General features: G+C 31.6%; 67 protein-coding genes, 1 other RNA gene and 1 riboswitch (2 of these 69 cut by a window edge). Of the genes, 20 read left to right on the top strand and 48 right to left on the bottom strand.

Annotated elements, in window-relative coordinates:
- Positions 1-392: the 5' end (the start) of an N-acetylmuramoyl-L-alanine amidase gene (locus LQ615_RS01485; RefSeq protein ID WP_016999759.1), read on the bottom strand. It extends 862 nt beyond the left edge of the window; 392 of the gene's 1254 nt are visible here — the first part of the coding sequence; the start codon lies at positions 390-392; its stop codon lies off the left edge, out of view.
- Positions 393-411: 19 nt separating this feature from the next.
- Positions 412-732 carry a phage holin gene (locus LQ615_RS01480; RefSeq protein WP_016999758.1) on the bottom strand — a complete coding sequence of 107 codons (321 nt, stop codon included), beginning with the start codon at positions 730-732 and terminating at the stop codon, positions 412-414.
- 142 nt (positions 733-874) lie between these two features.
- Between LQ615_RS01480 and LQ615_RS01475 the strand changes: the two genes are divergently transcribed.
- Positions 875-1204 carry a helix-turn-helix transcriptional regulator gene (locus LQ615_RS01475; protein WP_026023660.1) on the top strand — a complete coding sequence of 110 codons (330 nt, stop codon included), beginning with the start codon at positions 875-877 and terminating at the stop codon, positions 1202-1204.
- A gap of 37 nt (positions 1205-1241) precedes the next feature.
- The gene (locus LQ615_RS01470) at positions 1242-1706 is read left to right on the top strand and encodes an ImmA/IrrE family metallo-endopeptidase (protein WP_016999757.1); all 465 of its coding nucleotides are present in this window, start codon (positions 1242-1244) and stop codon (positions 1704-1706) included.
- A 78-nt stretch (positions 1707-1784) separates the two neighbouring features.
- On the opposite strand, the gene dgoD is transcribed toward LQ615_RS01470, so the two are convergent.
- Genes dgoD through LQ615_RS01445 form a run of 5 tightly spaced genes read right to left on the bottom strand, consistent with a single transcriptional unit; the run spans position 1785 to position 6591 of the window.
- Positions 1785-2933 carry a galactonate dehydratase gene (gene dgoD / locus LQ615_RS01465; protein WP_070044942.1) on the bottom strand — a complete coding sequence of 383 codons (1149 nt, stop codon included), beginning with the start codon at positions 2931-2933 and terminating at the stop codon, positions 1785-1787.
- A 1-nt stretch (position 2934) separates the two neighbouring features.
- On the bottom strand, positions 2935-3579 hold the full coding sequence (locus LQ615_RS01460; RefSeq protein ID WP_016999755.1) for a bifunctional 4-hydroxy-2-oxoglutarate aldolase/2-dehydro-3-deoxy-phosphogluconate aldolase: 645 nt from the start codon (positions 3577-3579) through the stop codon (positions 2935-2937).
- 12 nt (positions 3580-3591) lie between these two features.
- The gene (locus LQ615_RS01455; RefSeq protein WP_016999754.1) at positions 3592-4545 is read right to left on the bottom strand and encodes a sugar kinase; all 954 of its coding nucleotides are present in this window, start codon (positions 4543-4545) and stop codon (positions 3592-3594) included.
- Positions 4546-4566: 21 nt separating this feature from the next.
- Complete coding sequence (locus tag LQ615_RS01450) at positions 4567-5352, bottom strand: SDR family NAD(P)-dependent oxidoreductase (protein WP_016999753.1); 786 nt, start codon at positions 5350-5352, stop codon at positions 4567-4569.
- An 18-nt stretch (positions 5353-5370) separates the two neighbouring features.
- On the bottom strand, positions 5371-6591 hold the full coding sequence (locus LQ615_RS01445; protein WP_070044941.1) for an ROK family transcriptional regulator: 1221 nt from the start codon (positions 6589-6591) through the stop codon (positions 5371-5373).
- A gap of 199 nt (positions 6592-6790) precedes the next feature.
- Between LQ615_RS01445 and glcP the strand changes: the two genes are divergently transcribed.
- Positions 6791-8158 carry a glucose transporter GlcP gene (gene glcP / locus LQ615_RS01440; RefSeq protein ID WP_016999751.1) on the top strand — a complete coding sequence of 456 codons (1368 nt, stop codon included), beginning with the start codon at positions 6791-6793 and terminating at the stop codon, positions 8156-8158.
- A gap of 547 nt (positions 8159-8705) precedes the next feature.
- Here the strand turns inward: glcP and sufB are convergent.
- The 13 genes from sufB to LQ615_RS01375 form a co-directional block, all read right to left on the bottom strand.
- The gene (gene sufB, locus LQ615_RS01435; RefSeq protein WP_017000941.1) at positions 8706-10103 is read right to left on the bottom strand and encodes a Fe-S cluster assembly protein SufB; all 1398 of its coding nucleotides are present in this window, start codon (positions 10101-10103) and stop codon (positions 8706-8708) included.
- Positions 10104-10149: 46 nt separating this feature from the next.
- Positions 10150-10590, bottom strand: coding sequence for a Fe-S cluster assembly sulfur transfer protein SufU (sufU, locus tag LQ615_RS01430; protein WP_064211459.1), 441 nt, complete (start codon positions 10588-10590; stop codon positions 10150-10152).
- Complete coding sequence (locus LQ615_RS01425; RefSeq protein ID WP_174700894.1) at positions 10580-11845, bottom strand: cysteine desulfurase; 1266 nt, start codon at positions 11843-11845, stop codon at positions 10580-10582. Before LQ615_RS01425 ends, sufU begins: the two co-directional genes overlap by 11 nt.
- Positions 11846-11847: 2 nt before the next feature.
- A complete protein-coding gene (gene sufD / locus LQ615_RS01420) occupies positions 11848-13164 on the bottom strand; it encodes a Fe-S cluster assembly protein SufD (protein WP_017000938.1) in 1317 nt (438 codons plus the stop codon).
- Between the two features lie 35 nt (positions 13165-13199).
- Positions 13200-13979 (bottom strand): Fe-S cluster assembly ATPase SufC, encoded by a 780-nt coding sequence (sufC, locus tag LQ615_RS01415; protein WP_017000937.1) that lies wholly within the window; start codon positions 13977-13979, stop codon positions 13200-13202.
- 645 nt (positions 13980-14624) lie between these two features.
- Positions 14625-15230 (bottom strand): short chain dehydrogenase, encoded by a 606-nt coding sequence (locus LQ615_RS01410; RefSeq protein WP_070044939.1) that lies wholly within the window; start codon positions 15228-15230, stop codon positions 14625-14627.
- A 159-nt stretch (positions 15231-15389) separates the two neighbouring features.
- Positions 15390-16208: a MetQ/NlpA family ABC transporter substrate-binding protein gene (locus LQ615_RS01405; RefSeq protein WP_064204452.1), complete on the bottom strand. Its 819-nt coding sequence runs from the start codon at positions 16206-16208 to the stop codon at positions 15390-15392.
- Between the two features lie 14 nt (positions 16209-16222).
- Complete coding sequence (locus LQ615_RS01400; RefSeq protein WP_017001083.1) at positions 16223-16918, bottom strand: methionine ABC transporter permease; 696 nt, start codon at positions 16916-16918, stop codon at positions 16223-16225.
- The gene (locus LQ615_RS01395) at positions 16911-17936 is read right to left on the bottom strand and encodes a methionine ABC transporter ATP-binding protein (protein WP_064211461.1); all 1026 of its coding nucleotides are present in this window, start codon (positions 17934-17936) and stop codon (positions 16911-16913) included. The genes LQ615_RS01400 and LQ615_RS01395 overlap by 8 nt, the downstream gene beginning before the upstream one ends.
- 75 nt (positions 17937-18011) lie before the next feature.
- Positions 18012-18118, bottom strand: a riboswitch (SAM riboswitch).
- Between the two features lie 29 nt (positions 18119-18147).
- On the bottom strand, positions 18148-18471 hold the full coding sequence (locus tag LQ615_RS01390) for a thioredoxin family protein (RefSeq protein ID WP_017001081.1): 324 nt from the start codon (positions 18469-18471) through the stop codon (positions 18148-18150).
- Positions 18428-18832, bottom strand: coding sequence for a toprim domain-containing protein (locus LQ615_RS01385; RefSeq protein WP_017001080.1), 405 nt, complete (start codon positions 18830-18832; stop codon positions 18428-18430). The genes LQ615_RS01390 and LQ615_RS01385 overlap by 44 nt, the downstream gene beginning before the upstream one ends.
- A gap of 103 nt (positions 18833-18935) precedes the next feature.
- On the bottom strand, positions 18936-19316 hold the full coding sequence (gcvH, locus tag LQ615_RS01380) for a glycine cleavage system protein GcvH (protein WP_064204453.1): 381 nt from the start codon (positions 19314-19316) through the stop codon (positions 18936-18938).
- A gap of 66 nt (positions 19317-19382) precedes the next feature.
- Positions 19383-19736 carry an arsenate reductase family protein gene (locus tag LQ615_RS01375; protein WP_017001079.1) on the bottom strand — a complete coding sequence of 118 codons (354 nt, stop codon included), beginning with the start codon at positions 19734-19736 and terminating at the stop codon, positions 19383-19385.
- Between the two features lie 142 nt (positions 19737-19878).
- Between LQ615_RS01375 and LQ615_RS01370 the strand changes: the two genes are divergently transcribed.
- Positions 19879-20199 carry a thioredoxin family protein gene (locus tag LQ615_RS01370; RefSeq protein ID WP_017001078.1) on the top strand — a complete coding sequence of 107 codons (321 nt, stop codon included), beginning with the start codon at positions 19879-19881 and terminating at the stop codon, positions 20197-20199.
- Between the two features lie 601 nt (positions 20200-20800).
- On the opposite strand, the gene LQ615_RS01365 is transcribed toward LQ615_RS01370, so the two are convergent.
- From LQ615_RS01365 to LQ615_RS01355, 3 genes are all read right to left on the bottom strand, one after another.
- Entirely contained in the window at positions 20801-21340 is a 540-nt protein-coding gene (locus LQ615_RS01365; RefSeq protein ID WP_070044938.1) for a nitroreductase family protein, read from the bottom strand.
- Between the two features lie 95 nt (positions 21341-21435).
- Positions 21436-22173, bottom strand: coding sequence for a type I 3-dehydroquinate dehydratase (gene aroD / locus LQ615_RS01360; RefSeq protein WP_239703764.1), 738 nt, complete (start codon positions 22171-22173; stop codon positions 21436-21438).
- A gap of 141 nt (positions 22174-22314) precedes the next feature.
- Positions 22315-22728: a universal stress protein gene (locus tag LQ615_RS01355; RefSeq protein WP_017001068.1), complete on the bottom strand. Its 414-nt coding sequence runs from the start codon at positions 22726-22728 to the stop codon at positions 22315-22317.
- A 270-nt stretch (positions 22729-22998) separates the two neighbouring features.
- Between LQ615_RS01355 and LQ615_RS01350 the strand changes: the two genes are divergently transcribed.
- Positions 22999-23838, top strand: a complete 840-nt coding sequence (locus LQ615_RS01350; protein ID WP_070044937.1) for a DUF4352 domain-containing protein — start codon at positions 22999-23001, stop codon at positions 23836-23838.
- Positions 23839-23886: 48 nt separating this feature from the next.
- Here the strand turns inward: LQ615_RS01350 and LQ615_RS01345 are convergent, their stop codons facing one another.
- Together LQ615_RS01345 and LQ615_RS01340 are read right to left on the bottom strand one after the other, a co-directional pair.
- On the bottom strand, positions 23887-24069 hold the full coding sequence (locus tag LQ615_RS01345; protein ID WP_017001066.1) for a CsbD family protein: 183 nt from the start codon (positions 24067-24069) through the stop codon (positions 23887-23889).
- A 72-nt stretch (positions 24070-24141) separates the two neighbouring features.
- Positions 24142-25107 (bottom strand): DMT family transporter, encoded by a 966-nt coding sequence (locus tag LQ615_RS01340; protein ID WP_070044936.1) that lies wholly within the window; start codon positions 25105-25107, stop codon positions 24142-24144.
- 170 nt (positions 25108-25277) lie between these two features.
- On the opposite strand from LQ615_RS01340, the gene LQ615_RS01335 reads away from it, so the two are divergent.
- Positions 25278-25694 carry an organic hydroperoxide resistance protein gene (locus LQ615_RS01335; protein ID WP_017001064.1) on the top strand — a complete coding sequence of 139 codons (417 nt, stop codon included), beginning with the start codon at positions 25278-25280 and terminating at the stop codon, positions 25692-25694.
- Positions 25695-25800: 106 nt separating this feature from the next.
- Here LQ615_RS01335 and LQ615_RS01330 read toward each other — a convergent pair whose 3' ends face one another.
- Positions 25801-27201 (bottom strand): MFS transporter, encoded by a 1401-nt coding sequence (locus LQ615_RS01330; RefSeq protein ID WP_017001063.1) that lies wholly within the window; start codon positions 27199-27201, stop codon positions 25801-25803.
- Between the two features lie 194 nt (positions 27202-27395).
- On the opposite strand from LQ615_RS01330, the gene LQ615_RS01325 reads away from it, so the two are divergent.
- Positions 27396-27728, top strand: coding sequence for a hypothetical protein (locus LQ615_RS01325; protein WP_070044935.1), 333 nt, complete (start codon positions 27396-27398; stop codon positions 27726-27728).
- A gap of 152 nt (positions 27729-27880) precedes the next feature.
- Here the strand turns inward: LQ615_RS01325 and LQ615_RS01320 are convergent, their stop codons facing one another.
- Positions 27881-28813, bottom strand: coding sequence for a nucleoside hydrolase (locus LQ615_RS01320; protein ID WP_103268589.1), 933 nt, complete (start codon positions 28811-28813; stop codon positions 27881-27883).
- A 149-nt stretch (positions 28814-28962) separates the two neighbouring features.
- On the opposite strand from LQ615_RS01320, the gene LQ615_RS01315 reads away from it, so the two are divergent.
- A complete protein-coding gene (locus tag LQ615_RS01315) occupies positions 28963-30267 on the top strand; it encodes a TrkH family potassium uptake protein (protein ID WP_239703765.1) in 1305 nt (434 codons plus the stop codon).
- Positions 30268-30312: 45 nt separating this feature from the next.
- Here the strand turns inward: LQ615_RS01315 and LQ615_RS01310 are convergent, their stop codons facing one another.
- Both LQ615_RS01310 and LQ615_RS01305 read right to left on the bottom strand, forming a co-directional pair.
- The gene (locus LQ615_RS01310; RefSeq protein WP_147641204.1) at positions 30313-31488 is read right to left on the bottom strand and encodes a DUF4352 domain-containing protein; all 1176 of its coding nucleotides are present in this window, start codon (positions 31486-31488) and stop codon (positions 30313-30315) included.
- A 138-nt stretch (positions 31489-31626) separates the two neighbouring features.
- A complete protein-coding gene (locus LQ615_RS01305; protein WP_064211751.1) occupies positions 31627-32322 on the bottom strand; it encodes an MBL fold metallo-hydrolase in 696 nt (231 codons plus the stop codon).
- Positions 32323-32489: 167 nt separating this feature from the next.
- On the opposite strand from LQ615_RS01305, the gene LQ615_RS01300 reads away from it, so the two are divergent.
- Complete coding sequence (locus tag LQ615_RS01300) at positions 32490-32891, top strand: NUDIX hydrolase (RefSeq protein WP_070044932.1); 402 nt, start codon at positions 32490-32492, stop codon at positions 32889-32891.
- On the opposite strand, the gene LQ615_RS01295 is transcribed toward LQ615_RS01300, so the two are convergent.
- Positions 32888-33388, bottom strand: coding sequence for a GNAT family N-acetyltransferase (locus LQ615_RS01295; RefSeq protein ID WP_070044931.1), 501 nt, complete (start codon positions 33386-33388; stop codon positions 32888-32890). The genes LQ615_RS01300 and LQ615_RS01295 overlap by 4 nt on opposite strands.
- A 182-nt stretch (positions 33389-33570) precedes the next feature.
- On the opposite strand from LQ615_RS01295, the gene LQ615_RS01290 reads away from it, so the two are divergent.
- Positions 33571-33990, top strand: a complete 420-nt coding sequence (locus tag LQ615_RS01290) for a YolD-like family protein (protein WP_147641205.1) — start codon at positions 33571-33573, stop codon at positions 33988-33990.
- Between the two features lie 87 nt (positions 33991-34077).
- On the opposite strand, the gene LQ615_RS01285 is transcribed toward LQ615_RS01290, so the two are convergent.
- From LQ615_RS01285 to rpsN, 4 genes are all read right to left on the bottom strand, one after another.
- Positions 34078-34578, bottom strand: coding sequence for a GNAT family N-acetyltransferase (locus tag LQ615_RS01285; RefSeq protein ID WP_070044930.1), 501 nt, complete (start codon positions 34576-34578; stop codon positions 34078-34080).
- A 13-nt stretch (positions 34579-34591) separates the two neighbouring features.
- Positions 34592-35104, bottom strand: a complete 513-nt coding sequence (locus tag LQ615_RS01280; protein ID WP_017000729.1) for a GrpB family protein — start codon at positions 35102-35104, stop codon at positions 34592-34594.
- Positions 35105-35397: 293 nt separating this feature from the next.
- Positions 35398-36591, bottom strand: a complete 1194-nt coding sequence (locus LQ615_RS01275; RefSeq protein WP_017000731.1) for a GTP-binding protein — start codon at positions 36589-36591, stop codon at positions 35398-35400.
- Positions 36592-36640: 49 nt separating this feature from the next.
- Positions 36641-36910: a 30S ribosomal protein S14 gene (gene rpsN, locus LQ615_RS01270; RefSeq protein ID WP_017000733.1), complete on the bottom strand. Its 270-nt coding sequence runs from the start codon at positions 36908-36910 to the stop codon at positions 36641-36643.
- A gap of 294 nt (positions 36911-37204) precedes the next feature.
- Between rpsN and LQ615_RS01265 the strand changes: the two genes are divergently transcribed.
- From LQ615_RS01265 to LQ615_RS01250, 4 genes are read left to right on the top strand one after another with little or no spacing between them, the layout of a single operon-like run.
- Positions 37205-38326, top strand: a complete 1122-nt coding sequence (locus LQ615_RS01265; protein WP_070044929.1) for an NAD(P)/FAD-dependent oxidoreductase — start codon at positions 37205-37207, stop codon at positions 38324-38326.
- Positions 38320-39651 carry a nucleoside recognition domain-containing protein gene (locus tag LQ615_RS01260; protein ID WP_239703766.1) on the top strand — a complete coding sequence of 444 codons (1332 nt, stop codon included), beginning with the start codon at positions 38320-38322 and terminating at the stop codon, positions 39649-39651. Before LQ615_RS01265 ends, LQ615_RS01260 begins: the two co-directional genes overlap by 7 nt.
- 12 nt (positions 39652-39663) lie before the next feature.
- Positions 39664-40200, top strand: a complete 537-nt coding sequence (gene dcd, locus LQ615_RS01255; protein WP_103268594.1) for a dCTP deaminase — start codon at positions 39664-39666, stop codon at positions 40198-40200.
- Between the two features lie 13 nt (positions 40201-40213).
- The gene (locus LQ615_RS01250) at positions 40214-41128 is read left to right on the top strand and encodes a CobW family GTP-binding protein (RefSeq protein WP_239703767.1); all 915 of its coding nucleotides are present in this window, start codon (positions 40214-40216) and stop codon (positions 41126-41128) included.
- A gap of 158 nt (positions 41129-41286) precedes the next feature.
- Here LQ615_RS01250 and LQ615_RS01245 read toward each other — a convergent pair whose 3' ends face one another.
- On the bottom strand, positions 41287-41712 hold the full coding sequence (locus tag LQ615_RS01245) for an NADH-quinone oxidoreductase subunit J (RefSeq protein ID WP_239703768.1): 426 nt from the start codon (positions 41710-41712) through the stop codon (positions 41287-41289).
- A 124-nt stretch (positions 41713-41836) separates the two neighbouring features.
- Complete coding sequence (locus LQ615_RS01240; RefSeq protein WP_017000745.1) at positions 41837-42586, bottom strand: hypothetical protein; 750 nt, start codon at positions 42584-42586, stop codon at positions 41837-41839.
- 123 nt (positions 42587-42709) lie between these two features.
- Between LQ615_RS01240 and LQ615_RS01235 the strand changes: the two genes are divergently transcribed.
- Both LQ615_RS01235 and LQ615_RS01230 read left to right on the top strand, forming a co-directional pair.
- On the top strand, positions 42710-43672 hold the full coding sequence (locus LQ615_RS01235) for an arsenic resistance protein (RefSeq protein WP_239703769.1): 963 nt from the start codon (positions 42710-42712) through the stop codon (positions 43670-43672).
- 91 nt (positions 43673-43763) lie between these two features.
- Entirely contained in the window at positions 43764-44261 is a 498-nt protein-coding gene (locus LQ615_RS01230) for a GNAT family N-acetyltransferase (protein WP_017000748.1), read from the top strand.
- Between the two features lie 65 nt (positions 44262-44326).
- Here the strand turns inward: LQ615_RS01230 and LQ615_RS01225 are convergent, their stop codons facing one another.
- The gene (locus LQ615_RS01225; protein WP_017000749.1) at positions 44327-45331 is read right to left on the bottom strand and encodes a LysM peptidoglycan-binding domain-containing protein; all 1005 of its coding nucleotides are present in this window, start codon (positions 45329-45331) and stop codon (positions 44327-44329) included.
- A 193-nt stretch (positions 45332-45524) separates the two neighbouring features.
- On the opposite strand from LQ615_RS01225, the gene LQ615_RS01220 reads away from it, so the two are divergent.
- Complete coding sequence (locus LQ615_RS01220; RefSeq protein WP_239703770.1) at positions 45525-46061, top strand: GNAT family N-acetyltransferase; 537 nt, start codon at positions 45525-45527, stop codon at positions 46059-46061.
- Positions 46062-46311: 250 nt separating this feature from the next.
- Here LQ615_RS01220 and LQ615_RS13435 read toward each other — a convergent pair whose 3' ends face one another.
- The 6 genes from LQ615_RS13435 to LQ615_RS01195 all read right to left on the bottom strand — a co-directional run bounded on the left by LQ615_RS13435 (position 46312) and on the right by LQ615_RS01195 (position 49698).
- A complete protein-coding gene (locus LQ615_RS13435; RefSeq protein ID WP_256933706.1) occupies positions 46312-46443 on the bottom strand; it encodes a hypothetical protein in 132 nt (43 codons plus the stop codon).
- A gap of 78 nt (positions 46444-46521) precedes the next feature.
- Positions 46522-46995: a GNAT family N-acetyltransferase gene (locus tag LQ615_RS01215; protein WP_070044924.1), complete on the bottom strand. Its 474-nt coding sequence runs from the start codon at positions 46993-46995 to the stop codon at positions 46522-46524.
- Positions 46996-47140: 145 nt separating this feature from the next.
- On the bottom strand, positions 47141-48097 hold the full coding sequence (locus LQ615_RS01210; protein ID WP_103268599.1) for a thermonuclease family protein: 957 nt from the start codon (positions 48095-48097) through the stop codon (positions 47141-47143).
- Positions 48098-48307: 210 nt separating this feature from the next.
- Positions 48308-48706 carry a VOC family protein gene (locus tag LQ615_RS01205; protein ID WP_064211741.1) on the bottom strand — a complete coding sequence of 133 codons (399 nt, stop codon included), beginning with the start codon at positions 48704-48706 and terminating at the stop codon, positions 48308-48310.
- A gap of 29 nt (positions 48707-48735) precedes the next feature.
- On the bottom strand, positions 48736-49230 hold the full coding sequence (locus LQ615_RS01200) for a MepB family protein (RefSeq protein ID WP_064204475.1): 495 nt from the start codon (positions 49228-49230) through the stop codon (positions 48736-48738).
- Positions 49231-49545: 315 nt separating this feature from the next.
- Positions 49546-49698, bottom strand: coding sequence for a hypothetical protein (locus LQ615_RS01195; protein ID WP_017000758.1), 153 nt, complete (start codon positions 49696-49698; stop codon positions 49546-49548).
- Positions 49699-49881: 183 nt separating this feature from the next.
- On the opposite strand from LQ615_RS01195, the gene LQ615_RS01190 reads away from it, so the two are divergent.
- Complete coding sequence (locus tag LQ615_RS01190) at positions 49882-50502, top strand: LysE family translocator (RefSeq protein WP_017000759.1); 621 nt, start codon at positions 49882-49884, stop codon at positions 50500-50502.
- A 155-nt stretch (positions 50503-50657) separates the two neighbouring features.
- Positions 50658-51998, top strand: a complete 1341-nt coding sequence (locus LQ615_RS01185; RefSeq protein ID WP_070044920.1) for an APC family permease — start codon at positions 50658-50660, stop codon at positions 51996-51998.
- Positions 51999-52054: 56 nt separating this feature from the next.
- Here LQ615_RS01185 and LQ615_RS01180 read toward each other — a convergent pair whose 3' ends face one another.
- Together LQ615_RS01180 and LQ615_RS01175 are read right to left on the bottom strand one after the other, a co-directional pair.
- Positions 52055-52255, bottom strand: coding sequence for a hypothetical protein (locus LQ615_RS01180; RefSeq protein WP_017000761.1), 201 nt, complete (start codon positions 52253-52255; stop codon positions 52055-52057).
- A 114-nt stretch (positions 52256-52369) separates the two neighbouring features.
- Positions 52370-53113 carry a hypothetical protein gene (locus tag LQ615_RS01175; protein WP_239703771.1) on the bottom strand — a complete coding sequence of 248 codons (744 nt, stop codon included), beginning with the start codon at positions 53111-53113 and terminating at the stop codon, positions 52370-52372.
- Between the two features lie 219 nt (positions 53114-53332).
- Between LQ615_RS01175 and LQ615_RS01170 the strand changes: the two genes are divergently transcribed.
- Positions 53333-53926 carry an NUDIX hydrolase gene (locus LQ615_RS01170; RefSeq protein ID WP_017000763.1) on the top strand — a complete coding sequence of 198 codons (594 nt, stop codon included), beginning with the start codon at positions 53333-53335 and terminating at the stop codon, positions 53924-53926.
- An 800-nt stretch (positions 53927-54726) separates the two neighbouring features.
- Here LQ615_RS01170 and ssrA read toward each other — a convergent pair.
- The 3 genes from ssrA to rnr form a co-directional block, all read right to left on the bottom strand.
- Positions 54727-55083, bottom strand: a transfer-messenger RNA (tmRNA) gene (gene ssrA / locus LQ615_RS01165).
- A 78-nt stretch (positions 55084-55161) separates the two neighbouring features.
- Positions 55162-55629: an SsrA-binding protein SmpB gene (gene smpB, locus LQ615_RS01160; RefSeq protein WP_037539407.1), complete on the bottom strand. Its 468-nt coding sequence runs from the start codon at positions 55627-55629 to the stop codon at positions 55162-55164.
- 10 nt (positions 55630-55639) lie between these two features.
- Positions 55640-57671, bottom strand: partial view of a ribonuclease R gene (gene rnr / locus LQ615_RS01155; protein ID WP_239703772.1) — the 3' portion only. Its footprint extends 296 nt past the window's final position; 2032 of the gene's 2328 nt are visible here — the last part of the coding sequence; its start codon lies off the right edge, out of view; the stop codon is at positions 55640-55642.

Raw genomic sequence — 57671 nt, 5'->3', positions numbered from 1 at the left:
CTCATAGGGTTATCGTCATAGTTTGTATCGCCTTGTAAGCCTATGATATTTCCTTGTATCACTTTATCTCCTTTGGAAAATTTCAAAGAATCTCTTTGCATATGACCGTAAATCCAGTCGTTTCCATTGCTATCTCGTATTTCCATCGTCCCACCAAAATTACCGAATGGTTCGCTTAAAATAACTGTTCCACTTGCAACTGCAGGTATTTCGTCAGTTTTATTATTAAAAACATCAAATGCTCTGTGATACCCACTGCAAAATGCATCATAGTTTATACCATCTTCTACATAATTTCTATAACCATAATTCTTTGGATAATCTTCAAATGTTCTTGGATCTGATGATATTTCCCATCCTTTCTTAGTTAAATATGATATCGCTGTTAACATATAATCATCCTTTACATTTTTATTTTTTTCCTGATTCTTTCAAAAACTTTTCTTGCGCTCTAGATTGATTAGTTATAATGAATGTATTTTTCCAAATACCGTATAAAACAAACAATATTGGAACACCTGTATTAAATACATTCATCCATGCATTTAACTTATCTGGGCTTAACCATTCTATATAAATGCCTGAAGCGTTTAAGGCTAAATATAGTGCGCCTAAAAATCCACCAATCATTGCAATGAATTGTTTAACTTTATCTAAATCAACTCCTAACCCCCTTTCATCTTCTGAATAATTCAAATCTACTTTGTTTGTTTTGAAGTTCATTTTAACCATGTCTATCACCTCCTTGGTTACACTATAGTATAACTTTCGGTTGACGTCAATAACTTTTGGTTATATTTTTTTATTTTTTATTTGAATTAATATAACTATTGGTTATAATAAAGTTATAAAACATTTAAGGAGCGGGAAGCTTATGGTGTCTGAAAATAAACTCTCGGAACAAATTAGTTTATTAAGAACAAAGAATGGATGGACGCAACAGAAGTTAGCAGACGAACTCAATGTTTCAAAACAATCCATTTCTTATTGGGAAACAGGAAGAAAAGCACCAAAGATGAAGAAAATAGAAGAAATGGCTAAATTGTTTAATGTAAGTGTCAGTTATATATTAGACGGGGAAACAAAACAATCTTATAACTCCACTGCAGAAACAATAGCTGCACATTTAGATGGAGAATTATCAGAAGAAGAGTTAAAAAAAGTATTAGAATATGTAGACTTTTTGAAGCATCAAAACAAATAATCTATATTTAATAATCGATTACTATGGTGGGGATATTTTGAATAGATATGAAAAAACACTGATCAATAATGAACACATCGTCATAAAAGAAACCAATCATCTTCCAAAGGATATGAAAGGTTTATATGTAGATGGATTAATTTTGTTGAAAGACAATTTATCAGACAAAGAAAAATTAGAAGTTCTAGGTGAAGAGTTAGCCCATCACGATATTACATATGGAGATATATTAGATACTAACGAATTATGGAAATGGAAGTTTGAACATAAAGCAAGACGACTTGGCTTTGAAAAGATTATTCCTTTACAGAATATTGTTCAAGCCTACCAATCTGGCGTGCATAATAAATATGAATTAAGTAATTATTTAGACGTATCAGAAGGATATATTGACGAAGTATTAGAACATTACCAACAAAAATATGGGTTAAGCACGTGGTATGAAAACTACTTAATTAAATTTAATCCCTTACAAGTATTTGAATATAAAGAAATCAATTAAAAATAATAGCCCTAACTCGTTGAATTTAATAAACGAATTAGGGCTTTTTAATATATTCATTTTTTGAAAGTTAAAAACTTACCACTCAGCAATACTTCCGTCTTTATGTCTCCAAACTGGATTATGCCAATCATGACCTTTTTCAGCCATTTTTCTAACAAGGTCTTCATCGATTTCTACACCTAAACCTGGACCTTTTGGAATTTTGACATAGCCATTATCAAATTCAAACACTTCTTTATTTTTGATGTAATCTAAAATATCGCTACCTTTATTATAATGAATACCTAAACTTTGTTCTTGAATAAATGAATTATGACAAGTAGCGTCCACTTGTAGACATGAAGCTAGTGCTATAGGACCTAGTGGACAATGCGGTGCTGCTCCAACATCATAAGCTTCAGCCATAGATATAATTTTTTTACATTCTGTTATACCTCCAGCGTGAGATAAGTCAGGTTGAATGACATCAACATAGCCACTTTCTAAAATTGGTTTAAAGTCCCATCTTGAGTATAGTCTCTCGCCTAAAGCTATAGGAATACTTGTTGTCTGACTCATTTCTCTTATCGCTTCTATATTCTCACTCAATACAGGTTCTTCTATAAACATCGGATTAAATTGTTCTAATTCTTTTGCTAACACTTTTGCCATTGGTCTATGTACTCTACCATGAAAATCAATACCAATGCCTAGATTATTGCCAACCGCTTCTCTAATCCCAGCTACTCTTTCAACAACACTTTCAATTTTATCGAAACTATCTATATATTGTAATTCTTCTGTCGCATTCATTTTAATAGCTGAAAATCCATTCTCATACGCTTTTTTAGCAGCGTTAGAAGTATCTATCGGTCTATCTCCACCTATCCAAGAATAAACTTTCATGGAGTATCTACAAGCGCCTCCCATTAATTCATGAACTGGTGCATTATAGTATTTACCTTTTATATCCCATAAAGCTTGATCAATACCAGAGATGGCACTCATTAATATCGGGCCGCCTCTATAAAAGCTACTTCTATACATCATATTCCAATGATCTTCGATATTTAAAGGGTTCTCTCCCATTAATTGTTGCATAAACTCATGTACAGCTGCTTTTACTGTTGCTGCTTTACCTTCTATTACTGGTTCGCCCCAACCAACGATTCCTTCATCCGTTGTAATTTTTAAAAATAACCAACGTGGTGGCACTTGAAATAATTCATAATCAATAATTTTCATTTTATGCACGTCCTTTTTTCAAATGTACAATATCACTAAATTGTTTTGCTGTTTCTTCTAAATTTTTATAATATTCTTCATTTGCTTCTAATTTAGTATTCACTAAAGAACTACCTAATCCAACGCCAACAGCGCCAGCTTTCATAAATTGCTCAATATTATTTAAATCAATACCACCCGTCGGTAACAATGGAATTTGTGGTAAAGGCCCTTGTAAATCTTTAATATATTCTGGCCCCATAGATGTTGTAGGAAATACTTTAATAATATCTCCACCATACTCATATGCATCTAAAATCTCAGTAGGAGATAATGCACCTGGTATGCTCACTGCCCCATATTTTTTAGTCATTTGTATTGTTTCTTTATTCAGTGTTGGCGATAAAATAAACGTAGCTCCACTCAATATCGCTAGTCTTGCTGATTCTGCATCTAATACTGTGCCTGCACCAACAACGACTTTATCCTTCATCTCAGTAGCAACTAGTTCGATAGATTCTAAAGCTTTAGGAGAATTCATTGTGATTTCAATTGCTCGAATACCTGATTTATATAAACTTTTAACAATTGGTAAAATATCATCAGGCTTTGCGTTTCTTATGATTGCTATAATTTTAGTTTCTTTTATTGTATTTAAAGTGTCCATTTTGACAGCTCCTTATCTAATAACATCATCTGTTTTATCTTGATTTTTGAATTGCTCAAGTTCATTCTTACTTGGCAATCCTTCTACATCACCTTTGACCGTAGTAACGAGAGCACCTGCATTACATGCTTGCTCCACAGCATCATGTAATGATAATCCGTTAATAAATCCTGCTATATATCCAGCTGCAAAACCATCTCCAGCACCTACAGGGTCAACTACTTCTATTTCTTTAGATGCTTTCGCATAACCAGATTCATTTCGGGTTTGATAGTATGCACCTTTTTCTCCTAACTTTACAATAACTGTTGAAGGTCCTAAATCAACAATATGTTGAGCGATTTTATCTTCAGATTTCTCATTAAATAAAAATTCTCCTTCACTTATACCAGGTAAAACAATATCACTTAAAGAAATAATATTAAGTAAAGTTTCTCTTGCTTCTTCTTCGCTCCATAACTTTAATCTTAAATTTGGATCAAAAATAACTTTTAAACCTAGTTCTTTAGCGACATTAATTAAATAAAGAACAGCTTCTTTACAGTTTTCACTTAATGCTGGTGTAATACCTGTTATATATAAATATTTAAATTGTGATATATAACTTTTATCAATATTATCTTTTGACATTATGCTAGCAGCTGAATCATTTCTATAATAATGTACATGTGTTTGGTCATATCGTGCCTTTTCTTTAAGGAAAATGCCTGTGCGTGCTTCATCAGTCAATTTTACTGAATCTACATTAATACCCTCACCTCTCACGAATGAAAGTATTCTATGTCCTAATTCATCGTTACCAAGTTGACTAATCCATCCAGTTCTTACACCAAGTTTTTCTAATCCAATAAGCGTATTCGTTTCCGCTCCAGCTATATGAGTAGAAAAGTCACGAGCATAGCGCATTGGTCCAACTTCATTTGGAGAAAAAGCAATCATCGTTTCACCTATCGATAATACATCCATTATTCTAATCCTCCTTAAATATTAATAACCATCTGCGTTATATAAGCGAGCTGATAAACCACCATCGATAACTAAGTGCTCACCTGTCATCATTTCAGAATCATCTGAAGCCAAGTATTGAGCTAATTTGCCAATATCTTCTGGTTCGTTAATTCTTGAAGTAGCATGTAAATCTAAGACACCTTGTCTAACTTCCTCTTCATTATCCATTGAATCAAACCAATTTTTTAAGTGGGCAGTATTTGTAAATCCAGGGCAAATAGCATTTACTCGAATATTATATTTACCTAAGCTCAACGCCATTCCTCTTGTCATACCATTTACACCACCTTTAGCAGCGGCATACATGTCTGTATCAGGTAATGTAGCGATTGAATGGTTAGAAGAAATATTAATAATAGAACCACCGTTTTGTTTTTTCATTTCTGGAATTACGTGTTTTGAGCATAAGAATGTACCTCTTAAGTCGATATTAATAATTGAATCCCAATCTTCTACAGTTGCTTCTTCAATAGATTTAAATACCGTAATACCTGCATTGTTAACAAGCGTATTAATTTTTCCATAATGCTTCACTGTTTCTTCTACCATATTTATTATACTTTCTTCTTTAGAGACATCAGTTTCTACAAAATATGCATCTCCACCATCTTGAATAATTTCTTCAACCGTTTCTTTCCCAAAATCTGCATCAATAGTAGCTACTACTATTTTTGCTCCTTTATGACCCAATTGCTTAGCAATACCTTTTCCTATACCTTTTCCTGATCCTGTTACTATTACGACTTGTTCGTTTAAATTAGCCATTATAAATCCTCCCTATTTTTATTTATTTGGTTTTGGCAAAGTAAATATGTCTTCAACAATTAAAGAAGCTGCACCTATCGTATACAAATTCTCACCTAGTGCTGATGTAATGATAGGTGTTTTTTTAGCTTCTTCACCCATTACCTTAAATTGAATAACTTCTTTAATAATCGGTAGCAAAATGTCACTGATTTTAGTTAAGCTACCTCCTAACACAATAAACTTAGGTCCGAACAAATTGATTAAAATTGTAAAACCTAATCCTAAATTTCTTCCAACTTCTTTTGCTATATCGATGCAAAGTTCATCACCTTTGTTTACTGCGTTATAAAAGTCATCTATATTCAAGTCATCAATGTTTATATTCTGCATTGAAAATACATTACTTTCACCTAATTTCAATTTACGTTTTAACATTTTCAAAATAGCTGTTTCAGATGTAAACGTCTCTAAGCAACCATAATTCCCACATGAACATAATGGACCATCTGGATCGATTGTTACGTGCCCAATTTGACCCGTTACATGATGTGTACCTTTAAATATGGAGCCATTGTTGATAATACTTGCGCCCACTCCATAATCTACCAGGACTGAGATGAAATTCGTTTCATCTTTTCCTTGGCCAAACCACATCTCCGCCAGTGCAGCGCTATTACAGTCATTATCAATTATTACTTTGAGTTGTGTTATGCTTTCTAGAATCTTTTTAATCTCAATATTTTCCCAACCTAAATTAGGTGCAAAAATATTCTTACCTTCTTTAGTATCTACAAGACCATGCATTCCAACACCTATACCTAATACTTCAATTTGTTTTGCTTTATACTTATTTGCAATTAATTTAATTTGCTCACCTAAATATTCAATGGTTGAATTTGGATCCTTTTGCTTGTTCATTTCTATTTGAATTTGATCTAATATTTCAGCCTTCAAATTACTTACGATAATTTTTGTTGAGTAAGCACCAATTTCTAAACCGACTATAACTTTCTTCTCTTTATTAATATCTAACGGTATAGGCTGTCTACCTCTTACTTTTATTTCAGAAGGTTTTTCTTGAATCCATTGTTCTTCAATCAAAATAGAAACTATTTCAGATACAGACGGTCTAGATAAGTCAATCTGTTTAGCTATTTCCACTCTAGAAATAGGTCCATATTTTTGAATTGTTCTTAAAACGAGTTGTTTATTATAATCTTTCATCAAATTCACATTAATTCTTGATGAATCTTTCATAGCCGTCCTCCATTACCTTCAGTAATCTACAATAACTATTAATATGTTAAATAAAATATTTTTCACTTGATTTTCTATCTGCAAAGGCTTACATTTAATATTAAATCAGATTTAATAATTAAAAACAAGTATTTAGTTATTTAAGATAATTAAATCTGACATTTGTCTTTAAATATTTAAAATTTTGGAGGTTATTAGAATGGGAACAAGCAATTTTCGAACAAAGTTAATATTCTTCCTAGGAGCTTTAGGTGGATTGCTTTACGGTTACGATACAGGCGTAATTTCAGGCGCTTTACTATTCATAAAAAATGACATACCACTTTCAAGTACTGCTGAAGGATTTGTCGTTAGTTCAATGCTTATCGGGGCTATATTTGGTGCCGGTTCAAGTGGACCATTATCAGACAAGCTTGGACGACGTAGACTTGTGTTTATAATAGCAATCGTATTTATTGCTGGTGCGCTATTACTTGCAGGTGCACAAAACTTAAGCATGCTTGTTATAGGTAGATTTATAATCGGGTTAGCTGTAGGTGGTTCTTCAGCAATCGTTCCGGTATATCTATCAGAAATGGCTCCTACAGATAAAAGAGGGTCGCTCAGTTCTTTAAACCAATTGATGATAACAATTGGTATACTTGCTTCATATCTTATAAACTATGCTTTCGCAGATATGGAAGCTTGGAGATGGATGGTTGGACTAGCTGTTGTACCATCAGTTATCTTAATGATTGGTGTATACTTCATGCCAGAAAGTCCAAGATGGCTACTCGAACATAAAAGTGAAAAATCAGCTCGTAAAGTTATGGGTATGACGCGTAAACAAAAAGAAATTGATAAAGAAATTGACGAAATGAAAGAAATTATAGACATTTCAGAAAGTACTTGGACTGTATTGAAATCAGTATGGTTAAGACCAGTACTCATAATTGGTTGTTTATTCGCTCTACTACAACAAATAATCGGTATTAACGCAATCATTTATTATGCACCTACTATCTTTACAAAAGCAGGTTTAGGAGATTCTACTGCAATATTAGGAACAGTAGGAATAGGTTCAGTAAACGTGATTGTTACAATCTTTGCTATTCAAATCATAGATAAAATAGATAGAAAGAAACTATTAATTACTGGTAACATAGGTATGGTTGGATCATTACTTATAATGGCAGGATTAGTATGGACAATCGGTCTTGGTTCAACAGTTGGTGCTTGGATTATTGTAGCTTGTCTAACACTATTTATTGTATTCTTCGCATTTACTTGGGGACCAATATTATGGGTAATGCTACCAGAATTATTCCCAATGAGAGCTAGAGGTGCTGCTACAGGTATAGCAACATTATCACTATCAATCGGGAGCTTATTAGTAGCTCAATTATTCCCAATACTTACGTCAGTATTAAGTATTGAGCTAGTGTTCTTAATCTTCGCAGTAATCGGTATTTTAGCTATGATATTTGTTATTAAGTATCTACCAGAAACAAGAGGACGTAGCTTAGAAGAAATAGAAGTAGACTTAAGAAATAGAACATCATCTACTAAATTATCAGAAGTAGATTAATATTAAAGTTTTGAAAAATGAAGAATAAGCTTTAGAGTTTCGGATAAAAATCCCAACTCAAAATAAATAAGCATATCACTTAACTGATTATTTCAGTTTGAAAGTGATATGCTTATTTTTTATATAATATACGATTTTGTACACGCATGCTTGCCTAGAGTATGGTTCGAGACTGTAGTCTCTCACTCACACTATTTCCTCAGGCGTCAGCACTTTACAAAATCGTAGAAAATATCGCTCTAACGGGCTTGTTTACTAGCACTTGCTCGTTAGAAAATGTAACGGGCTTGTCTCAAATTTCTTGCACATTAAAGTGATGTATCATATATATTTAATGTGAAATTACATTATAATTATGCAAGATATTGTGCTAACGGGCTTGTTTATTAGCACTTGCCCGTTAGAAAATGTAACGGGCTTGTCTCAAATTTCTTGCACGTTAGAGGCTTTACCTTCTTCTTATCCATCATAAACAATAAGCTACTCGCACTTATAAAACAAAACCCCCTCACCAATTAAATTGGTAAGGGGGTTTGTCGTTATATAATTAACCGATTGAACCTTCCATTTCGAATTTGATTAGACGGTTCATTTCTACTGCGTATTCCATTGGTAGTTCTTTTGTGAATGGCTCAATGAAGCCCATTACGATCATTTCAGTTGCTTCTTCTTCTGAAATACCGCGGCTCATTAAGTAGAATAATTGTTCTTCAGATACTTTAGAAACTTTCGCTTCGTGTTCTAATGAAATGTTATCATTCATAATTTCATTATAAGGAATTGTATCTGATGTTGATTCATTATCCATAATTAAAGTATCACATTCAATGTTAGAACGAGCACCTGTAGCTTTACGGCCAAAGTGTACTTGTCCACGGTAAACTACTTTACCGCCATTTTTAGAGATTGATTTAGATACAATAGTTGAAGATGTGTTTGGTGCTTTATGAATCATTTTAGCTCCAGCATCTTGAACTTGTCCTTTACCTGCAAGTGCTATAGATAATGTCATACCTCTAGCTCCTTCTTCAAGTAAGAAACATGATGGATATTTCATAGTTAACTTAGAACCTAAGTTACCATCGATCCATTCCATCGTACCATTTTCATAAACAAACGTACGTTTTGTAACTAAGTTATAAACGTTGTTTGCCCAGTTTTGGATTGTTGTATAACGGCAATATGCGTCTTTTTTAACAATGATTTCAACTACTGCTGAGTGTAGTGAGTTTGTTGTATAAACTGGAGCAGTACAACCTTCTACGTAGTGTACTGAAGAACCTTCGTCTGCAATGATTAAAGTTCTTTCGAATTGACCCATATTTTCAGAGTTAATTCTGAAGTAAGCTTGTAATGGTGTTTCAAGTTTTACACCTTTAGGTACGTAAATGAATGATCCACCTGACCATACTGCTGAGTTTAATGCTGAGAATTTGTTATCTGCTGCTGGAATTACAGAAGCAAAGTATTCTTTGAATAAGTCTTCGTTTTCACGTAAAGCTGAATCTGTATCTTTAAAGATGATACCTTGTTCTTCTAAGTCTTTCTCCATGTTGTGGTATACAACTTCTGATTCATATTGTGCAGATACACCTGCAAGATATTTTTGTTCAGCTTCTGGAATACCTAATTTATCGAAAGTGTTTTTAATTTCTTCTGGTACTTCATCCCATGAACGTTCAGAACGTTCTGATGGTTTTACATAATATGTGATTTCATCAAAGTTTAATTCTGATAAATCGCCACCCCACATTGGCATTGGCATTTTATAGAATTGTTTTAATGATTTCAAACGGAAATCTAGCATCCATTGTGGTTCATCTTTCATTTCAGATATTTTTCTAACAATTTCTTCTGTCAAACCTCTACCTGAACGGAAAATAGAAACGTCTTCATCATGGAAACCATATTTATAATCTCCAACTTCTGGTGATTTTTTAGCCATTTTCTTCACTCCTCTTTTATTATAGCTTACGCCCAATCTTCAAAAGTTACTGGTCATCTTCTTCTTTTGTGCCCTTTTCAAATGCTTTCCACGCTAAAGTCGCGCATTTAATACGTGCTGGGAACTTAGACACACCTGATAAAGATTCGATATCACCCATATCATCTGTGATCTCATAAGATTCTCCTAGCATCATATTAGAAAACTCTTGACTCATGTGTAATGCTTCTTCGATGGTATGACCTTTTACCGCCTCCGTCATCATTGATGCACTAGACATTGAAATAGAACAACCCTCACCTTCAAACTTAGCATCTTTAATAACATTATCTACTACATCTAATGTTAAGCGGATGCGGTCCCCACATGTTGGGTTATTCATATCTATCGTCATGGAACCATCTTCGATAGCTCCTTTATTTCTAGGATTTTTATAATGATCCATAATCACAGAACGATATAGTTGATCTAAATTATTAAAATTCATAAGAGAAAAACTCCTTCGTTCTATAGAGTGCCTGAATTAACTTATCAACATCTTCAGTAGTATTATATACATAGAAACTAGCACGTGCTGTAGATGATTGATTTAACCATTTCATTAGCGGTTGTGCACAGTGATGTCCAGCTCTAACAGCTACACCTTCAGAATCTAGTGCTGTTGCTAAATCATGTGGATGAACACCTTCAACGTTGAACGTAATCAAACCAGCTCGCTTTTCAGGTGAAGGTCCGTAAATTTCTAAACCTTCTATTTTAGACATCTCATTATATGCGTAATTAACTAGCTCATATTCATGTTGATGAATTTCTTCTAAGCCTAATTCATCAATGTATCTAATTGCTTCAGCAAATCCGATAGCTTCAGCTATAAGTGGTGTACCTGCTTCAAACTTAGTTGGTAAGTCTGTCCAAGTTGCATCTTCTAATCCTACAAAATCAATCATGTCTCCACCAAATTCAATTGGTTCCATTTTATCAAGTAAATGACGTTTACCGTATAGTGCACCAATGCCGGTTGGACCTAGCATTTTATGTCCACTGAAGCTAAAGAAGTCCACATCTAAATCTTGAACGTCAACTTTCATATGTGGAGCTGATTGTGCGCCATCAACTGCAATTACTGCATCATGTTGATGTGCAACTTCAGCAATATATTTAACATCATTTATCGTCCCCAATACGTTTGAAACATGTGTAACTGCAACAATTTTTGTATTATCCGTTATCGTGTTATCAATTGCTTCTTTTTCAAGTTCGCCACTGTCAGACATCGGAATAAATTTTAATGTTGCACCAGTACGTTTAGCAAGTTGTTGCCAAGGGACGATATTAGCATGATGCTCCATTTGAGTCACGACAATTTCGTCACCTTCAGAAACATTTGCGTCTCCGTAACTATGTGCAACTAAGTTAATTGCTGTAGTTGTTCCTCTAGTAAAAACAACTTCTTCAAAGTATCGAGCGTTGATAAATCTTCTGACTGTTTCACGTGCTTTTTCATAAGCATCCGTAGCAAGCGTTCCAAGTGTGTGCACACCACGGTGTACATTCGAATTATATCGATTGTAGTAATCTACAATAGAATCCGTTACTTGTATCGGCGTTTGACTTGTGGCAGATGAATCTAAATATACAAGTTTTTTACCGTTTACTTCTTGCTCTAATATTGGAAAATCTTTTTTTACTTTTTCTACATTAAATGTTGATTCGGCCACATTATCAGACCTTTCTGTGCCTATTTTTATATTTGCGTTGTTACTTTAGTTTCAATAACTTCACGTAATTGACGTTTAACGCCTTCAATTGGCAATGCAGAAACAACTGGGTCTAAGAAACCATGTATAACTAATCTTTCAGCTTCTTCACGAGAAATACCTCTACTCATTAAGTAGTATAGTTGAGTAGGGTCTACTCTACCTACTGATGCTGCGTGTCCTGCAGTTACATCGTCTTCATCAATTAATAATATTGGGTTTGCATCTCCACGTGCTTTTTCAGAAAGCATAAGTACACGTGATTCTTGTTGTGCATCTGCTTTTGTTCCACCGTGTTTAATGTAACCAATACCATTGAAAATAGATGAAGAACTATCTTTCATTACACCATGTTTCAAGATATGACCATTTGATTCTTTACCATATTGAATAATTTGAGTTGTGAAGTTTTGTTTTTGTTCACCACGACCAACTACTACTGTTTTTAAGTTACAGTTTGAACGATCGCCCATTAAGTATGTTGTATTATCATTAATAGTGCTACAGTCATTCATTAAACCTAATGCCCAGTCGATAGTAGAGTCTGCTGCTGCAATACCACGACGGATTATGTGTCCAGTGAATCCTTTATCCATGAAATCAACTGTACCGTAAGTTATTTTAGAATTAGCTCCAGCAATAACTTCAGATACGATATTTAATTGATTATCGTTAGAAGAAACAGTTGATAAATAGTTTTCAACGTATGTTACTTCTGCACTTTCTTCAGCCACAATGATAGCGTGATTGAAGAAACTCGCATCGCTATCGTCATGTAATACTACATATTGGATAGGATCTTCTACTACTACATTTTTAGGAACGTAAACGAATACCCCACCATTAACTAATGCAGCATGTAGTGCAGTTAATCTATGCTCATCTACTTTAACAGCATCTGTCATAAAATATTTTTGAACTAAATCACTGTTTTCAATAAGTGCAGTTTTTAAATCTTTAATTACAACACCTTGTTCAGTTAATTTATCATCTACTTTTGTAAAAGCAGGTGTATTATTATGCTGAACGATTAGATTTTTAGCATTTTCAGTATCGATAATTTTTTGAACTGATTCAGGTAATTTATCGATAGACTCAAATGTATCACTTTCAACAGTGTGAGATTTGAAAGAATCAAAATCCCATCTGTTTATTTTTGTTTTATCTGGTTTAGGCATTTCTAATTGTTCTAACTTTTGAAAACTGTCTTTACGTAAATCAGTCATCCATTGTGGTTCATTTTGAGATGCTGAATAATTTACTAAATCTTCAACGCTAATGTTTAACTTTGTTTCAGTTGCCATTTATACTCCTCCTACTTGACTATAATTCTTATATATTATTCAGCGTTAATTGTTTCGTCTTCAATATCAAGCTCTTCTTTAATCCATTCATACCCTTCAGCTTCAAGACGTCTCGCTAATTCTTCGCCACCTGATTTAACCACGCGACCTTGCATCATTACGTGTACGAAATCTGGTGAAATATAATTTAATAGTCTTTGATAGTGAGTGATGATTAAGCAACCAAAGTTGTCACCACGCATATTGTTGATACCTTTAGATACTACTTTTAATGCGTCGATATCTAGACCTGAGTCAACTTCGTCTAAAATACCGAATTTAGGTTCTAACATCATTAATTGAAGAATTTCGTTACGTTTCTTCTCACCGCCAGAGAAACCTTCATTTAGGTATCTTTGAGCCATGTCTTGATCCATATCTAATAAATCCATTTGTTTGTCTAATTTCTTGATGAATTGCATTAAGTTGATTTCATCGCCTTCTTCACGTTTAGCATTGATTGCAGAACGTAAGAAGTCAGCGTTTGTAACACCAGAAATTTCTGATGGATATTGCATTGCTAGGAATAAACCTGCTTGAGCACGCTCATCAACTTCCATTTCTAATACATCTTCACCATCTAAAAGGATTTCACCTTTAGTTACTTCATATTTAGGGTGACCCATAATAGCTGATGATAAAGTTGACTTACCAGTACCGTTAGGTCCCATGATTGCATGGATTTCACCTTGTTGTATTGTTAAGTTTACTCCTTTAAGAATTTCCTTGCCTTCTATTTCTACGTGTAAATCTTTGATTTCTAATTTTGATGCCATGTTTATTTCCCTCCAGAGAATTTATTCACATTTTAAAAAGATAACCCTACATTATCTTTTCTAGTTTATAATAATTTTAATGTAACGTCAAAGTTTGTTATGTTTCTTTACTCTTATTATTATAACGTAGTTATATAGGCAATCAAACACTTACGCTCACTTTTTATTATAAAACCCTATTATTACAAGGGTTTAAGCGAAATATTTTTTAAATGATAATAAAATGATTTCATTCTCAATTTATAAATATTCTATTTGAAAGGCCTCAGTAAGCATTTTTTATTTTTTTATAATATAATTATAATAATTAGAGATATAAATTTAGGAAGGATTTTAAATATGAAACGATATGAACAATTTTCATTTGTAATTAGTGCGATATGCGCTTTTATACTATTACTCAATCTAGTCAATGTTATTAATTTGAGCAGTTTAATAAATACTTTACTTACTATTTTAACGATAGTTACGATAGCCACATTTAATATTAGAAATTCTAAATTTATCGGCTTGATTTTATATGCTATTGCCGCTTTAATGCTTGTATTGTACCTTGCAAATGAATTATTTTAGAATAATTTTAAAAAATCAGGAAAAATTCTACTGAAGAAAGAATTTTTCCTGATTTTTGTCTTCAATTATATTTTATTCATATATACGAAAAGTTTGTCCTGATTGTATTCCTTCTACGCTTTTCAAATATGCCTCTGCTGCTTTACTTGCTGGTACTGCGTTAAAACCTTTAAAGAAATCACCATAATCTTCAAGCGCTTCTTCGATTACATTAGGACTGACGTTATTAATTCTTAAATTCCGTTTTAATTCAAAGGCAGCAGATTTAACAAATGCTTCTATACCACCGCCGGCCATCGCTGAAGAAACGCCCCCTTTTATTGGATCATCCATAATAACGCCCGTAGTCAAAGTAAAGCTTCCTCCATCATTTATATAATGTTGGCCTATAAGTACTAAATTGATTTGTCCCAATAGCTTACTTGTTATAGCTACCTCATTTGATTCTGGTGTTAACTCACTTAAATCATCAAAATTCGCTGCTCCTGCAGTAGAGACTACAGCATCTATATTTTCGATTTGTTGAAACATGAGTTTGATATCCTCTACGTTTGTCATATCCATTTGGTAATCACCTGAATTACGTCCAACTTTTATGACTTCATGACCATTTTCTTCTAATTCAGTTACAACGGCTGAACCTATCGTGCCATGTGCTCCAACTAGTATTATTTTCATGTTTATCCACCTTTGTTTTAAGTCTTAAATGTAGTTTATTAAACCAACAAAGTAATAACAAGAAAGATGCATAGCGTAAATCATGAGACGTTTAACCAAACTATTTAGAATAAAAAAGCCCGAGACATATATAAATGTCCCAGGCTAATTCTTATATCATTATTTTGCTTCGATTACTGCACCATCGTATTTTTCTTTGATGAAGTCTTTAATTTCTTTTGATTGTAAAACTTTCATTAATGCTTTAATTTTTTCATCGTCTTTATGACCTTTTTGTACTGCGATTAAGTTAGCATATGGTGAATCTTTACCTTCAACTGCGATTGAATCTTTTAATGGATTTAACCCTTGTTCAATTGCATAGTTAGAGTTGATAATTGTTGCGTCACCTTCATCTGCTTGATAAGATTTTGGTAAAAATTCAGCTGCTTGTTTGTTATTGAATTTTATATCTTTTTTATTTTCAGCGATATCATCGAATGTAGCATCTACTGGATCAACGCCATCTTTAAGTTTAATTAATCCTTCTTTTTCAAAGAATGATAAGAAACGTCCTTCTTCAGCTGGGTTATTAGATACATATACTGTTGCACCTTTTGGTAAGTCAGTTAATTTTTTATACTTCTTTGAATATACTGCCATTGGTTCGATATGTACGTTACCTGCAGATTCTATTTTGTAACCTTTATCTTTAGATTCAGTTTCTAAGTATGGTGTATGTTGGAAGAAGTTTGCGTCTAATTCACCTTTATCTAATAATTTATTTGGTGTTGTGTAGTCATTAATCGTTTTAATTTCTAACTTGTAGCCTTCTTTTTCAAGAATTGGTTTAGCTTCTTCTAATATTTCTGCATGTGGTGCTGGAGATGCACCGACTTTAATCGTTTCTTTTTTATCTTTATCTCCGTCTCCTCCGCCACAAGCGGCCAATACAACTGTCAATATTGAAACAAACAATAGTCCTAGAACTTTTTTCATTTTAAGGCACTCCTTTAACGTTTATCAATTTTCTTAACAATTAAATCTCCAATAAATTGGATAACAAATACAATAACTAGTATTAATATAGTAGAAACTAGGATTACATCATTTTGATTTCGTGTGAAACCAGTTAGATATGCTAAGTTACCTAATCCTCCTGCACCGATAACACCAGCGATTGCTGTAGATCCTACTAATGCAATTGCAGTTACAGTTAGACCTGATACAAGTGCAGGTAATGATTCTTTAAGTAATACTTTTCTCACAACTGTCCATGTGTTTGCACCCATAGATACAGCCGCTTCTATTACACCTTTATCTATTTCTTTCATGCCAATCTCTACTAATCTTGCGTAGAATGGCGCAGCTCCAATGATTAAGGCTGGTAGAGCACCTTTCGGACCACTTATTGTACCAAGTAAAATATCAGTAAATGGTAGCAACAATAGTATAAGTATGATAAATGGTATTGCTCTAAATAAATTCACTATAAATGAAACAATTGAATAAAATACACGAGAACTTTTAGATGTTCCTTTAGATGTTAAGAACAATAACGTTCCTAGTATTAAGCCAAACACTAGTGTAAAAACTGTTGAAATGACGGTCATGTATAAGGTCTCGTATAACGCTTCCCATACAGCGTCCCATCTCACGTTAGGCATTGTTACCATTTCAGTGATTATTTCACCAAATGACTTATTCATTAATACCCACCTCAACTTTCACACCAAGATTATTTAATTCTTGTTTAATCTGGTCTTTAGAATAGTTTCCATCAGGCAGATGTACAATCATATGCCCAAAAGTACCATTTTGAGTGAGTTTAACGTCGCCTTCAATGACATTAATATTTACGTTATATTCTTTAATCACTTTGGCTAACACAGGTTCTGAACTAGTTCCACCTACAAAGTTCAGCTTCCATATTTCACCTTCAGGCTGTTCTTTCTTGAAGTCTTGCAACGTTCTTTCTAAATCATCTGCTTTCAAATCATCCTTAACAAATCTTTGCGTTACATGTGTTTGAGGATTATTGAATACATTGATGACTTCTCCTTCTTCGACAAACTTACCATTTTCCATTACGGCAACATGATCACAAATCTTTCTTATAACGTGCATTTCATGTGTGATAAGTATAATTGTTAAATCCAGCTCTTTATTGATGTCTATCAATAAATCTAGTATTTCATCTGTTGTTTGAGGGTCAAGGGCACTCGTAGCTTCATCACATAATAATACGTGTGGATCATTTGCTAAAGCTCTCGCGATTCCTACTCTTTGCTTTTGCCCACCAGATAATTGAGATGGATAAGCATTTTCACGACCTTCTAATCCTACTCTTTTGATTAACGCTTCTGTCTTTTTATTAATCTCGCTTTTAGAGACACCTGCGATCTCTAACGGAAAAGCAATGTTGTCTTTAACTGTTCTAGACCAAAGTAAGTTAAAATGCTGGAATATCATACTTACTTTTTGTCGTTTTTTTCGAAGTTCTTGTTTTGACAATTTACCTATATTCGCACCATCTACTATAACTTCACCTTCAGTAGGGGTTTCTAACCCGTTAAACATTCGAATCAAGGTACTCTTTCCAGCTCCTGAAAAACCGATTACGCCATATATACTTCCTTTTTCTATATTTAAGTCAACATGGTCAACAGCTTTTATGTCACCTTTTTTTGTCTTGAAAGTCTTTACGACCTTATTTAACTCGATCAAATCTGTTGCCTCCTAATCCTTAAATTAAAAACGCCTCACTCTAGTGATTAGAGAAAGGCGTTATTAATTGTCTTTCTCTCATCTCCAAAAGTTTACACTTTCTGTGAATTGGCACCATTTCATATTTATATGACGGTTGCCGGGCTTCTAAGGGCACATCCCTCCACCACTCTTGATAAGAGCTATTACGTATTTAATTAAATTCATACTATCACGATAAGTTTTTATCGTCAATAACTTTTTGAATATTCTCAACTATATACGGAACTGACTGAAATGCATAAATTCTTTTTATAACTTTTTCTTGTTTCATTATAAATAGAACTGGTACGGATTGTATTTCATATTCTTCACAAAATTCCGGATAAAAGTTTAAGTCACATTTGTTTATAGGTAGTTTTGTCATTTCGTTGGCAATATCTAGCATGCGTTCTGAGATTTTACACGTTCCACATGTTGGTGTATAACCGAATAACAAATGTATATCTTCATTAAAAAGCTTGTATACATCGTTCGATATTTCTGTGCGTTTCATGATAACGATACTTCCCTTTCAATACAAAGTCGTGATTAACTTCAAATCCATGATAGTTTAACACATTCGCTAAATATTGTCTTGGGCAACGTGCTACCTCAGTAAAAGTTGAATCTATATAAATATGATGACTTTCACTCACATATTTTTTGAACCATTTTCTTATGCGTTTACCTTCTTTATCTTGATCGACTAATATATACACTTGTTTACCATAAATTTCATCTAAAAGTTCGTCCATTTTTTCGACACCCATTGTACCGTGTGTGCAAATTACGTGAACGGGTTCATTTAATACTTCTTTCACTCGCTTCTTATCTGAAATACCTTCTACGATTATTACTTTTTTAATCATCGCCATGGCCTTCACCTTCTACAAATGAATAATATTATATTTTTACTTCTCAATGAGATTATGCTAAAAAACTCCATGATACTACTGTACCGTGGAGTTTGTTGTATTGCTATTCACCTATCATTTCACTATACGCATCAGCATCTAATAAATCATCTAATTGTGATTTATCAGTTAATTCTACTTTGACCATCCAAGCTTTGTCATAAGAAGATTCATTAACGTATTCAGGACTATCTTCTAATTCATCATTTACTTCTACAACTTTACCAGAAAGAGGTGCATATAGTTCAGAAACTGTTTTTACAGATTCTACACTACCGAATGAATCTCCACTAGTTAATTCGTCACCTTCTTCTGGTAACTCAACAAATACGATGTCCCCTAATTCAGATTGAGCGAAATCAGTAATACCGATTGTAACTACATCGCCATCAACTTTTACCCACTCATGTTCTTTTGAATATTTTAACTCACTAGGCACTGCCAAAGTAATCCCCTCCTATATGTAATTCAATTATAATAATGACATAAAGCCCTTATTCAAGCAACTATTTTATAGCCAAGTTTGGCGGTATTCATCTTCTTTAAAACCTAAAGTGATTTTGTTACCTAATACAGCTAATGGGCGTTTAATTAACATGCCATCTGAAGCTAATAATTCGAATTTTTCGTCGTCAGATAAATCATCAATTTTATCTTTAAGACCTAACTCACGATATTTTGCACCACGCGTGTTAAATAATTGATTAACAGTAACGTCTGTTCCATCAATCATATCTTTTAATTCGTTAGCAGTTGGTGTTAATTGAGTAATATCTATTGGTTCAAAACTCGCACCATTTGTTTCTAAAAATTTTGCAGCTTTTTTACATGTTGTACAGTTAGGATATTGATAAAATTTTATCATGTCTTTACCTCCATATGTGTATTTAACATCATTATACCAATATTAATTAAGAACACATAGTCTTGAGTTAAATATTTTTTTAATAAACAAAAATAAGCTATAATTCATTTATAATATTAATTCTTAAGGAGCTTGAAAATATATGAAAACAATAAACCAATATGATGAATTCAAAGAGGTTACACAAAGCGATAAACCAGTAGTCATTAAATTCTTTGCAGGCTGGTGCCCAGATTGTACGCGTATGGATCAATGGATAGATCCGATTGTCCAAGAATACAATAATTACGATTGGTATCAAATTAATCGTGACGATGTCCCAGATGCAGCAACTGAAAATGATGTAATGGGTATCCCAAGTTTATTAATATTCAAAAACAATGAAAAACTAGCACACTTACATTCAGCAAATGCTAAAACACCAGAAGACGTAAAAGCATTTTTAGCTGAAAATTTAAAATAAGATGGTTTAAGGCTTCTCCTCATCCGATAGGTTTGTTATTTACGGATGAGGAGATTTTTTATATGATATTTTAAAAAGTGCATGCTTGTTTTGCTAATTCTTAGATCTGCCATTTTTTATGTTTATTGTTATTATAGCAACCCATAAATCATATTTTACTTTAGATTTTTATTGTGAAGATATACGAAAGTGCTTTGTTTTTAGGTTTGAGCCAGAATAAAAAGTTAATTCGTGAGTTTAGATATTACTTAATCCAATAGAGGTGTGTGTAGTTGGGTTAATGAGGTAGAAAATCCAATAAGAAGGTGTCTACTTGGATTATTGTCGTAGTTAATCCAATAAAGGTGCATGTACTTGGATTATTGTCTTAGTAAATCCAATAACAATATCAACTCATGCTTTTTTGATTAATAACATCCAAAAAAGGGAGTGGGACAGAAATCTCATTTTAATAAACAGATTTCGTAGTCCCACCCCGGCAAGGATGACTAGGGTTGGAAAAAGCTTGATATAAGCGCATTTTCAATCCAGTCAGCTACTGCCATTATAATTAAAGAGGCTGAGACACGTATTTATATCCCTAGCTCTTTTAAATTAAAACTTACCACTTCGTTAATGTGGATTTATTTTTTCTTCTTGAGAATACAGCATTTTCATCTTTTTCAGTTACATATAAAAATCCGTTTACGTCTTCATCATCATTTGCACCAACGATATCACGGAATGTTGGTTTAAAGATGTAGTCAGGTGTTTTCCAACATGAGCCCATACCCGCTTCGTGTATCAATAGCATTAGGTTTTGCATAAATGTTGCTACAGCCATTTGATTTTCAAGATTTTCTTTTTGTCTAGTATCTCTTCTAGCTAATATTACAAAAATACCACCAAGTCTTGAAACTTTTTCTATATGCTGTTCTTGTTTTTTCTCATCATTCACAAATGCAGATGTAGCTACCTTTTTAGCAAATTCATTTATTTTGTCTTTACTAATGTATACTAAACGCCAAGGTTCTCTCATTCCATGATTCGGAGCATATGTTGCTAAATCAACTAGTGACATTAGCTTTTCTTCATCGATGTGCATATCATGATCATAATTTTTAACACTACGTCTTTCTTGTATGACTTGTTGTAATTCCATTTTAACACTCCTATTAATCTATTGATAATTATTATCAATTATAGCATATAAATAAGCCTGAGTTCTAACTTTGAGAATTCAGGCTTAAAAATATTCTACTGGTTATACAGTGCGAGTTGTTCTTTAATATTTTTAACATGTAATTGTCCTGGTGCCGCTTCAATACCTACAAAACCATAAGTAAGTCGTGAACCAAATAAACCGCCAGTAATCCTAGTCATAATACCAAGCTCACCCATTGATATACCTACTACGTCGATATCTAATTGATGATATGCTCTATTCATCGCATTTAACAACGATAATAAGTCTTTTTCGTTGTTAGGCATTACTGCTAATTTTCCAATATCAGCACCTAGTTCTGCCATTTTTTCGTAAGTCACAAACATTTCTTCCACATCTGGCGTTGCTTTAAAATCATGGTGCGAGATAATTATTTTGACGTTATTATTTTTAGCTCTTGTAATACAATTCATTAGATTATCTTCATAAGTATCTAACTGAACATCGACATAATCTGCTTTTTGATTACAAATAATATCTTGCATCAATTTATAATATGTTTCATGGTCGAAGTCCCCTAATCCACCTTGACCTTTTGAACGATAAGTAAAGAGAATTGGTGAAGCGGTATACTTTGATTTAAACGCAGCTAACACTTCATTTATATTTTCCAAAGAAGTATCAGAAAGTGTATCCGCTCTAAATTCTACAATATCTACTGATTTGTCGTTCATATTTAGTTCTTCTACTGTTTTTTCAATATCGTTTTTATCTTTTAAAGATACGGTCGCAACAATATCAGGAAACGTTTCTTTGCCTTTTTGTTTCATAGCCATTCCTCCAATGTTCTTCTATTACCATTTTACATTAGTTAGCGCTTTTTTTCTATTGAATTCAATATAATATGATAATAAAAAAACAGCAAAAATTCTTATTTTATTAAGAACTTTTACTGCTTATAATAAAGTTTATTATTTTACTATTAAAACTGGAATCTTAGCTCTTTTAGCTACTTTATGACTTACGCTTCCTAGTACTAATTTATCAGCATCTTCAGCTTTTCTATTACTTAGTACTACAATTTCATAATCTCCGCTATTTGCTAATTTAAGTAACCCAGCCTTTGGATTACCTTTAATAAATTCTAGATTATATTTAATGTTTCGTTCATTAAAGAAGTCAAATACATGTTGAATACCTTTTTGACGTTTCTCTGTCATTTCTTCAAAGTGCACACCTGTACGGACTGAAGCTTGTATATCTTTCTCGCTTATCATATTAATCATTGTAACAACTGTACCTTCACCTGAAAGTTTTGCTATTTCTTCCAGAACTTTTTCATTTTTCATATCTGTATCGATGCCGAATAAAATGTCTCTATACATGTTTACCACTCCTTTACTTTATTTTAAATGATATTGTAAGCACTATTCAACTTTTATCAACCATTATATATATTTATTATTAACCGACTATTAATATTCTGTATATTTAATAATAAGTGTAGATTTTTTTCCCAAATTACTATAAACTAAAAATAATTAATAAAGAATACAATTGTTTTTCATTTTTTAATCTCTATTATAAGGCAATTAGAAAAAAGGAATTTCTATTTATTTTTTATTAAAAATAGTTTTGTGGAAGGGGGAAATATTATGAATAATTCTAACCAATCAAATGAAAATCCATTCAATCAAAACAACTCAGACCAACAAAGCAATCAACAACAAAATTCACAACAAGAGAACCCGTTTAATCAGTCGAACCAAAGTAGTTTTCAAGGGAATCAACCACCTCATTCTGGAGATCAGGGAGATTCAAATCTTAAACCATGGTTATTTGGTTGTGGTGGATGCTTAGTTATATTCATAATATTGGCGATTATTCTAGGTGCATGTGCAGCAGGGCCAATCAAAGAACAAATTGATAACTTTACGAGTGATACTGAAGAAAAATCTACTGAAGAAAAGTCTACCGAAGAGGAATCAACTGAGGAAGAATCTACAGAAGAAGAAACAACTGAAGAAGAGACAAGCGAAGAATCTACTACTGAGGAATCAACAACTGAAGAAAATGACAACGATAGTTCGGTGACAAATAAAACATCAAATCTTGGCGGATCAATTAACGCTGTGGGTACAAAAATCACAGTCGAAAAAGCAGAATTCGTTGAACCAGATTCTAAATATAGTAAACCAAGCAAAGATAAAATATTAAAAGTTTACTATAAACTAGAAAACATTAATAATTCTAGCTTGATTGTAGGCGACACTAACTTTGGCGTTACAGCAGATGGCCAGAGAGTAAGTAAATTCTATAGTATGCGTGATTCCGATGCTGGTTTCAGCTTTAGCTTAAAACCTGGACAATCAGATGAAGGTTATGTATATTATGACGTGCCTGATGCAGATAAATATGAGGTACATTTACAATTAAAATCAAAAGATAATAGTTATAGAATGAAATGGAATATTAAAGATTCAGATTTAAAGTAAATAAGAAGCCGTTTGACAATAAACTTGTCTAACGGCTTCTTATCTTTTTTATTTCTTGAATTTATCAATTACTTCATTTGCTTTATCTTTAACGTTCTCTACAGCTTCTTTAGCTTTGCCTGAAGTTTTTTCTTTTTTACCTTCGTTTTCTAAATCTTTATTATCCGTAACGTCACCTACTGTTTCTTTAACATTACCTTTTGCTTTTTCATATTTACTTTCGTCTGCCATCATTTATCACCCTTTATAAATCAATTTGAATGATTTATCATTCATTAATTACATACCACTTTCCATATAGCTTTAAACATTAATTTTGGAAGGTTTTTTTAATGGCAAACTATCTATAAAGCTATATATCGCCATGCCGATAATGATAAGTGCCACTCCTAGCATACTCAATGGCCCTGGGATAGGCAATCCAAGTAATATCATCTCTCCTATAATAGCAAAGACAACTTCTAAAGACTGCGTTGCCTCGACTCCTGCTAATTTCTCTTGGTCATCTTTTACAAGATTCGTTGCATAGAAAAACAGTACTGTTGCAATAATTCCAGAAAACAACGCAACTATAAAAGATTGTGTAACTTGATTAGAAGATGGTAGACCATGTTTAATATATCCTATGCCAAATATTATAAACCAGACGGGCATCGTAACTAAGGTCATTCCAAATACTCGTTCAATTGTACCTATATCATGTTTGACTACACTCATCATTTTTCTATTTCCTAACGGATAACAAAATGCAGCAATTATTATAGGTAGAAATCCAAGCAAGAAAATATTTAAATGAATTTCCGAAGCTTGTGGTATTTGTATAATGATAATGCCTACAAACATAATGCTAGATATAGCAAGTGACCTCCATGGTATTTTATTTCTCACTAAAATGGTTTCACCGGATACTTTCACTTTATCTATAAAGAGTGGCGCTAATAACATGCCACATACAATCGTAATTTGCCATGTCCCTGATATTACCCACCCAAGACTATATTCAGCTGCAAACGTTAAAGGTGCATAAAATAAAACGAATGCAAAGAAACTCCATATAAACCAAGATGATTTGTACATGCTGATATGCTTCAAGACATGACCTGTTTTTCCTTTAATTACTACAATTAACCATAAAAAAGGCAACATGAAAATAAAGCGAAGAGATGAACTGAAATACCATGATCCACCTTCATTAGCCATTAAATGATTAAATACAAATGTAACTGCAAAAAATAAAGCTGCCAAAATACCAATTAAAATCGCTCTCATGTTAGCCCTCTTTCTTATACGTTTAATATTCATTATTCCATAAAAGAATGACGTTTTACATTATTTTTTTAGAAAATATCTCATATTTATAAATTAAATATTTTTAAAATGGTTTAATTTATAATAAGCGGGTAAACAATATATATAATCTATAAGGAGGTCTTTTTTTTATGGCAACTCAATATGAAACTAAAGCAACAAACACTGGTGGACGTAAAGGTCATGTTTATACAGACGATAAAGCAATTGATGTAGACGTATTACCACCACAACAAGCTGATGGCAATGCGACTAACCCTGAACAGTTATTCGCTGCAGGCTATGCTTCTTGCTTCAATGGTGCTTTTGATTTAATCCTTAAACAAAACAAAGTGCGTGACGCTGAACCAGAAGTTACGTTAACAGTTCGTTTAGCAGATGATCCAGAAGCTGAAAGCCCTAAATTAGAGGTAGACATTGATGCAAAAGTTAAAAATGTTTCTCAAGAAGATGCGGAAAAATATTTAAAAGATGCTCATGACTTCTGTCCTTATTCTAAAGCGACAAGAGGTAATATCGACGTTAAATTAAACGTAGAAGCAGTTTAATATAATTGCCTAGATTAATTTAAAGTCAAATAAATCAGGAGGCGTTCTTCAATTTAAAAGAACGCCTCCTGATTTTTATTTAATATATTATTTTAACGTGACATCATTAATTTTTTTCACTTTCTTCAGCATGCCACCATAATGCATCTTTCGGATTTTCAAAAACTTCATGTAAATCCTTTTTATTATCAACGTTCGGATAAGATCCACGAAGCGATTTATTTGATGTTGTTTTAAACATAAACACAAATACAAGTAGTCCTATAACGTTAATAACAGTTAAATAATATGACGGTGCAATTTTTTGACCAGTTGTTTCTACTAAAGTTGTTAAAATAAATGGTGTTAAACCACCAAATACCGCTGCACCTATATTATAAACGAGCGATAACGTTCTTAATCTTACTTTCGTATGGAATATACTTGGTAAGACTGAAGGCATAACTCCTTCAAATGTTGACATGAATAAAGCAATAATAAATAGACCGATAATAATCATTGGTATAGAAGGTATACTCATAAACCAGAATGCTACAACTGAGAATAAACTGAAACCTATTAAACCAAATAATATTGTGTTTTTATTACCTACTTTATCACTGTACCATCCAAAGAAGAATACTGCTGGTATCATTGCAGCCATTGTTACTGTACTTAATACACTACTCATCGTACCACCTAAATCAATCGTTCCATTTAGGAATGATGGCATGTACGACAATACCATGTAGTTTGCAACGTTTAAAAATGCTACACCAGTGAAACATACAATGATATCTCTCCAATATTTTTTGAAGATATCCTTATAAGAATATTCGAGTTCTTCTTGTTCTTCTAAAGTTGATTCGTATGCTGGGCTTTCGTCTAGATTGTTTCTTAAATAAACCCCTACAATACCTAATGGTGCCGCAATAATGAATGGAATTCTCCAACCCCATGCTGCCATTTGTTCATCACTTAGTAATGCATACATAATACCAACTAATGCCGCAGCTAAAATATTCCCTGATAATGTTCCTATTTCAAGGCCACTTCCTAATTTTCCTCTTGTCTTATCAGGAGATGTCTCCGCTATGTATGTCATCGCACCAGCGTATTCTCCACCAGTTGAGAATGATTGAACCATTCTAACAATAAGCAATAAGATTGGTGCCCAAATCCCGATTTGATGTTGCGTTGGAAGTAACCCTAACACTAAAGTAGAACATGCCATTAAAATAATGGTTGATGACAGAACAACTTTACGACCATGTTTATCCCCTATGTGACTGAAGAATATTCCTCCAATCGGTCTTACTATAAAAGCAAAAGCAAAAACTGCAAAGGTTGATGCCAACTGTATTTCTTTTGGCATGTTCCCGAAGAAATTCGAACTAATGATAACCGCTAGTTGAGCGTAAAGACCAAAGTCAAACCACTCAATAGCGTTACCAATACCTGTTGCAAATACGGTTTTCTTCGTTTTACTCGCATCTACAACATTGACGTTGTCTTTCTTAAACTTCATTTTTAAATACACTCCCCATTTATCTCTATATAAACATATAACCTATTAAAAATTTTTTAATCAAAATTTTTGAAATTCAATTTAAAATATTTCTTAAAATATTTTCATACCAATAATTATAGAAGTACTAATAAATTTACTTTTTCTATATTTAGCTCTATATTGAAATAAAGATATTTTTTAGGAGGGAATACATGTCAGGGTTTTACTTTTTAGTAATTGTTACAATAATCAGTGCCATTGTGAGTTTAGGATTTTCATTAAATGCAGTCGCTGATAGAAAACAAAATCAAAAATCTCAAACAAACGCACTTTATGCTTTATCACGAAGTTTAGTTTTATTTTTATTATCTATTATCGCCTTATTTACTGGTAGCGCTGCTTTTTTAACTGGTGTTGCGCTCGCTGTTGCTTTAACACATATCTTTGATGGGTTTATTGGGATAATTTTAAAAAATGATTTTAAAACTTACGGCCCATTCATTACAGGTTTTTTACACCTTGTAATTATCGCAATATTTGCATAATATACATACTAACAAACATACAGCTTCGACGCAAAATCGCTATAATTCTATCATTTAATTAAAAAGCCACTCTGTTGAATCCTCAACAGAGTGGCTTTTCCTATATAAATTCTCACAACTTTAACGCATATATTATTTGTTCTAGAATAAACTTATATTTTCTTTGCTAAGTCAGTCATATAATCAAAGAATGCATCTCTATTTACATCATTAATAATATTAACGTTTCTTCCTTCTTCACTCTTGTATGTTCTACCTTGGCTTGGTCCATGAGTAAGTACACCTAGTTTTTGTTGTTCTTTTTGTACAAGTTCTGGTTTACCAACATAAGCAGTTGTTAACACATCCCATAAGAAGTACGTTGAATTTGTAACGAAATGTGTAAGTGGTGGAACAAGCGCATAACATATCCCTAAGAAATCTACACCTTCATAGTTTCTTTCATTCGCCCACCTTTTACGAACATCTGGTGTAAGAGGTACTTGATTTGTACTTTCTAATGCTACCATATCTATTTTAATATCTGTATCAAATACAACTTTAACCGCTTCAGGATCCCAAAAAGCATTCCATTCAGCTGTTCCATCATGTTCTGGTTCTTCAACGTTACCTTTGTCTAAAAGCGTACCGCCCATCCAAACTAATCTTTCTATACGTTCTTCTATTTTAGGTTCAACTTTTAAACTTTTAGCTAAATCAGTAAGAGGACCTGTAAATAACATTGTTACTTTTTCTTTGCTATTCATTAATTTTTCAATAATATCTTCGTATGCTTCTTTTTCTGAAACTGTTGAATGAATATTCATTTCTTCATTTAAAATAGGCATAGCATCTACATAAAATGCATGCATTCTCCAATCTTTAGGAAATGGATTTTTCCCTCTTTCATTTGAAGGTGCAACATTTAATTTTTGATTTGAAAAACGATTGATAATTTTGCAAGAAGCGCTCGTAGCAGGCTCAACATAACAATCCGCTCCGATTGCACTAACGCCTATTAAATCTACATCTTCCATTTGTAATAATAAAAATAGCGAAATTAAGTCATCCACGCCACCGTCATGGTTAAAATATACTGTCTTCATTTATATACCCTTCTTTCATTCCCAATAGCACCATTATACATAATAATTAATTTTTATTATATCAATTATTTAAATTTACTTGTTTATGTATCACTAAAGATATATACTCTCATTATTAAATGTAAAATTTTAGGATATGAGATGAAAAGATGAAAATATTTATAAAACTAATCATTTTTTATTTAAGTTTATTTCTGAGCACTACACTTATTGGTTCATTATTGCTCTTTCTACCTATTACAGGCAGGAAAACTATTTCTTTTATTGATGCATTTTTTGTAACCACAAGTGCCTTTACAGTAACTGGTCTATCTACTGTAGATATACCTAGCCAATTCAATACGTTAGGGTATATTGTTATTTTACTACTTATTCAAATTGGTGGATTAGGTATCGTCGCAGTAGCTCTGTTTTCTTTGATTTTATTTAATAAAAAAATTTCATTCTTAAACAGAGAATTATTAATGATTACTTGGAATTTCGATGAATTCGGTGGAGTTATAAAAATCCTTAGAAACCTATTTATATATACAATCATTGTGGAAAGTGCAGGTTTCTTACTATTATCAATCAAATTTCTACCATTATTCGGATTAAAAAAAGGACTTTTCATATCACTTTTTACATCTATATCTGCGTTTAATAACGCTGGCATATCACTATTTTCTAATAACTTGATGTCTTTTTCATCAGATTTATATATTAATTTTGTCGTATCTTTTTTAATAGTTTTAGGTGGTATAGGACCATTAGTTGTTTATGATATTGTCGTTAAAAAACGTTTTAACAAACTGCACCTACATACTAAAATCGTGATAACAGCTACTGCTTTTCTAATTTTATTTGGTACATTGTCTATATTTTTACTTGAATACCATCATGGTCTATCTAAATTATCAATAAAAGATAAATTATTAACTTCATACTTCCAATCTGTTTCAACTCGTACTGCAGGTTTTAATACAATAGAATTAAATCATTTATTACCAGCTACATATGCAGTTATGATTTTCTTAATGTTTATCGGAGCAGCTCCAGTAAGTAGTGCTGGCGGTATTAAAGTAACTACATTTATTTTAATATTAGTATTTCTTTGGCAAAATGTTAGGAGTTATGAGTATCCTTATATCTTTAAAAGAACAATTCAATTTCATCAAATATCAAAAGCTTTATCTATTGCATTACTCAGCTTTATTTTGGTAATAATCGTGAGTTTAACTATGAACCTATTTCAACCAGACATTGCATATCATAAGCAATTATTTGAAGTAACTTCTGCATTTGGAACAGTCGGTTTGTCTACTGGTATTACTTTTGACCTCAACACATGTTCGAAATCACTAATTATTATCGTCATGATTGTTGGTAAAATAGGCATTATTACATTATTAGCCCTTCTAACACAACGAGATACATCTAATTACCGATTTGCTGATGGCAAAGTACATCTATAAAAAATGAGTCTGGGACATAAATAATTGTCCCAGACTCTCTTTTTATTATTCATCTTCGTTAGATTTTGAGTCAGCTTTATCTTCGTTACTTGAGTTGTCTTTAGCTTTTTGTTCGGCATCCTCTTGAGCTTTTTTATCTGCTTCTTCTTGTGCTTTACGATCAGCTTCTTCTTTGGCCTTTTCTTCTGCTTGACGTTGCTGTTCTTCAGCCTTTTTCTCAGCGTCTTCTTGTGCTTGTTCCTCTTCTTTACGCTGTTGCTCTTCAGCTTTTTTATCTGCCTCTTCTTGAGCCTTTTTCTCTTCTTCTTTAGCTTTCTCTTCTTCTTTTTGCTTTAGTTCTTCTTCACGTTTTTTATCCGCTTCAGCTTGTTTTTCTTCTTCTTGTGCTTTTTTATCTGCCTCTTCTTGTCTCTTCTTCTCTTGTTCTTCTAATTTTTTCTGTTGATTATTATTTTGGACCGCATTATTATTATATTGTTCTTCTGATGATGGTATTTGTTCAGTTGGTACTTCTTCTGTTGCTGGCGGTTGATTACTTTCAGTTTCTTTTACTTCTGAATTTTTAATATTCCAGTCTGCTTTATAAGTCTTATCTTCTGGCTTAAAGTTCATTTCTACTTTATAATTATCCGCTTCTGGTACATCATAATATAAATAACTATTTTCTGTGTTACCTTTTTTTAACTGATGTTGGAATCCAGGTGTATTTTCATTCATACCAAAGAATTGATTTTGACTTTCACCATCAATCGTGAGATCAAAAGCAGAATTATCCACTAGAATTTGCTTTTTATCTACATTTTTAAATTTATAATATACTTTTAATACTTTACCATTCTCAGGGTAGTAATATTGATCTTCAGGTTGAACAAACTCTGCCTTAACAACAGTAATTTCAAGTCCGTTCACTCTAATTTTATCTCCTAATTCCAAACCCTTCAGACCTTTTTCAGGCGTGTCTTCGAGCTTTTTAGTCTCAGTCTTTTTATCTTTCGTTTGTTGCTCGCCAAATAACTGGTCTACAGAATAACTACTACTTTTCGGCAGCGTTAAAAAAATCGAAACAAAACAAATTAACCCTACGAAAAATAGTGTTACAGTGCTTATTAACACTCCAACAAACTTACTTTTGTTCGCAATTTTTACAATAGTCGTCACCAACATCGTGACAAATGCTATAGATATTAAAATCCATACAAACGTAAAAATTAAACTGTTCATTTTTTCTCTCCTTATCGTATCTTTTATTTATCTTATAATAGCACGGATTATCTAAATAAAAATAATAAAACAAACTTTATTTCCTTTTTATAATCATTCCCTAAAATTTGAAATTTAAAATTAATTCACTAAACTTATTTACTCTTTCTCTTTTACTAACAAACCACCATGGTAACAAAAATATTTTGAAGCATTTAAATCAACAACTTTTTTTAATGAATGTTTTGCTTCTTTTAAATTCATGCTATAGTCCGGATTTGCTACTATAAGCTCCTCACCTTCTTTTACTGCGGCATCACCTGTTATCACGCTATCTTCTGACTGTATGTATAAAGAAATGTGTCCACTTGTATGACCAGGGGTTTGCACAATCTCGACCTCTTCTTCTAGTATGATTGCACCATCTGTAACTTCTATATCAACTTCCACATGATCTAAAGATTCTAGTAGTTCTATGAACTGTGTACCTTTCTCTTTATCGTATTCAGGCATGCTTTTTAATAATTCTTCCGCTTGAGTAAGTCTTTCAGATTTTTCACTACCGTTTATATACTTTGCTTCTATGAAACTACTTATTACTTTTACGTGTTGGTATTTATCCTTAAAGGCTTTAAGAGCCCCTATATGATCGTCATCATAATGAGTAATAATGATATTTTGTAAATTATTCATATCATAACCTAAGTTTTGAACAGCTTCTTCTATCTTCGGTAAGAAACCGGGATACCCAGTATCAACAAGTGTTAAAGCCTCTTCTAATACGATGAGCGTTGGATATATAGCATGCTCATGCCCTTCATAATTAAACTTTATTTCTAATTCTTCTATTTGAATAGTCATAATAGAGCTCCTTTATTTTCTAACGGTCTTTTTCGAAATTGTTAATTATTATGATTCTCATTACAATTGCTACTATATAAAATGATATATATAATATTATTTTAAAGGAAACAAATTACATTAGAAAGGTTTTTGGCTTTTTAATTTTTAGGAGGATTAGCATGATACCTAAACATATCGTTTCAGCTGCATGTATTGTATTAAACGACGAACAGGAAATATTACTAATTAAAGGACCTAAACGTGGTTGGGAGATGCCTGGTGGTCAAGTCGAAATCGGTGAACCTTTGCATGAAGCAGCTATACGCGAAGTAAAAGAAGAATCTGGCGCTCACATTGAAATCACCAGATTCTGTGGTATTTTCCAAAACACTACTGACGGTATTGTCAACACATTATTTTTAGCACACTACATAGGTGGCGAGTTATGTACGAGTGACGAATGTTTAGAAGTAGGCTTCTTTACATATGATGAAGCAATGGAAATGGTTACGTGGAAAAATTTCAAAGAAAGAATCTCTTTAAGTCTGAATGAAAAAGAACCATTTCTTGTTACGTTCTAGTATTCATCTTTCAAGATACTATATACTAGTGTATCTCTATAACCATCTTTAAGTTTAATATTTTGTCTCAATATCGCTTCATGTCTCATTTTTAATTTTTGAAGTACGATTTCTGAAGCGGTATTATTTATGTCTGTTGAAGCCCATATTCTATTCAGTTTCAACACTTTGAAACCATACTTCACAATAGTTCTAGCTACATCTGTTGCAATACCATTGCTCCAATATTCTGGATGGATAGTGAATTCAATTTCTCCACTATTATTCTTCTTATCACTTATTAATTGGATAGCACCGATAACATTATCCGTATCCGCATCTACTATTACATTGTACATCCAATCTTCATCTCTATTTAATAACGTTTGTACAAATTCTTCAGTCTCTTCATATGTTAACGGATCCCAAGTTTGATATTTCGCCACTTCAGGTAGTGAAGTATACGCGTGAATATCATCTAAATCCGATTCTTTTAAATCTCTTAAATAGTAATCCATCCTAATCCTCCTAATATTTCTATGCTTTATGACTAAACGATTGGGATTATCTTAACATAATTACATATCTATATAAACTAATTCCTATATATTTACTCAACTTTTATTAAAAGAAGATTTCACTTTACAAAACAGAACATATGTTCGTATAATAAAAGTATAATGTTTTTGGAGATGATAATGTGGTAAAAATAATTAATCCAGATATGCCTGAAGAATTTCAAAATGAGACAGATTACAGAAATATTCCAAGAGAATATTTAAATCCGAGAATTCCTCAAGGAAGAGGAATGATTAAATGGGCGCCATTTGCGACAATGCCACAGCAATTCGAAGAAATCTCACAATATATTAAAGATCAAACAAAGATAGAAAAACCTACACTTGATGAATCCGAGCTAGCTGATTTAAACCATGTATTAGCGGAGAAAATTTTCTATAATCCAAATTGCGAAATTAAATATTGGCACAATGGCTATATTAAACAAGTGAAATGTGAAATACATAAATTCAACTCCGAAATTAATATGCTACAAGTTATTAATCAAGAAAATAAACAAGTCATGTACTTAGATATGGACTGTATATTAGGAATAGAATAATGAAAAAGAATCGCCTGTAGATACCAGCGATTCTTTTTTGTCGTTTTTAGGTTTTTACGGTTCGATAATTTTGTTTTATCGAACCTTCTATAAATAAAATCGCATCATATCTTCATCATAATATTGCTTTCCATCATAAATAGCCATCGGTTCAGTTGCAAATCTTTCAAAACCTAATTTTTTATAAAATTGAATCGCTCTATCATTCATAGATAAAACTGTTAAATCAATCACTTTTAATCTTTCTATACTAGATGCTTCTTTTATAAGTTCTTTCACTACGCTTTCAGAAACACCACTCCCCCTATCCTTTTCTTTACAATACATAGCGACTATGTTCCCTTTATGTTGTAGCTTTTTAACACCTTCTCTATAAAATGTTGCAACACATACAAGTTCATCATTTCTAAATCCACCATATGTAAATTTAGAATCAGTACTTTCTAAACGTTGTTCAAATCTACTAAAAGGATATTCAACCTCATCTTCATACAAAGAAGCAAAAGCTTGGGCATCAGTTTGCAAAGCTAATAATCTAAGCTCCCTAAATTCAATGGCATCAGTTTTATTTAATTTACGAATTTTCAATATAAATCGCCTCCTATTTCAGATTGTCAAACCACATCAAAGCTTCTTTTTCAATATTTCTCACGTAATCTTTTTTAGCTTTACTGTATTCTCGTGTGTCATGGTATTTACTTGCTAACATTTCTTTGTAGTGGCTATATTCTTGGGCAACCTTTTCATTTACTCTCAAATAATCTCTAAAAATGATATGTCTTTCTATTTCTTTATTTCCTTGTTCATATATATGTATATGATGGGTTCTGTTTTCTCCGCCTTTTCTTAATAGTCTTCTGCCACTAATACCCCATTCTCCCGCTACTTCGTAACCTAAGTTTATAAATAATGAGTTAAACTGATCGACCTTTTGAATATCACGTACTATAACCATCATATCGATAACTGGTTTAGCTTTCATCCCTTCAATAGAAGTACTTCCAAAATGCTCAAACTGAATAATTAAATCTCCTAAAATTCCCTCTAAATTTTTACACTCATTTTGATAAAGACTTTTCCAACTTTCTTTATATGAACTTAACCTAATCTTCAAATGATCACCCCTTATTTAATAAATAACATAAAATAAGTTCTTTAGTTCTATTTGGTCAACTTAAATTATCTAGTAACTTGTTTATTTCAATAAACTTTGAATTTTTAATAGACAAATTCGTTTCTTCATATGTTTCACGTTTCACTACTTCTTTCGAAGATATTTTTATACATTATGAATCTATTTCCACCAATATTACCATTATGTACAAAAAAGAGTATGAGAAATAAATTATTCCATAAAAAAGAACCCGAGCGTGCTTTTGTCTCGGATTCTTTCCTATTTCATAAGTTTTATTGTAATACCCAACTATATGGATCTTTTAATTGTGACCAGTCTTGATCTATTTCATCTGCATTAATGAGACATTCATCTAATGATTTTGTAATTTCATCAACGTCTAAATCACTGCCGATAATAACAAATTGTGTTTCTCTATCTCCATATTCTGGATCCCAATTTGCTTTTACTTCAGGTCTTTCACTTAGTATTTCATTTTTTTGTGCTTCACTCATTGCATCAACCCAATATGTTATTGGATGGATGTTAACGAATGAACCTGCTTGTGAAAATAGACAAGCTACGTGATTATATTGTGCTAACCATACAATACCTTTTGCTCTGATGATATTCCCTTGCATATTTTCCATCCATTTATTAAATCTATCAGCATGGAAAGGTAAACGTCTTCTGTATGCAAATGATGAAATACCGTATTCTTCAGTTTCTGGTGTATGACTAGCATGACCGCCTTCAGTCAATTCTTTAATCCAACCGGCAGAATTACTCGCCTTTTCAAAATTAAATAAGCCTGTGTTAACAACCTCTTTAATTGGTACATCAGCAAAGTTTGTTTTTATAAATTTAGCGGTTGGTTGTAATTTTCTTAATACATTCTCTAGTTGATCTAAATCTTTTTTGTCCACTAAGTCTGTTTTATTTAGAATCAACACGTCACAAAATTCAATTTGATCTATTAATAAATCAGAAATTGATCTTTCGTCTTCTTCACTAACACCTTGATCTCTATCAGTTAATAAATCTTCAGAGCGCATATCGTTAATGAAGCGGTGCGCATCGACTACTGTTACCATAGTATCTAATCGACAAATGCTTGTTAAATCGATACCTAGTTCATCGTCAATATATGAGAATGTTTGAGCAACTGGTACGGGTTCTGAAATACCTGTTGATTCAATTACAATTTGGTCTACATCTCCACGTTCTGCTATTTTTTGTACTTCTACTAATAAATCTTCTCTTAATGTACAACAAATACAGCCATTAGAAAGTTCGACGAGTTTTTCATCAGTTCTAGAAATACCCCCACCTTCTATGACTAAATCTTTATCTATATTGATTTCACTCATATCGTTTACGATGACCGCTATTTTTAAACCTTCTCTATTTTTTAAGATGTTGTTTAATAACGTCGTTTTTCCTGAACCTAAATATCCACTTAGTACAGTTACAGGTATTTTATTCAATTTGTTTCCCCCTACTTTCTAATTGCTTATGCCCAAATCACACAGTTGCTTACCAACTTGATTTTTTCACGCCAGGAATTTGACCTTTGTGCGCATATTCTCTTAAAGCAATTCTAGACATACCAAATTTTCTGTATACACCTCTAGGTCTACCAGTAACTTGACATCTACGTGTAATACGCGTAGGTGATGCGTCTCTAGGAAGTTTTTTTAAACCTTCGTAGTCTTTATTTGCTTTTAATTCTTCTCTTTTTTCTCTATATTTCTCTACCATTTGAATACGTTTTTGTTCTTTTGCTATTTTAGATTTTTTTGCCATGTATATAACTCCTTTTAAATTATTATTGAACATAATGTGAATAATGAAATAAATAAGCCAACAAAGAAGTTGGCTTGAAATCGTATATTAAATAAAGTAAATGAAGTAGCCACGTAATCTCTCGGAGGTAAATCGTAATGACTACGCTTTAACTATAAAACATAATTCCAACTTTTGCAAGTAGAAAATTTCATTTCTTTCAATTTCAATAATTTTAAACTTGCTTACCTACTTCAAAGATGATACTTTACTATTATACAAAACGTAATTATTACGATTTAGGAGGTGTATAATATGAAAGATACATTTAAAGCAATAATAATTGGTGCCGGCCCTTCTGGAATCGGTATGGCTATTGCTCTAAAAGAACTTGGTTTGCAAGATGTCATGATTTTAGATAAAGGTAAAGTTGGTGAATCATTCATTAATTGGCCAGATACTACTCGATTTATTACGCCATCTTTTACCACAAATGGATTTGGTACACCAGACATCAATGCTATTACACCACATAGCTCTCCAGCATTCACATTTAAAAAGGAACATATTTCAGGATTTGAATACGCTCAATATTTAAATGCACTTACTCAAATATATGAGTTAAATATAAAGGAACATACAGAAGTCATCGATATTTCAACTGATGAACAAAATGATTCATATACTATAAGTACAGAAAAGAAAGGTTTTAAAGCAGATTATATTTTTATAGGAACAGGTAATTTCTCATTTCCACATAAACCATTTAAACATGGTGTTCATTACTGTGAGATAAAGAATTTTTCAAATGTTGAAGGAGAAACTGCTACTATAATAGGAGGAAATGAAAGTGGCTTCGATGCTGCAATACACTTAGCCCTTTTAGGTAAGAAAGTCGATATATACACAAATTCTACAAGCTACGACCAACAAGATCCTGACCCAAGCGTTAGACTTTCGCCATACACGCATCAGCGTTATGTTGAGTTAGTAGAACAAGGTTATCCTATTAAACTACACTCAAACTATTCTATAGAGGAAATTGATTTCATAAATAATCAATATACAATAAGGTTTGAAAATCAAACACGCAGTATAACTGTTGCAAATGAACCAATTTTAGCTACTGGCTTTAACCCTGTTCAAAATAATCCGTTAACAAATATTCTATTTGAAAATAACGGGAATAGTTATGAATTAACTGACGATGATGAATCAACAATTAATCAAAATATATTCCTAATTGGAGATACAGTTAAACATCAAGATGTCATTCTTTGCTACATTTATAAATTTAGAACACGCTTTGCAGTATTAGCTAACCTTGTTTGTGAAAGAGAAGGCATAGAAGCAAATGAAGATGCAATTGAATTTTATAAGAATAATCAAATGTATTTAGATGATTATTCTTGCTGCGAAGTTGATTGCTCATGTTAAGAGTGGAATACAATTTAAAAGATGGGTCATTTTCTAATATACCTAATGAAAAACATTATATTGTTGTAAAGCATTTAAATAAACTGGCAACTGAACAAAAAATGTCTTTCAAAAACTTTATTATTAAGAAAAAATTAAATTTAACATTAGATGAATCACATAAAAACATCATAGAAAATCGTTCTGAAACTAAAGATATCATTTCAGAACTAGAATTACTTAGAAAAGAAAAGTTGCGTCGAGTTCCTACATTGAAAGATATGACATCATCATTATTACTTATTATTTTAATGTTTATGTTACCTATTTATATATCTTTTTATCTTTCAAGCTTTGTTCAAAACAACTGGATGGAAAGTTTTCTTAGTTTTACATCTAACAGTCTACACTTTCAATCAGAATTTTTAAATGATATATTGTTCGGTGATTATGGGCTACTATCCCTTGGCATTTATTCTGTCGTCTGGGCGTTACCAGTTGTCATATTCATTAGTATTTCTACAAACATTGTGAGTGAAAGTCATTTAAAATCTTATATCGTATGGCCAATCGATCCAATTATGACTAAAGTTGGTTTAACCGGTTACGATATTGTACCAGTGATTGAAGGGTTCGGTTGTAACTCAGCTGCAGTATTAAGAGCCAACCATGATTGTAGTGCTTGTAGTAAAAGCAATTGCATTAGTTTAATAAGTTTCGGTTCATCATGCAGTTATCAAATTGGTGCAACTTTATCACTTTTTAGTGTGATGAACGCACCCTGGCTCTTTATGCCTTATATTTTAATTGTCTTTATAGGTGGAATCATACATATAAAACTATGGTCTCCAAAGTCTATATTACCTACACATTATTTTGTATTAGATAAAGTAAGAAAGCCTTCTATAAAAGCTATATGGCTTCAATCTATGGATACAATTAAATCTTTTCTCGTTCAAGCTTTACCTATATTCTTCGTAATATGCATCCTAGCAAGTTTATTATCTATGACACCTATACTTGTTTATGTCTCAAATATATTCAATATCATATTACAACCAATTAACGTACCTAAAGAAATGTCAACAGGCATTCTTTTTTCAATGATCAGAAAAGACGGCATGCTTTTATTTAATATGAATCATGGAGCTATACTACAATCTATTTCGTTAAAAAGTGCTTTCTTACTTATATTATTTAGTTCGACTTTTTCTGCTTGTTCAGTAACAATTACGATGATAATTAAAAGTTTAGGTTGGCTAGAAGGCATTAAAATCGTTGGCAAACAGATGGTAACTGCAACGATTTGTTTCTTCATTACAGTATTAATTTTAAATTTATTATAGGGGAATTAAACCTTGATATTATCGGATCAAGATATAAAGCAATATATCAACGAAGAAAAATTAAAAATTACACCTTTTCATGAAGCGTTTATTGAACCCGCTTCTATCGATTTAACATTAGGCAATCATTTCCTTTTACCTAAAACACCTAAAAGTGGTGTGCAGCCTTTATCAACAGCTATAGAGTACAACGAGATTCACGCAGAGAAATTCACCATACCTGCTAAATCCTTTGTCTTAGCAACTACTGTTGAGTATATTGAGTTACCGAATGATATAACAGGATTTGTAGGAGGAAGAAGTTCTATAGGAAGAGCTGGTTTATTCATACAAAACGCAGGATGGGTTGATCCAGGATTTGCTGGACAAATTACATTAGAGTTATTCAACGCGAACGATTTTGCATTAGAAATAAATGTTAATCAGCGTATATGTCAATTAGTTCTCGCTCAAACACGTTCTCCTGCCAATCATGCTTACAATGGTAAATATCAAGGACAAAAGAATACAACAGGTAGTAAAGTTTATATGGATAAAGACCCAAAATAAAGGTGGCTTTTAAATGGAAATTGTAATTATAACCGGATTTTTAGGAAGCGGCAAAACGACGATGTTGAATAGTTTAATCAATGATGTTCAACAAGAAAATAAAAAATCAGCAGTCATTATGAATGAGTTCGGAAAACGTAGCATTGATACTGAGCTCATTCAATCTGACGTTCCAATAAGTGAAATGATAAATGGATGCATATGTTGTGTTATGAAAGAAGATGTTGCAACACAATTACACCAAGTTTATTTAGAATACCAACCAGATGTCGTATTTATAGAATGTAGCGGCATCGCCCATCCACTTGAAGTATTAGATGCATGCTTAACACCGGTACTTGCGCCATTTTCAACAATAAGAACAATTATTGGCATTGTGGATTTACCGGCTTATCAACACCTTTCTTCTTATACTGAACAAACACAACAACTGATAGATATACAACTTAAATATTGTCACGATATTGTATTAAACAAAATCGACATGATGGATACAGATGACGCTATAAACACAATGAAATCTATACAAGAAGACTATACAGAAGCGGATATCTTTTCTACGACATTTGGAAATATCCATTTTAGTCATTTTACAAAATCTAATCGAGATTTAAAGGTTACACAACACGACGCACATCATCATGGTCATGTTTTCCATAAATATTATCCATTAACAGAACCAATTATGATGGAAGGTTTTAAAACATGGTTAAAAGATTTACCTAATAACATCTATAGAATTAAAGGCTTTATTACATTTAAAAACGATCCAAATAAATATTTAATCCAAGTTTCAAATGATAACCTAAGGATAGAACAATATAACATTAATATCGATGATTACTTAATATTGATTGGCGATAATTTGAATAAAGAAGCGGTATTTTCCCCTAATGAAATAAAAAAAGCATCTCATCAAAGTAAATGATGAGATGCTTTTTTTATAAATTGGATTTTATATTATTCTACTTTCCAAACATTTAGACCATGCACTTGGCTATTCTCGTCAAATTTCAAATCTTCTTTACCATAAAACGTATAAGTTTTACCTTCTTCTAGCAATTTATGGTCGTAATCAATAATAAATTAAGATTCTGTACTATTACCACTTTCTTTTACTACTTCCACAACCTTATTCCCTACTTCATTCTCGCTAATTTTCTTAACCTTTGCATTCGTTACTTTTAATAATTGATCATGATCATAAGTTTCATTATTGAACTTATCATAATCAATCTCAATAGAATGATTCATTTTCTCTTGATTGAAGTGATCAGCTTGAGCTTGTGCCACATTACCATCCATATTAAAAGTTGAATCACGATCTTGGTTTGGCTCAGTAGATACAACGCCAACAATACAACCTAAAGTTAAAAAGAATAATACAATGGTACTTAGCAACGGAACTCTAAACCTAGTATCTTTAATCGCTTTAACCACAGTTGTACCTATCGCTGCACAAAAAGCTATTAATACTATAATTCCTAAAACGCTAAATATAAAACTTTCCATTTTTCATTACTCCCTTGATTTTTTCGTTTTTACATCAGTTTATATTAGACCTAATGTAAACAAATGTCATTTATTTTGTTTCAAAAACCGAAAGAACACGTTTTCATAGCGAGTTTAAAGTATCTCAATTTTTGATTTTATACAAATATTCACTCAACCTTTGATTACGTCCTCCTTTATCCCAACTATGATAATCTTCAATTAATAGATGTATATTTTTGTTGTAATGATTAAATACTAAATCAGTGATTGCTAAAAAACTTTTCCAATAATGAAACATAATTGAATTTGTATCTTCATTTTCATACAAATCATATGTGAAAGCCTCTAAATATTTTTCATCATAACGTTCTTTATAATAATTGAATAATTCTAATTCAAGATTATATATTTTGCTAAATTCTTCTTCTGTATAAAAATAAAATCTCGGTAAGAACATAACTAGTCCTTCTTCAAACCATAAATCATCTGAAGAAACATCTTCATCATCAAAATCAGACAAGAAAAAATCACAGTGATGTGTTATTTCATGCCCTAATATACATAAAATTTCCTTCTTCAAATAATGATCGAAAAATGTTTTTGTATCAACACTCATATCGTCTTGGATTGCTTCTGTTAAAAATTCTTTCCAGCTATCTAAGTCTATACTTATAAAAACACCTTTTTCATTAGTATAAGCTGGGATATTTTTTTGTAACACATTTTCCATTACATACTTACTAGTCCAAATAATATGTGCTGGTTCATCTTTTAATTCATATTCTATTTTTAATTTTTCAACATAGATTTTAATTTCGTTATAAAAATATCTTGCTAATTTTTCAACTTCTACATTCGTATCTAAACTATCTAACATATATATACTTTTCATATCTACCACCGACTTTTTAAAGTGATTTAACAAATTCTATTCATTTTTAATATACCATAATACATTCTCATTATTTTTGGTAAACTTATATATAATTGAAATGATATTTTGAAGGAGATTTTTATGCAGCATATTAAATCATTTTTAGAGGTTAAACAGATTTATATTTATATTATTTTCTTGATTTGTGGTGCTGTTTTAGGTTTATCGTTTGGTGATTTAAAAAAACTGTTTGAGCCTTTTATTTCATTTTTTTTAGCTATATTATTATTTAGCATGTTTGCTCAAATACCGTTTTTAAACCTTAAAGATAAACTATTAGATTTTAAATATGTTTTAGCGCTACTTGTTTCGAATTTTATTTTAATACCTATTTTTGTTTTTATACTTGTGTCTCTTTTCAATGTGACATCTATACCCATTTTAATTGGTGTTTATCTTGTTTTACTGACACCATGCATTGATTATGTCATCGTCTTCACTAAACTAGGTAAAGGTGACGCTCAGTACATGCTAATCTCTACTCCAATATTGTTTATTGTACAGTTTGTCTTGTTGCCTGTTTATTTTGTATTATTTTTAAGACAAGACTTCTCTCAATATATAAAATTAGGACCATTTATTGAAACGTTTGTTTTATTAATTTTAATTCCATTTATTTTAGTCCTGATTTTACAACTAGCGAGTCAAAAATCTATCCAAATGAAAAAGTGTTTGAATTTAACTGAATGGCTTCCTGTTCCTTTTATGGCACTTGTTTTAATGGTGGTTATTGCCTCTCATATTTCTACGTTAACTCATGATTTGGATAATGTTATTACAGTTATTCCTATTTATATTTGCTTTATGGTTATCGCTCCATTCATTGGGTCATTTACAGGAAAACTTTTTGCACTACCTGTTGATTTAAAAAGAACTTTAGCATTCAGTTCTAGTACAAGAAATGCTTTAGTTGTATTACCTTTAGCTCTTTCGTTACCTAAAGAATGGTCTGCTATCGTTACGGTAGTAATTGTGACACAAACAGTTGTTGAATTAATTGGTGAATTAGTTTATATACGCGTCATAAAAAAAATCATCAAATAAATTATTTTTTAATATCTTAATAACTTTATTTTGTTATTTAATGAAGTCGTGTAATAATAGAGTTATATTATGAATAATTAGGAGTGAAATCTTGAGAGTTAGAGCATTAGAATCTAATGACTTACCTTTTGTACACGAATTAAACAATGAATATTCAATCATGTCATATTGGTTTGAAGAACCATATGAATCGTTAACTGAGCTTCAGTATTTGTTTGATAAACATTTACTTGATGAATCTGAAAGAAGATTTATAGTTGAAGATGATAAACAGATTGTAGGGATTGTTGAACTTGTAGAAATTGATTATATTCACCGTAACTGTGAAATTCAAATTATTATTAAACCAGAATTCGGTGGCAAAGGATATGCTAAATTTGCCTTTGATAATGCTACAAGTTACGCGTTTGATATTTTAAACATGCATAAAGTTTATTTATATGTAGACCAAGATAATGAAAAAGCTATACATATATATGAAAGTTACGGATTTAAAAAAGAAGGTCTATTAAGAGAACACTTTTATGCTAAAGGTAAATATAAAGACGCTTTTTTAATGGCTTTATTAAAATGTGAATATATTTCATAAAAAACAGCTCTAAACGTAAGGTTTTCTTACGTTTAGAGCTGTTTAATCTTATTAGCTTTATTTAATTATTTTAACTTTAATTCTTGTCCTACTGTTAAGTCATTTGAACTTAAATCATTTAATTCTTTAAGTTTATCTACACTTACACCGCTTCGTTTAGAAATATTATATAATGTATCTCCTGAAACTACTTTATGTGTATCACCACTTATAGTCTCTTCATTATCTGTTTCATTCGTTCCATTATAATGTTTTTCTACAAGTTTATAGAACTGATCCATATCGTATCCCCATTGACTAAAGTAATTGATAGGATCCGTGTGGTCTGTTCCACCCCAATATTCACTGATGGCATTATGACTGATTACAGTACCAGTACCTTCATTATTATCTGCTAATGATGGTTTTAAACCATTTTGTTTAAGCATTTCAGCTGTTAAATATGCTTGATTATTTACTGATTTAGCAAATTCATCAAACGTACTTGCTTGCGCTAATTCTATTTGGTAAAAGTAAGGATTCGCTTTAGCACCTGCACCCCACGCTAAATAGTCACTTGATGCTGTTTGTACTATTTTATTACTACCTGCATATGCATGCACAAATGCACTCTCATAATTATTATACATATAATTAATTTCATCATCGATTGTACTACTAGGATTAGATGTTTCATGAATAACTACACCAATAAATTCATCAGATTTAAAATCATATTTTGGTAAGCTATCCATTCTAGAATCTTGAGTAATATTCGATGGCTTTATGTTATTTTTCTCAATGTAATTATTTACATCTTGATAAGCTTCGTTCGTACTTTTCTTTGATCTCATTTCAGTAGAACCATGCTCAGCAACTTTATTATGTAACTCTAAATCTTCATCCGTTAGTAAATTCGTAAGTTCTTTCGGCTTCATTTTTTGAGCCTCTTCGAAGTTAATTGATTTACTTGTATTTTCAGTTTGACTATTACTCGCCTCATTAGATTCTTCAGCATTCACATGCAAACCAGATTGAGAAAGCAATAAACCAGATGTCAAAATTAATACCGTTCCAAATTTATACTTCATAATAATCCTCCTTCATTAAAGTTCTTTGAACATTGTATGATAAAATAATATTAATTAATACAGGATATTAATATTTGTAATTATTAATTAACATGTTTGAAATATTTTGTTTTTTATTTTTATGACTCATATTCAAGAAACAACATTATATTGTATAATTACATTTAATATTGATATAGAAATGAGGTAAGTTATGAATTCAACACAAAAGTTATTTATAAGGCCTATTAAAGAAGATGATTTATATATAATTTGGTCTTTAGCATTTAAAGAAGAAAACCCCGAATGGAAAAAATGGGATGCTCCCTATTTCAAACATGAAACAATGTCATTTGAGGAATTTTTAAAGCTGAGAGATACTTGGGTAAATGTGCCTAATAAGAAGGCTGTCATATATGATGATGATATGATAGGCACAGTTTCATACTACTGGGAACACGAACCTTCTAGATGGCTAGAAATGGGTATTACTCTTCATCAACCACATACTTGGGGTAAGGGTATAGGTACAAAAGTTATGAGTATATGGATAGAACATTTATTTAACACTTTAAATATAGTACGTGTAGGCTATACAACATGGTCTGGAAATAAAGGTATGATAAGAATTGGTGAAAAGCTTGGTATGACTATGGAAGCTAAAATAAGAAAAGTGAGATATTATAATGGTTGTTATTATGATTCTATTCGCATGGGATTATTAAGAGAAGAATGGGAAAAGAGTAATTAAGTGTTTTACACCTAATTACCCTTTTTATTAGAACCTTTATTTATTAATTTACGTATTAACCTCATTATGACTGCTACACTAATATATCTAAAAATTCGTTTGATAATACTTTGCATATTGTTTAACTCCTTGTTTTCGGATTATTTTATACCTTTATCAGTACATACCCAACAATTAAGAAGGTTACACATTTATTTATATTAATATCTTATTTATCTCTTCATTTTTTGTATACAAATTAATTATACTACTAGAATATTTTAGAGATAACTCTTCCAACCCAGATAAAAAATCTTGGTATAAGCATTAATATACCTGGTATTTCAAATAAAATATCTGATACCACTTCCATAAAAATCGTTCGCTTCTTCATTCTTTGCATTTAACATCTCTCCTTAAAAAATCCTAATTTTTTACAGTTCTTATGTATATTATATACCCATCTTTTTTAGTCTATATATTAATTGTGTTTAAACTTTTCTAGTCTTAAAAGTCCTTCATCATCTGGTTCTTTAATACCGTCTTTATAATCATATCCATATTTTCTATAGAAGTGTACGGCAGTGATAGAAGCGGGTATTTCAATGCGCTCAGCTCGTTTAAAGTAAAAATCACTTTCTAATGTTTGAATGATTAACTTTCCTATTCCCTTACCTTGATAATCTGGTGAAACAAATATTGTAAATAAGCTGCTCTCAGTTTCACTATCCCAGTACGGTCCAATAGCACCTGTTCCAACGATTTTAGATTCTTCTTCAAAGACATAAAAGTTAGTAAAACTTGCTCTTTCTATAATAGCTTCTGGTGTCATCGTACTAACTACTTTCTCAATTTCTTCAATAGGCTCATCTTTAACATTCGTTGTTCTAAGTGTATGTATAATTAATTCGCTTATTTCTTCAGCATCTTTTGTTTCAAACATTCTTATGTTCATGTTGTCTCACTCCTGCTCTTTAAAAGTAATATATGACTCTTTTTTATATTAATACTATTTAAGCATATATGAAACGTGGAATAAAAAACCTATCAAAGTTTAAAATAACTTTAATAGGTTTTCTTTTATTTTTTATAGTTTTATTTTAATTTGCTTCACATGCAAAGTTATCTTTGTCTCTATCAAGTTTTGGTAAATATGCTGGATGAGTACTTGGTACACCGTTTGGATATACTTTTCTTAGTTCAGTACAGTTTTTATAAAATTCTTTACTTTGTGATTGTTGAGTCTCTGGTTGAGAGGCAGGAACATTTGTCGTTGTATTGTTATTAGAAGTATTTGAATTTGTATTTGCTTCTGTATTATTAGCTTCTTCAAAAGCACTATCTAAACTCCAAATACCTAATTTCTGTTCTTTAGCTACAGCCTGCGCACTTTCCAATCGATCTAGATAACGTGTGTTAGGAGGATAAACATACGCTACTTTCGCCAAACCTTCTCTAACTAATATTTCGTTTACCATTTCACCATCAATATATATATAAGCTAAATATCTTTGATACTTGTCTTGTTTCTCACCTACATCAAACTCAACTTCGATTTTGTTAGCGTTCATGAGTAACGATTTCGTTCTATCAGAAGCTTCTTGACCAAACGGCTGTTTCCCAATTCTAGGGTGCTTCGTTTCAGGCGTATCTATTAATAAAAATCTAAACGATCCTTCTTTACCATTATATATAAACTTAGCAGTATCCCCGTCTACTGTTGATGAAAGTTCCACAGGTATTCTATCAGTCGTACCAGGTGTGAATGTCTTTTTTTCTTCTTTATTTGAATCTTGCGTAGCATTCTCTACTTCTTTCTTTTCATCCTTTGAATCTTTCTTAGTATAATTAGTTTTCTCTTTTTTATCTGTTTCTTTTTTCTCAGATTTTTCTTTATGAGCTTTTTCATCTTTCTTTTGTTTGTCATCATTTTGCTTCTTATTCTCTTCGCTTACTTGACTCTTATCATCTTTATTCACATCATCATCACTACAAGCTCCTATTAAAATAAAAAGCATGAAGATTACAAAACAAAACCATAAACATCCTTTTTTCATAACTTACTCTCCTAAAATATATTCATTAAAGTAATAATAACAGATTTTACACTAATTAATAACTATTTTTTTAATTTTCTTTAAATTTAATGATTATTTTTATATAAACCTATCAAAATCATTATTTGTAGAATATGTATATAAAAAGACAGTGGATTTAACCACTGTCTTTGAAATAATTTTATTTACCTTTGTTATGGTTTAGATGTACTAGTTTCCATTACTAACGATTTCGAGTTTAATCCTATCCGGGTCTTCAAAATAAACTGCATAATGATCATTTCCACCTGCGAATGGATGTCTATCCACATATAAAATTCCAATATCCTGATTAATTAAATCATTAGTGATTTCATCTACCATAGCTTTTGTTTCAACATTAAATGCTAAATGATTCAATCCAATTCTTTTTCGGTGATACCCATAATCTTTATATTTCTCTTCTACCTCAACAAATACTATATAAGTTTCACCTAATTTAAAACTAAATCCTAAATCCCATTCTTGGTAAAGTTTATATCCTAATTTATTTAACAACCATTCATAAAATGCTCTAGATTTCTGTATATCTTCTACATATATTTCAATATGATGTAATGAACCATTCATTATATTATTCACATACTTTCTTTGATAGCTTACTTTAAATATAATTCGTAAGCTTCCGTATTATTATACTCCTTTGATAAATCCAAAAAATAAGGTGCTTGCCATTTTTGTGTTTTAATTGCTGCTTTATTTAAATTTGTTTCCCAACTTGGATAAATTCGAAATGCCATTTTGCCTTTCTCTTTACCTATTCTTAAAACTCCTTTATCAGCTAAAAGTTCTTTTGGAAAAATAAATTGACCTTTATTGTCTCCATCTAAAACATTAATAATCAACTTGTCTTTCATTTCATCATAATTGTACGGCCTATTTTTTTCCAATTCATTTTTCAGCCATAACGTAACAAAATATCCAGCTTTTTTAGGTGTTTTTTTAGCTAATCTACTTTTAAAACTATTATTATTAATATTGAAATTAAAAGCCTCATATTCATGATTCCAAACTTCCAACTCAAATTGGTTTATAGAAAAATTAAATTCAGTACTAACCATATCTAATATATCTTTAGAAACATAAGGTTCCATTTTAAAATACCTCTTTCTTAAAGGGATATAATCTTTACAAACTATTATCTACATTTCTATAATACTTTTATATAACACTATAATCTAGTATTAATGAAACACTATATGAACTTGAAGGATATTTAATGCTTGCCATAACACCATATACGGCATTATCACATATATAGAACATAATAATAATATTGAAATCATTTCATTAAATAGCTTTCAGGAAAATCATGGTATAGGTACAAAATTACTAAATACAGTCAGCATTAACATTTTGAGTTTTATAGTACAATACTTTCTCAAAGCAAAATAATCTAAAGACTTACTTCATTCTTCTTCTTTAATTTTATCTTTCTTTATCGCAAAGATTATTAATACTAAAACTGAAACCCACATAAACGGGGATACTAAAGCTACAAATATAAAACCTAAAATAATACTTAGCCATACTGAATCAATCGAATATTTACCTATTTTCATATTAATCCTCATTTCTAATTGTATTCATATATAATCTCTTATTCATCTATGATGATTATAACTACTATACTTACTTAAACCAAATTATAAAATAAATATAGTTATTTTATAAATAATATAGTTATTCAAACTAGTTTTTGATATATTTGTGAGAAACATTAATCAACAGAGAGGTGTAAATATATGGATAATTGGTTAAGCTTCATCGTAATATCTTTAATGATCATCATAATACCAGGCCCTGACTTTTTCATTGTATTGAATAACACATTAAAAGGTAATGCGAAAAACGGTATTATGGCTGGTTTGGGTATCTCAAGTGCACATGTTTTTTATTCAGCACTTGCAGCATTTGGATTAATATTTATTTTAACGACATCTTATTATGTTTTTACAGTTATAAAGATTTTAGGTTCAATATATATTGCATATCTAGGCATTAAAACAATTTTAAATGCGAAAAAAGCCTTTAATATTAGTACTGATAAAGATGTAAAAACAGATATGAAACTTAGATTGTCTTATAAACAAGGTTTTATAAGTACTATTTTTAATCCAAAAGCAATTTTATTTTATGTCAGCATTTTACCTCAATTTATAACTAAAGAAGATGGATCAATGCAGATTCTAGTACTTTCCTCTTTATTCATATTAACTGTTTTTATTTGGTTCTTCTTATGTAGCTTTTTATTTAACTATATTAGACAAATTTTTAATAATGTAAAAATCAAAAGTATGCTAGATTACGCTATTGGTACAGTCTTAATTGGTCTAGCAATAAGTATATTTAGGTTAGAAAAGTAAATAATAAAACCCATGGAATTCAAAAATAACTATACTTATATAAAAGCCAAAGTTCCAATTGATAATTTCTCTCAATTGGACTATAATAACTTGTGGTACTTTTATCTTAGTTTAGAAGTATGAATTATTAATTATACATATACACGGAGGCGCTTATGTCTGAATCAACTCATTTAAAGAAGAATTTAGGCCTAGGTGATGTCATGGGTATCGCACTAGGACAAGTTATCGGTTCAGGGATTATGACCATGACTGGCATAGGTATTCAAATGTCTGGTAGCGGTGTGACTTTAGCTTATATAATTTCTTCATTACTTGGTATTATTGCGATGTCACCAATTGCTATTTTAGGAGGAACACTCCCTACTACAGGAGGTTTATATAAATATACCAGTCGGTTGTTATCACCAAAAATTGGTGTGTTTTGGCTATGCATGTTTACATTGATGCAAATTACATTAGCAATGTATGCTATTTCCTTTGCACAATATTTACAAGGCGTTTTACCGGAAGCACCTATCACACCAATTGCTTTTAGTTTATTAACATTACTATTTATTGTGAATTTAGTTGGTGTAAAAACAGCTTCTATCATTAATAAATGGATGGTTATTATTTTAATCCTTTCATTAAGTTGTTTCGTTGTTTTTGGATTACCTAAAGTAGATTATACAGTTTTCCAACCAGAAACAATGTTTCCAGCAGGGTTCACAGGCTTCTTTACTGCAATTGGATTGGTAGGTTTTGCAACTGGAGGTGCACAATTCGTTGCGGAATTAGGTGGAGAAATGAAGAATCCTCGACGAGATTTACCTATCGTCATTATAGGATCTACAGTACTAATCGGGTTCTTCTATGCTTTAATTGCTGCAGTTGCAGTAGGTGTCTTACCTATTGAACAAGTTGCAGGTCAGCCTTTAACAGCAGTAGCTAATGAAGTATTACCAAAACCTGTATTTGTTATCTTCATTGTAGGTGGTGCCATGTTTGCTCTAGCAACAACATTAAACGCAACATTCACTTGGGTAACAAAAAGTTTATATGTAGCCACACAAGATGGCGTCTTACCTAAGAAATTAGGAGCAGTAAACGAAAAATTTGGAACACCACATTGGTTACTCACTATTTTCTATATCATTGGAGCAGTACCAATTTTAACAAACGTATCGCTAAACGTAGTAGCACAACTTGGAACAAGCCTTTCATTAATCGTATTTATGTTCCCAGTAGTTGCAGCAGGACGATTACCTAAGCTATACCCAGAAGCATACGCTAATGCACCTATCAAACTGCCACCAGCATTACTCAAAACTTTAATCGGTATTTCTGTTGTGTTACTACTTGCAGAAACATACCTATTAATCACTGATTTAGAAACACATTATATAATCGGATCAATCGCCTATGTAATTTTAGCAGCACTATTTGCAGCATTTTCCGATAAAATCACAGGATTCTCTATAAAGAATACGAATATATTAGAGGATGATATATAAAAATAAACACTCCAAAAGTTAAACTTTTGGAGTGTTTTACGTATATTTTAATAAATTCAAAGAACGTTTGCCATAATAATCAAAACCACTCCACAAAATACAGAACCTAATGCAAAGTAAGTAGTTCCCTTGAAACTTACAGTTTTCTCACCTTTTGTAAAAACTTCATACATCTCATAAGACATAAAATACAAAGCACAAATACCAAGTATTAAAAAACCAGAACCCAATAAGTATCCGAACACATCTAGAAACATAATATTCCCTCCTTAAAGGTTTATATTAATGCTACCAAACACCTTGATGTTTTTAAACGAACATTATTGTCACATTAGGTTTTACTTTAGTTGATATTTAAACTCATATTAACTTTATTTATTATAGTGATCATATTTACCTGATTCAATTTCAGATTCTCTCTCCTCTATTTCTTTGTAAACATCTTCGGCATCGTCACCTTCATAATAACCTTGTTCAATTGCTGTTTTAGTTTGTATTTCAGCAGAAGATAAACCACCATTATATTTTTTACGTAAAGCGTCTATATACTCATCTTCAGTCTCAGCTGCATTGATTTCGGCGTTAACATCATCAGGTTCATCATCTTGCATATCTAAATCTTCTTCTTCGTCCATTTTCTCTTGTTGCTCAGGACTTACACATCCGCCAACTGTACATTGTGTCCCATCAGGCTTTACATACCCCACAACATCACCGTTACCAGGTGCCTGATACCATGTGTCCCCATCTGCGTCTACCATACCATCTACATTAACCCCGCTTTTTATTTGTTTTGATATTTCTTCTTTAGTTAATGCTCTATTTTCTGATTCATTTTCGTTATTTGTTTGTTCACTATTCTCAATTTCTTCTTGGCCTTCTGTATTTTCATTTTCTTCAGCAGACTGTTCTTCTTCTGTATCTGCTTCTGATTCATTAGAAGTATCTTGTTTATTATCCTTTTCCTTATCTTTATCTTTTTTCTCACCTTGCTTTTTATTTTCTTTATCACCTGATTGTTTTGTGGTTTCTGATTTAGATGAGGTTTCTTCTTTTTGTCCACATGCCCCTAATACTAATAAACTTGCAAATAATAAAATAAATAATTTTTTCATTACATATTCCCCCTTACATATATTACCTTCAATAATATATGTTTTATCAGTAAATTAATAGGTGTAATTAAATTATTTAATTTTTTATTGTTATTAATTATAAATATTTCAACTATTAATTACACACTAGTTATTTACCAACTTTCTTTTTATAGACTTATGATTAGTCCATAATTTCTATTTAAGATAATATATACTTAAAGGAATTGAGGTGTAATTATGGATAGTAAACAATTTTTCCAAAAGTTATTAGCTATTTCAAACTCTGGTATTAATTATTCTAAGGACCCATATGACGTAGAGAGGTTCAATGAAATTTTTGATATAACTCAAGAATTCATAAATTCTCAGAGCAATAACAAGAACTTAACATTAGAAAAGGAAGCTGGTTACCCTACACCTAAAATTGATGTAAGAGCTTTAATTTTAGATAAAGACAATAAAGTTTTATTAGTAGAAGATCCTAAAACAAAATCTTGGTCGTTACCTGGAGGTTTTGCTGACGTAGGAACTTCACCAGTAGAAAATGTAGTGAAAGAAGTGATAGAAGAGACTGGTTTATCAGTTTCTGTATCCAATCTTATTGCAGTATATGATACTAATAAGTCTAATCCAGAAAATTCATTAGCACACTATTATAAGTTAGTTTATTATTGTAAAAGATTAAGTGGAAACCTAACAACAAGTATAGAAACAAGTTCGGTACAATATTTTGATATTGATCAATTACCAAAACTATCAACTAAGAGAATTACCGAAAAACAAATAAGAGAATGTTTTAATAATCGTGAGAGTAAGACAATTATTGAATAAGTTGATAGTTATCACTAGGCTAATAAGTAACAAAATATATAGACAATATATGTAAAATGTGGTAATTTAAATATAGAAAAAGGACGATGCACATATATGCATCGCCCTTGTGAGCCCGTTAAAAAGACGGTGGCCTCGTTTTAATAAATTATTGAATAACCATCAAAACCGGTCAAAGTTAGAGATGGTTATTTTTTATGGTCTTTTTTACTAATTAATACTAAACCAATGATTGACATGACAATCATCAGTAATTCATAATCAGTCAATGTTACACCTTTCTAGGAGTCGAACCATATTTCATAGGCATCACCCCTTATTTAAAGAGATTAGCCACCATCTATCCAACTTGCTCACATTAATATTTTATCTTCATTACCAAAATTTGTCTATTTACAAAAAACGCATATATTAGTTTGAATCTACACAAATTTTAAATTTTTTATTTCAACTGAAGTACCAGTCATTAGACCCTAATATACTTTCATTATGAAACCCATCTATTATTTTAATAGACAATATATGTAAATTGTGGTAATTTAAATATAGAAAAAGGACGATACACATACATGCATGCATCGCCCCTTATGAGCCCGTTAAAAAGACAGTAGCCGGAATTGAATTTATATAACCATCTTGCCGACCAAAGCTAGAGATGGTTATTTTTTATGGTCTTTTTTACTAATTAATATTAAACCAATGATTACTTTTAAAGGTTTAATATACTAATAGTTTTACCATATTTCTGTACTATACTAATGCAAAATAAAAACCCTCAACCACAATGGTTGAGAGCTATGTAGTGGAGACGGCGGGAGTTGAACCCGCGTCCAGAGATCCTGATACAAATGTTTCTACGTGCGTAGTCTAGTCTTTATTGTTTCGCGTTGTATCAGGGGACTGACACCCTATTACAACGCTAGTTTGATTAATCTCTTCTCGTCAGACTTCAAACGGCAGTGACGAGCGTATCCTACTTAAGTTGAATCACGTTAACAGCACATAGGCGATGCTGTTAGGTGATGCAGAGTGCTATTACGCAGCTACTGCTAAGTTTTGTTGTTTGCCAGTTATTATAACTGTTGTGTTGATGACGGAGACAACCCTCCGACACGCTTCATAAGCTCGGGGACCCCTGTCGAATCCGTAACGTCCCCTGAATAAGAAATATACTTCCTTTTAGCAGAAGTATATTTAATAATAACAATTTTTTATTGATTAATCAATATAATTGCTTAATATCGATGCTTCATTGCTCTTTCTACATCACGTTTTGCTTCTTTTTCTTTCAGCGCATGACGTTTATCATAATCTCGTTTACCTCTTGCTATCCCTAAAAGAACTTTACAGTAACCGTGTTTAATATATAGTTTAAGCGGTATTAATGAATACCCTTTTTCTTTTGAGATACCATATAATTTATCGATTTCTTTTCTTTTTAAGAGCAGTTTTCGATTTCTTAATGGATCATGATTATAACGGTTACCTTCTTCATACGGTGCAATATGCATATTGTAAACGTACATTTCTCCGTTGTATACACGTGCATATGAATCTTTTAAGTTTGCACTACCTCGGCGAATGGATTTGATTTCTGTACCTTGTAATACAATTCCCGCTTCAACCGTATCTTCTATTGTATAATCATGGCTTGCTTTACGATTTTGTGCTAAAGGTTTGTTGTGTACTTTTGGCACATCCATCACCTACTTTCTATTTTTTCTTACGTCTTGCATTCTTTTTAACGGCTTTTGCTTTATAAAAAGGTTTATTGTTTTTATCGCCTTGTTTACCTTTTGCTCTGCCTTTTTTATGCTTATTATTTTTATCGTTTTCCTTTGATGGTCCACGTTTTTTAGCTTTTATTGTCTTTTCTCTTGCGAGTTTTTCACGATTCTTTTCAGCTATTGGCATACCTACGATTTGGAAATCAATCATTCTTTCATCAACATTAACATTTATAACTTTGACTTCTACTTTATCACCGATTCTAAAGACTTTAGCTTGTCTTTCACCAATAATAGCCATACTGCGTTCATCAAAATTATAATAATCATCTGTTAAGTTAGAAATGTGTACCATACCTTCGATAGTGTTCTCTAATTCTACAAACATACCGAAGTTAGCTACTGAACTGATTATACCAGTATAAACTTCTCCAACATGTTGAATCATATACTCTGATTTCTTCAGATCATCTGTATCACGTTCTGCATCTATCGCTCTTCTTTCACGTGTAGATGTATGATCTGCAATTTCAGGTAATACTTCTTCCCAATGTCTAATTTGTTTATCATTCATTGATTTATCGATTAAATATTTACGAATGAGTCTATGCACTATTAAATCTGGGTATCTTCTAATTGGTGAAGTGAAATGTGTATAATAATCAGCTGATAAACCGAAGTGACCTAAGTTTTCTTCACTATATCTTGCTTGTTGCATACTTCTTAACATTAAAGTAGCAATTACCATTTCTTCTTTTTCACCAGCTACTTCTTGCACAATTTTTTGTAGTGTAGATGGATGAATATCTTCGCTTGTACCTTTAACTGTAATACCAAAGTTCGTAATAAATTCAAAGAATTGATTTAAACGTTCTTCTTTTGGATTTTCGTGTACACGATAAATGAATGGTAATTCTAATTTACTGAAATGTTCTGCAATTGTTTCGTTAGCTGATAACATAAAGCTTTCGATTAATCTTTCAGCGTCATTTCTTTCTCTAACTTGAATATCTGTTGGAATACCGTCTTCATCAACTAATACTTGAGCTTCTTTAATATCAAAATCAATTTCACCACGTTTTTTACGTTTAGCAATTAATTGTTGTGATAATTGGTTAGCTAAATCAAGCATAGGTGTGATTTCAGCAAATTTCTCTCTAATTTCAGAGTCTTTGTTCTCAATGATGCTATTTACATCAGTGTAAGTCATTCTATAATCTGAATGAATGACACTTTCAAAAATCTCATGGCGAACAACTTCGCCTTGTTGATCAATTTCCATTCTACAGCTTAAAGTAAGACGGTCTTCATTTGGATTTAATGAACAAATACCATTACTTAGTCTGTGAGGTATCATTGGAATAACTCTATCTACAAGATACACACTAGTGCCTCGATCATAAGCTTCTTTATCTAACTCACTATTTTCAGTTACATAATAACTTACATCCGCGATACTTACTGTTAACTCTGTTAATCCATTATCTAATGCTTTTACAGATACAGCGTCATCTAAGTCTTTAGCATCCGCACCATCAATAGTGATTGTTAATTCATCTCTTAAATCACGTCTATTTTTAGTTTCTTCTGGCTTAATTTTGTCTGGTACTTTTTTAGTTTCTTCTATTACACTATCCGGAAACTCTATATTGATTCCATGTTGGTAAATAATAGATAGAATATCAACACCAGGGTCATTTTTATGCCCTAAAATTGCTTTAACGTGACCTTCAGGATTATGAGTACCATCTGCATATTCCGTAATTTCTACAAGTACTTTATGCCCTTCAACAGCGCCTAAATTTTTACCTTTTGGGATAAAAATGTCTTGTGTAATACGTTTATCATCTGGCAATACGAAACCAAAGTGTTTAGCTTCAGTATAAGTACCAACTACTTGCGTAATATTACGTGTCGTAATAGCCTTAACTCTTCCTTCAATTTTACCTTTGTGGTCTCCACGTGATGGAACGACTTCTACTAATACTTCATCGCCGTCCATCGCTTTATTAATTTGA

It is taken from the genome of Mammaliicoccus sp. C-M13 (assembly GCF_022386845.1).
Lineage (GTDB): Bacteria > Bacillota > Bacilli > Staphylococcales > Staphylococcaceae > Mammaliicoccus > Mammaliicoccus lentus.
This window is presented reverse-complemented; position numbering and strand designations above follow the sequence as displayed.

Excerpts from the sequence above, each read along its gene's own strand:
- glcP (WP_016999751.1), top strand. The coding sequence starts at position 6,791 with ATGGGAACAAGCAATTTTCGAACAAAGTTAATATTCTTCCTAGGAGCT.
- LQ615_RS01325 (WP_070044935.1), top strand. The coding sequence starts at position 27,396 with ATGTCAGGGTTTTACTTTTTAGTAATTGTTACAATAATCAGTGCCATT.
- LQ615_RS01310 (WP_147641204.1), bottom strand. The coding sequence starts at position 31,488 with ATGAACAGTTTAATTTTTACGTTTGTATGGATTTTAATATCTATAGCA.
- dgoD (WP_070044942.1), bottom strand. The coding sequence starts at position 2,933 with ATGAAAATTATTGATTATGAATTATTTCAAGTGCCACCACGTTGGTTA.
- LQ615_RS01250 (WP_239703767.1), top strand. The coding sequence starts at position 40,214 with ATGGAAATTGTAATTATAACCGGATTTTTAGGAAGCGGCAAAACGACG.
- LQ615_RS01300 (WP_070044932.1), top strand. The coding sequence starts at position 32,490 with ATGATACCTAAACATATCGTTTCAGCTGCATGTATTGTATTAAACGAC.
- LQ615_RS01220 (WP_239703770.1), top strand. The coding sequence starts at position 45,525 with ATGAATTCAACACAAAAGTTATTTATAAGGCCTATTAAAGAAGATGAT.
- rpsN (WP_017000733.1), bottom strand. The coding sequence starts at position 36,910 with ATGGCAAAAAAATCTAAAATAGCAAAAGAACAAAAACGTATTCAAATG.
- smpB (WP_037539407.1), bottom strand. The coding sequence starts at position 55,629 with ATGGATGTGCCAAAAGTACACAACAAACCTTTAGCACAAAATCGTAAA.
- LQ615_RS01315 (WP_239703765.1), top strand. The coding sequence starts at position 28,963 with ATGAAAATATTTATAAAACTAATCATTTTTTATTTAAGTTTATTTCTG.
- LQ615_RS01210 (WP_103268599.1), bottom strand. The coding sequence starts at position 48,097 with ATGAAAAAAGGATGTTTATGGTTTTGTTTTGTAATCTTCATGCTTTTT.
- LQ615_RS01240 (WP_017000745.1), bottom strand. The coding sequence starts at position 42,586 with ATGAAAAGTATATATATGTTAGATAGTTTAGATACGAATGTAGAAGTT.
- LQ615_RS01340 (WP_070044936.1), bottom strand. The coding sequence starts at position 25,107 with ATGAGAGCGATTTTAATTGGTATTTTGGCAGCTTTATTTTTTGCAGTT.
- LQ615_RS01200 (WP_064204475.1), bottom strand. The coding sequence starts at position 49,230 with ATGGAACCTTATGTTTCTAAAGATATATTAGATATGGTTAGTACTGAA.
- LQ615_RS01385 (WP_017001080.1), bottom strand. The coding sequence starts at position 18,832 with ATGGCGATGATTAAAAAAGTAATAATCGTAGAAGGTATTTCAGATAAG.
- LQ615_RS01205 (WP_064211741.1), bottom strand. The coding sequence starts at position 48,706 with ATGAATGGTTCATTACATCATATTGAAATATATGTAGAAGATATACAG.
- LQ615_RS01400 (WP_017001083.1), bottom strand. The coding sequence starts at position 16,918 with ATGAATAAGTCATTTGGTGAAATAATCACTGAAATGGTAACAATGCCT.
- sufB (WP_017000941.1), bottom strand. The coding sequence starts at position 10,103 with ATGGCTAAAAAATCACCAGAAGTTGGAGATTATAAATATGGTTTCCAT.
- sufC (WP_017000937.1), bottom strand. The coding sequence starts at position 13,979 with ATGGCATCAAAATTAGAAATCAAAGATTTACACGTAGAAATAGAAGGC.
- LQ615_RS01215 (WP_070044924.1), bottom strand. The coding sequence starts at position 46,995 with ATGAACATAAGAATGTTTGAAACAAAAGATGCTGAAGAAATAAGCGAA.
- LQ615_RS01180 (WP_017000761.1), bottom strand. The coding sequence starts at position 52,255 with ATGTTTCTAGATGTGTTCGGATACTTATTGGGTTCTGGTTTTTTAATA.
- LQ615_RS01460 (WP_016999755.1), bottom strand. The coding sequence starts at position 3,579 with ATGGACACTTTAAATACAATAAAAGAAACTAAAATTATAGCAATCATA.
- LQ615_RS01195 (WP_017000758.1), bottom strand. The coding sequence starts at position 49,698 with ATGAAAATAGGTAAATATTCGATTGATTCAGTATGGCTAAGTATTATT.
- LQ615_RS01365 (WP_070044938.1), bottom strand. The coding sequence starts at position 21,340 with ATGGAATTACAACAAGTCATACAAGAAAGACGTAGTGTTAAAAATTAT.
- LQ615_RS01480 (WP_016999758.1), bottom strand. The coding sequence starts at position 732 with ATGGTTAAAATGAACTTCAAAACAAACAAAGTAGATTTGAATTATTCA.
- LQ615_RS01170 (WP_017000763.1), top strand. The coding sequence starts at position 53,333 with ATGGATAGTAAACAATTTTTCCAAAAGTTATTAGCTATTTCAAACTCT.
- LQ615_RS01320 (WP_103268589.1), bottom strand. The coding sequence starts at position 28,813 with ATGAAGACAGTATATTTTAACCATGACGGTGGCGTGGATGACTTAATT.
- LQ615_RS01295 (WP_070044931.1), bottom strand. The coding sequence starts at position 33,388 with ATGGATTACTATTTAAGAGATTTAAAAGAATCGGATTTAGATGATATT.
- LQ615_RS01405 (WP_064204452.1), bottom strand. The coding sequence starts at position 16,208 with ATGAAAAAAGTTCTAGGACTATTGTTTGTTTCAATATTGACAGTTGTA.
- LQ615_RS01450 (WP_016999753.1), bottom strand. The coding sequence starts at position 5,352 with ATGGCTAATTTAAACGAACAAGTCGTAATAGTAACAGGATCAGGAAAA.
- LQ615_RS13435 (WP_256933706.1), bottom strand. The coding sequence starts at position 46,443 with ATGCAAAGAATGAAGAAGCGAACGATTTTTATGGAAGTGGTATCAGAT.
- LQ615_RS01245 (WP_239703768.1), bottom strand. The coding sequence starts at position 41,712 with ATGGAAAGTTTTATATTTAGCGTTTTAGGAATTATAGTATTAATAGCT.
- LQ615_RS01355 (WP_017001068.1), bottom strand. The coding sequence starts at position 22,728 with ATGTATAGAGACATTTTATTCGGCATCGATACAGATATGAAAAATGAA.
- LQ615_RS01185 (WP_070044920.1), top strand. The coding sequence starts at position 50,658 with ATGTCTGAATCAACTCATTTAAAGAAGAATTTAGGCCTAGGTGATGTC.
- LQ615_RS01390 (WP_017001081.1), bottom strand. The coding sequence starts at position 18,471 with ATGAAACGCACAGAAATATCGAACGATGTATACAAGCTTTTTAATGAA.
- LQ615_RS01345 (WP_017001066.1), bottom strand. The coding sequence starts at position 24,069 with ATGGCAGACGAAAGTAAATATGAAAAAGCAAAAGGTAATGTTAAAGAA.
- LQ615_RS01445 (WP_070044941.1), bottom strand. The coding sequence starts at position 6,591 with ATGAAAGATTCATCAAGAATTAATGTGAATTTGATGAAAGATTATAAT.
- LQ615_RS01350 (WP_070044937.1), top strand. The coding sequence starts at position 22,999 with ATGAATAATTCTAACCAATCAAATGAAAATCCATTCAATCAAAACAAC.
- LQ615_RS01175 (WP_239703771.1), bottom strand. The coding sequence starts at position 53,113 with ATGAAAAAATTATTTATTTTATTATTTGCAAGTTTATTAGTATTAGGG.
- sufD (WP_017000938.1), bottom strand. The coding sequence starts at position 13,164 with ATGGCAACTGAAACAAAGTTAAACATTAGCGTTGAAGATTTAGTAAAT.
- LQ615_RS01225 (WP_017000749.1), bottom strand. The coding sequence starts at position 45,331 with ATGAAGTATAAATTTGGAACGGTATTAATTTTGACATCTGGTTTATTG.
- LQ615_RS01235 (WP_239703769.1), top strand. The coding sequence starts at position 42,710 with ATGCAGCATATTAAATCATTTTTAGAGGTTAAACAGATTTATATTTAT.
- LQ615_RS01330 (WP_017001063.1), bottom strand. The coding sequence starts at position 27,201 with ATGAAGTTTAAGAAAGACAACGTCAATGTTGTAGATGCGAGTAAAACG.
- aroD (WP_239703764.1), bottom strand. The coding sequence starts at position 22,173 with ATGAAACAAAAAGGCAAAGAAACGTTTCCTGATATTGTTGCGACCGTA.
- LQ615_RS01475 (WP_026023660.1), top strand. The coding sequence starts at position 875 with ATGGTGTCTGAAAATAAACTCTCGGAACAAATTAGTTTATTAAGAACA.
- LQ615_RS01410 (WP_070044939.1), bottom strand. The coding sequence starts at position 15,230 with ATGAAAATAATACTAGTTGGAGCACATGGCACGATAGGTTCAGCCGTT.
- LQ615_RS01335 (WP_017001064.1), top strand. The coding sequence starts at position 25,278 with ATGGCAACTCAATATGAAACTAAAGCAACAAACACTGGTGGACGTAAA.
- LQ615_RS01265 (WP_070044929.1), top strand. The coding sequence starts at position 37,205 with ATGAAAGATACATTTAAAGCAATAATAATTGGTGCCGGCCCTTCTGGA.
- LQ615_RS01190 (WP_017000759.1), top strand. The coding sequence starts at position 49,882 with ATGGATAATTGGTTAAGCTTCATCGTAATATCTTTAATGATCATCATA.
- LQ615_RS01375 (WP_017001079.1), bottom strand. The coding sequence starts at position 19,736 with ATGATAAAATTTTATCAATATCCTAACTGTACAACATGTAAAAAAGCT.
- LQ615_RS01455 (WP_016999754.1), bottom strand. The coding sequence starts at position 4,545 with ATGGATGTATTATCGATAGGTGAAACGATGATTGCTTTTTCTCCAAAT.
- LQ615_RS01260 (WP_239703766.1), top strand. The coding sequence starts at position 38,320 with ATGTTAAGAGTGGAATACAATTTAAAAGATGGGTCATTTTCTAATATA.
- LQ615_RS01370 (WP_017001078.1), top strand. The coding sequence starts at position 19,879 with ATGAAAACAATAAACCAATATGATGAATTCAAAGAGGTTACACAAAGC.
- sufU (WP_064211459.1), bottom strand. The coding sequence starts at position 10,590 with ATGAATTTTAATAATTTAGATCAACTATATCGTTCTGTGATTATGGAT.